This is a genomic window from Enterobacter sp. 50588862, assembly GCF_001462935.1.
Lineage (GTDB): Bacteria > Pseudomonadota > Gammaproteobacteria > Enterobacterales > Enterobacteriaceae > Enterobacter > Enterobacter bugandensis.
Genome location: NZ_LNHM01000021.1, coordinates 286,925 through 344,595, shown reverse-complemented (window position 1 = coordinate 344,595; position 57,671 = coordinate 286,925). Strand labels below are relative to the sequence as shown.

The window sequence follows — 57,671 nt, the reverse complement described above, 5'->3', positions numbered from 1 at the left end:
GACGAAATACTGCTCGCTCGCATAGCCCTCAAACCCGTGCCATTTGGCCCCCGGCTCGAAGCTAAAGAAGCGACGCTCGCTCGCGATGACCTGCGTGGGGTGATCCTGCCATGGCCGCCCCGCCACCACCGGCGGAATAAACGGTTTGATCATATGGCAGTTGGCGATGATGGCCTTGCGCGCCTCAATGCCCAGCTCGACGCACTCCGCCCACAGCCTGCGCCCGCTCTCGCCCTCGTGAATTTTGGCGTTCACGTCCAGCGCCGCAAACAGCGGATAAAACGGGCTGGTGGAGGCGTGCAGCATAAACGCGTTGTTCAGCCGCTTGTGCGGGCAGAAACGCGCCTGACCGCGAATGTGGTTATCCTTTTTATGGATCTGCGACGTTTGTGAGAACCCGGCCTGCTGCTTATGCACCGACTGGGTCACGAAAATACCCGGATCGTTCTCGTTAAGCTCCAGCAAGAGCGGAGACGTTTCCGCCATCATCGGAATAAACTGCTCGTAGCCCACCCACGCGGAGTCAAAAAGGATGTAGTCACACAGATGGCCGATCTTGTCGATCACCTGACGGGCGTTGTAGATCGTCCCGTCGTAGGTGCCCAGTTGAATGATCGCCAGGCGGAACGGGCGAGCCTCCTCGGCCTTTTCCGGCGCCGCCTCGCGGATCAGATCCCGCAGATACGCGTCATCAAAGCAGTGCTCGTCGATCCCGCCGATAAAGCCAAACGGATTGCGCGCCGCCTCAAGATACACCGGCGTGGCGCCCGCCTGGATCAGTGCGCCGTGGTGGTTAGATTTATGGTTGTTGCGGTCGAACAGCACCAGGTCGCCGCGGGTCAGCAGCGCGTTGGTCACCACCTTGTTGGCCGCCGACGTGCCGTTCAGCACAAAGTAGGTTTTGTCCGCGTTGAATACCTTCGCCGCGAACTTTTGCGCGTGCTTGGCGGAGCCTTCGTGGATCAGCAGATCGCCCAGCTTAACGTCGGCGTTGCACATGTCGGCGCGAAACACGTTCTCACCGAAGAAATCATAGAACTGTCGCCCTGCCGGGTGTTTTTTGAAAAAAGCCCCGTGCTGGTGGCCTGGACAGGCGAAGGTGCTGTTGCCCATCTCTACATACTGGCTCAGGGTATCGAAAAAAGGCGGCAGCAATTCCTCTTCGTAACGGCAGGCGGCGCTCTCAAGTTCCAGAAACTCCTGAGCTTTACCCGAGATAATCGCCGTGACGCCATCAGGCATCTCTCCAGGCTCTTGCGCGAACATAAACACCGGTAGCTGAAAGCCCGTACGCTTCAGCAACGCGAGAATGCCGCTGTAGCTTTCAACAACGGTAATGACGACTGCCGCCACATCGGTGAAATCGGTGTTATCCAGCGTCACCTTTTCACGGTGCGTAGAAACTTTGGATACCAGCTCATGGCTGACGGCAATTTTCATGGTTTTCATAAGCGCAAATACCCTCACCGAGCGGTGAGACAGGGAGGAGAAAATTCGCGCAATCATGTCACTTTTTATTTTCACGCGCAAGAAGGAATCAGTATGCACGAAACCACCCAAAGCTAAGGCTCGCGCAGCCCTGACGTGCCATAATAATGCAATATCAATGAGTAAATAACAGGAGTTAACTGTGGTTATCGGGCCATTTATTAACGCCGGAGCCGTATTGCTGGGCGGCGTACTGGGCGCAGTGTTGAGTCAGCGGCTGCCGGAGCGTATCCGTTCATCCATGCCCTCTATATTCGGCCTGGCATCCTTAGGCATCGGCATCCTTTTAGTGATCAAATGCGCCAACCTGCCCGTCATGGTGCTGGCTACACTGCTCGGCGCACTGATTGGCGAGTTTTGCTATCTGGAAAAAGGCATCAATAGCGCGGTGGGCAAAGCCAAAAACCTGATTGCCCGACCGGGCAAGGCGAAACACGGCACGCACGAGTCGTTTATTCAGAACTACGTCGCCATCATTATTCTGTTTTGTGCAAGCGGCACCGGGATTTTCGGCTCGATGCAGGAAGGGATGACGGGCGACCCAAGCATATTGATTGCTAAAGCGTTTCTCGATTTCTTCACCGCCACCATTTTCGCCACCACGCTCGGCGTTGCCGTTGCGGCGATTTGCGTGCCGATGCTGCTGATTCAACTCGCGCTTGCCACCTGCGCCACCTTGATTCTCCCGCTGACCACGCCAGCGATGATGGCGGACTTCACCGCCGTCGGCGGCCTGCTGCTGCTGGCGACGGGCCTACGTATTTGCGGGATCAAAATGTTTGCCGTGGTGAATATGCTGCCCGCATTACTGCTCGCCATGCCGCTCTCTGCGCTCTGGACGCACTTTTTCGCTTAAGATTGCGGCGAAATGGCGAGAGATTGCGCAGTCTGTAACGAAAACAACATTTTTCGTTGACGGCAATGGGCAGATCGGGTTTAATGCGCCCCGTTGCCCGGATAGCTCAGTCGGTAGAGCAGGGGATTGAAAATCCCCGTGTCCTTGGTTCGATTCCGAGTCCGGGCACCACTTATTTATAACCCTCGCTTCGGCGGGGGTTTTTGCTTTCTGAGTCAGCAACTCGTTGTTTGAACAGTAGTTACACCCTTATCTCTCCTCCGGCCCCGCTTCCCGGTGGTACAACTGGCGTGTTTACCGCCTTTACCGCCACACAGAAGCAGAAAAACCTGACCTTCACCGATCTATTTGAGCATTACAAATGCACATATCAACTGGACAGAGCCCGACAGAGCGGCATCACGTATCCGTGATTACACCCCATCGGCTAACTGTTTTATTAGAATGATTGGTGGTAAATCCATCCGGGACATCCTGAAAAGTGACCTGTCGGCGTTCCGTACACTGCTGGAACAGTCCCAGGCTAACAGCAGTAAAGTAGGCCGAGGAACGAAGCTGTAAAAAGCGACTTCTACTTCAGACACCGTAACCACATTGCTACTATATTGTGTGTGCGTTGGCACGCATGGCTGTCAGGGGGGCGTTTATCAGTCTAAGCAGAGGCCGGTAAAGCAATTGAGAGGAACTACAATGGATGCAGCATTACTTAACATGATGCGTTCAGGTGGAAGAAATAAAGCCTGGGCGGAAACGATGGTGAATATGGAAGCCAGGAAACTGGTAAATACAGCCAACACTCTGTCGGCTTTTCATCTCAGCGATAGTTTGACTCGAATGAAGTTTGTTCAGGAAATTCGGGACCTCATAGAACATCAGTTTACGTTAGCTCGTCGGGCTAAATCAGATGAAGAATGCATGGAATGCGTTAAAATTCTCAGAGAAGAAAACAGTAACCTGCTGGAACAAGCGCGTTTATTAAGAACGAAGGCAGCGAAGCTTTACGCTAAAGTCGAGTTTATCCGAGAGAATAACAAAATTGTTGGGTATGTGATCTCGGCTGTTAGTGTTGTCCTGGCCGGTGCTGAAATAGCCGCAGGATTTACCCTCATAGGCACTATGACCCCTCTCGGGGTTCTTGCTGGTGCGATTCTGGTTACTGACGGGGCAAACAGCATCAGTAAAGAAGTGGCTCGCTACGCAACTAACAACACTACCAGTGAAGGGCTGGTCGCGAATGCCGCGATGTCTACAGCTGAGTTTATGGGCTTTAGTCGTGAGAATGGGTTAGGTGTCTACAAATCAATTTCACTGGCCGCTAATGCGTACACCCTTTTTTGGCTTGTTACGGCGACCTGGTACCTGGCGACTGTTTCGTTATCTCCCTGCTGACTATTACCGAAAGGTGAGCACACTGAGCCGCCCGCAGCTTACAATGAAAATAGCGGGTTATGGCGTGAAAGCTAAGATTATTTTTGATCTGTTGTCCGTCAGCGACCCGTCCCAGAATTAGTCAGCATTTTACGATAACGCCAGGATTTGTAGCCAAGTTTTGCTGGCGTTATATACCAGATGAAAGGTAGTACAATCAATAACGTGAGTGCTAGTGTCAGGCTTGTATCCTTAGATGCAAGTAAAAGAGTTAAAGCCAGTATGATGAAGGCAATAATAGTTATCCACTTCATAGCCTTAAAACGATTGGCCAGATCATGAGTTACGCTATCAAACGAACCACCGTAATTTTCAATATTGTTTTTTAGCTTTTGAATATCTCGTTTGCTAAAACCTGATTTTAAAAGTGCCTCTTCGCTGGTCATTCTGTTATCCGTCCCATAACTCACTGAAACCTGTGACGAAGTTTAACTTAATTTGGCGGATAAATCGCTACCTGACGATATTCGTCAAATTTATATATATCAACGAGTTGAAGATATCTTAGAGTATACGCTCGAAAACTGACATTATTGCCCACTGCGGAACTTCGCTGGTAGCAACTCTAATGACTCCTTCGGGGCCGTTTCCAACATCTCCCGCCCTGCCCTGTAGAAGCAACATGCAGATCACCACAGGAGGCTGAATCATGCACGATGAAATCATTAATCAGGCCCGCGAAATCCTCCCTCAGCGGCTCAACCATACCGACACATTGGCATCACAGCAGGACACCGCGAACTATCTGGCCCTACAGTGAAGCGCAATGCTGCTATTATCTATTCCCCTATCCACGACATCCTGACCACTGCGTCAGCAGCGCATGCAGTTTAGCCGGCTCCAGAGGTTTGCGCAGCACCAGATAACCTTCCTGCTCCGCCTCCAGTAGAACAGGCGAATTAAATTCGCCGCTGACCATCGCGCCGCTCATGTCCGGCAGACGTTCAAAAAGCGCTTTCAGGATGTCGAAGCCGCTTTCGCCGGATCGCAGGCGCTGGTCGCACAGCACGGCGAACGGGGTGAAGCCGTCGTCGATGATGGCGAACGCTTCTTCAGCGGAGGCCGCGCAGCGCACGTTGATTCCCCAAACGCTCATCAGGCTCTCCCAGGCTGACGTCACCAGCGGGTCGTCATCGACGACCAGGCAAGAACCGCGCAGCGGCGCATAGCGTACCGGCGCAGAGGCGTTGTTATCGGCGGGCGGGGTGTCCGTCGCGATCTCTTCGCCAGCATATTGAGTGAAGCGCATCCAGAAGCGTGAGCCTTTACCTTCTATGGATTGCATCCCGTACTTCACCTTCATCAGCCTGGCACAGCGGGCAACCACGGCGAGGCCCAGCCCGTGTCCGGCGCTGTCGATCTTCCAGGCCAGTTCGGGGCGGTAGTAAGGGGAGAAGATTTTACCTTTCTCGTCATCAGCGATACCGACACCCGTGTCCCACACCTCCACCAGGCACTCGTCACCGCGCGGTCGGATGGCAACCAGCACGCCGCCCTGCTGAGTGTAGCGAAGGGCGTTTTGAATCAGGTTAATCAGCGATTGTCGCACCAGCAGCGGGTCGCCCATCACGTGGATGCGGCGTTTGGGTCGACGGGTGGACAGCCTAAGTGCACGGCTATTAGCCTCTTCGCGAAACAGCGTGATCACCGAGTCGAGCAGAGCGCCGATGTCAACTTTGGTAGGGGCAGTGAGCACTTTCCCGGATTCAATCTTGCTGAGGTCGAGCAGAGAATTGAACATCAAATGCACCGAGCGAACGCTCTGCTGCAGGTCAAGCAGCTGGGGCGTCAGGCTGTCGTCCCGGTTTCGGTGGATAATCGCTTCAATCAAAAATCCCATGGCGTGTACTGGCTGACGCAGGTCGTGGCTGGCAGTCGTCAGGAACTGATTTTTATCCAGCAGCGCCTGCTCCGCTTCCTCTTTGGCCTGACGAAACTGTTCTGCCAGGCGTGAGCTTTTTTCCTCAAGCAGCGCTTGCTGAATAAAGTACGCGTGCGACGTTAACGCATGGCGGTAAATGGCGAAGCCGTACAGCAGGTTCAGCATCAGCACAATGAATATCAGCTCGTCCAGCCGCCAGATGATGCCGATATTCAATACTCCCCAGGAGGCGAAGAAAAAGCACGTAAAAGTGCTGATGACTGGCGTCAGATGCGTCGCATTGGCGGCGACGATGGCGGCAATACTGATATTAAGGAGCAGGAAAAAGTCAAAGTTCTGCGTCTGCGGAGTAATTAAATAGAGAGATGAAATCCCCAGCCCGTGAATAAAAGCGATCTTATTTATGCGCGGAAGCCAGCGGCGCAGGACGTCCTCTTCATCATGCTCTTTCACTTCGCGCTGGTAGCGTCGGTGCAATATGCGGATTGCCACGGCACATAGCAGGTAAATAATTATCCAGATAATGGTTGGGCCAAGTTCATCGCCCAGCAAATAGATCCAGATGGCAAAAGGAATACCGACAAATGGCACCGCGCTAAAGCTGAACACCAGCCGCAAAAAAGTGTTGTTTAGCAAACGGATCTGCGCGGGAGATGAGATACCATCTTTCTGTAAGCTCTGGAAAAACCTCATTCTGATGATTCCCGCTTGCCATGCAGAAGCGTGATGGCTTCGACCCGGCTGTTAACGCCTATCTTTTTCAATATATTGCTGATGTGTTCTTTGACCGTGGGCTCAGAAATTGAAAGCTGCGCGGCGATTCGTTTATTTGGCAGGCCGCGCATAATCATATTTAAAACGTCTATTTGTCGCGGCGTTAAGTTAAATTTACTTAACTTCTCATTATTCGATTCAACGGGAAAATCGTTTCTCTCAGGAAACCAGGTCAGATTATCAAGGAGTGCACAAACGGCCCGTGAGAACATTTCAGGCGGTTCGCTTTTCAATACAAATCCGTGTCCCCCGGCGGCGTGAACTTTCTGCCAGATGTCATTATTGTCGTCCCCGCTGACCACCAGGAACCGTACCTGTGGGTAATGTTGTTTTACTTCTTTGAGTAATTTCAGTGCCGTTCCGGACGAAAGCCAAAAATCGATGACCAGCAAACGCGGCGGGCCATTATCCCTAATTTGACGGTAGCAATCTTCCTCATTCGTCACCACGCTCGCCTGCTTAAAATGGCAATGTGAAATCAGAAAATTAGCGATGCCGCTTGCTACCAATGGATGGTCATCAACGACCAACGCATAATTCTGCCCCAAAGGATCCTCCTTTTACCTTCGCATATCTGAGTGTACAGATGAATTATTATCTACCCACCCTACTTTAGGAGGGTTTTTTCGATTAGGAAAGGGAAATATATTATTCGCTGATTTGGGTAATTGAAAACATAAATACAATCAGTGAAATTAACTGATTGGATATCAAGGATAATTTATGAAAAAACCACTCATCTTTTTAAGCGTTACGTTGATGCTCGCCGGTTGTTCCACGCTAAAAACCGATCAGGCTATTCCACTCCTGCAGGCGGAGACCGCTAAAATGCTGGGGCTGGGCTCATCGGATGAAATAACCGTGACCAATGTTAATGGCGCCCAGCCGGACGCACTGGGAGGGCAAAAACTGTCTTATCGCGCTACGACGGAAAAAGGGCGTATTTTCGATTGCTCATCAATGATGATGCCGGGGATTTTAGGATCCGCCCCGACGCTCAGCGCACCAACCTGTACCCCTGTTGTCACGCATAAATAATTAACGGCAAATGAAAAGGCGTACATAAATAACGCCTTTTATATTTTCTGACGTATCTGAGTTTTCATAAAAACGATTTTCCAGACATCACGCTAATGAGTACGGAGATAGCCCGTGAATAACTCTACATCGCATGCTTTAGCGGTTAAGACGCCGCTTTCCAGACTTTACCTCGCTCTATTTTCCGCGCCACTGTTACTGCTTTCACCTGCCGATTTCGCGCGCGCAGCCGATGCCATTTTTGATGGCGAGGCGCGTATAACCGAAACGCTGGGTTACACCGGAGATGTTTACGTTGGACGTAATCAACCCGGAAACCTGCTGATCGATAATGGCAAAATCACCGCCTATAACATCAACATCGGTCGGCTGTTCGACGGCCAAATTTATGAAAGCGTGGTCACGGTCCGTGGGCCAAACGCTGAGCTTAACGCAGTGAACGATCAGTACGTCCTGCGCGGCGACCTGAATCTTGGCCTCGGCACCCTGCGAGTCGAAGAAGGCGCGCTGGCCAGCGCAAAAGAAATTGTTGTCGGCACCACCCGCGGCTACGACAGCCACCTTATCGCCACTGGCGCCGGCTCTCGCGTGACCAGTAATTTTCTCAGCGTAGGTACCGATCTGGGGGCACGCTCCACGCTGGCGATTGAAGACGGCGCGGCGCTCAGCACCGCCTACGATGCGCGCATCGGCAACGGTACCGGGCCGGGTGAAACCGACACGCTAAGCCCGAAAGCCACCGTCACGGGGAGCGGCTCACAGTGGAACGTTGGCCGTACGTTGACGCTATATGGCGACCTGGACGTGCTGAACGGCGGTGCGGTTAACGTTGGCGGCGTGCAGGTGGCGGGCGTCTCCGGGGCAGGTAAAACCGCCGAGCTGGTTATTGCGGGCAAAGACTCGCGCTTTACCAGCGGCAGCAGCGTGAGCGTGGGCGATTATGGCAATGGCGTGCTGTCGGTGATTGACGGCGGTTCATTTTCCGCTGGCAGCAATACGCTGATCGTGGGGACCTCGGGTTCCGGCTCGAACCGGGGTGCGCTCATTGTCGGCAGCCGCGGCAATATGGACACCGGCACGGGTTTAACTGAGCCAACGCTTGGCACAGCGGGCGGCGCGGGTACTCTCGATGCGAATACGGCAATCAGCCTGCGCGGCGGGCTGTTCGGCAGCTATGTCTACTTCAACCATACCGACGAAAATTACGTCTTTAGCAACAAGATGAGTGGCGAAGGTGAGGTGATCAATACTTCCGGGCAGACAACGCTGAATGGCGATCTTTCATCCCTTCAGGCGAACGTGACCGCGCGCGGTGGCAAAGTCATTATCGCCAGCAACATCAACACCCAGCCAGAAGACGATATTTTTGATATTCAGACCCTTAGCGCCGAGAACGGCGGGACGCTGATCCTCAACGCGACGGCGGGATCCGACGTTAGCGACGGGCTGGGCTACAGCAGCGCCGCGTCAATCAAGGCCGGCGGAACGCTGGGAGGGAACGGCACGCTGGGCCAGACCGAGATCCTTTCCGGCGGGCATATCTCGCCCGGGGATGGCGATATCGGCACGCTGACGCTGAAACGTTATCTGAATTTTGTGGGTGACTCTTTCTATGATGTCGATATCGCCGGTGATGGCCGCAGCGACCAGCTGCTGGTCGCAGGCAAAACGACCATCAGCGATCGGGCTCAGGTACAGGTCACTGCGCTGGATCCGCAAACCAGCTACAAAACGGGCCAAAGCTACCGCATTTTAACCTCCGACGGGGGAATTGACGGTCAGTTCGCGGGGGCGGTGTCTAAATCCGCCTTCCTGGACGTGGCGCTCAACCAGAGCACCAACGCCGTCGATCTGACTATCGCGCAGAAAGAGACCGGCGGCGAGAATCCGGGAGGCGAAAACCCGGGAGGTGAAAATCCAGGAGGAGGAAACCCAGGAGGAGGAAACCCTGGCGGTGAGAACCCGGGGGGAGAAAACCCTGGCGGTGAGAATCCGGGCAGCGGCAAGCCGGGGATTTTCCAGACCGTCGCCAAAAGCAGCAACCAGTGGAATACCGCCGGCGCGCTCTCCACCCTGACGCAAAGCGGCCCGTCGCTGGCGCTGTATAACTCGCTGCTGGTACTCAGCGCGGCGGAAGCGCGCGAGGCGTTCAACCAGCTGTCCGGTGAAGTTTATCCGTCAATGCAGTCCAACCTGATCGCCGGCAGCACGCAGGTGTTTAACGTCTTAAACCAGCGTATGCAGCGCGCGTTTGATAACGACAGCCTGCCGATACCACCATTAGCGATGTCGCTGGTGCAGCAGCCGGAGCCGCAAAACAATGGCGTCTGGGGCCAGACCTTCAGCTCCTGGAGCCGAAACGACGGCGACGGTAACGTGGGCAAGCTGGACGGCAACACCACCGGCTTCCTGCTGGGAGCAGATCGCAAGCTGGCGGATCATAACGTGCGTGTCGGCGGCTACTTCGGCTACAGCCGCGGTGATTACGACGTCGACAGCCGTCGTTCCTCAACGGATACCGATAACTACCACCTTGGCCTGTATGCGGCGGGTCAACAGGATGCGTTCTCTCTTCGCGGCGCGCTGGGTTACACCTGGCACAAGATCGAAGGCGAGCGCAGCGTTGATTTCAGCGGCTTCTCAGATCGGCTGAAGTCGGATTACGACGCCAACTCGCTGCTGGCGTTCACCGAAGCTGGCTACCGCTTCGGCCAGCCTGATATGAATATCGAGCCGTTCGTCAATTTATCGTACATTCGACTGCATACCGACAGCTTCAGGGAAGACGGCGGTGCCGCCGCGCTGAGCGTAAGTAACGAAACGATGAACACCTTCTACTCCACCCTCGGGGTGCGCGGTGTGACCGAGCTGCCGAAGAACGTGAACCTCTACGGTTCGTTGGGCTGGCAGCACGCCTATGGCGATAAGAATACCTCTTCGCGCATGGCGTTTGCGGGCAGCGACGCGTTCATTACTCAGGGGCAGGCCGTGGATGAGGACGTGATGGTGGGTGATATCGGCGTGAGCGTACAGCTGTCACGTGCTGCGACGCTGGATGTGGGTTATCAGGGGCAATATGGTGCGGATACCCGCGTCAACTCGGTTAACGCTAATCTGCGCTGGTCGTTCTGAATTATTTCCAGTAAAAGAACCCGCCCTTGTGGCGGGTTTTTGCTTTTAGGCTCTCAGGAATTCAGGGATCGTTCCCAACCGCGTCCAGCAGTTTGTTTTTAAAGATAAACAAACACGCCTCGTTGAAGTTCTCCGCCCCCAGGCGTTCCGACAGCGCTGTCCGCTTGCGATAGAGGCTCTTCACCGACGTGTTCAGCTCATCGGCAATCGCTTCCATCGACATCCCTGCCCTCAACAACCGCAGCATGATCGCTTCGTGCGTGCCAAGCCGTAAGTTAAGCAGCCATTTGGTGGTCAGACGCCTGCCCTTCATATTGAGCACCAGGTTAAATAACGATGCCATATCCGGCTCCGTAAGCGACGTGTTCATAAACAACTTCATACTGAGTAGATTCTCCTCGCGATGTCGCATATCCAGCATAACGCAGCAGATCGTTTTTTTTGTTCTGGCCGGATGGCGTATCAGGTAATCATATAAACGGAGCGGAGAACGGCTATCAATCAACACAGAATATTCATCTGCACTGTTATCAAATATGTTTCTGTCAATCGAGTCGAGCAGGATAATATCCGGGAAAAATAGCCTCATCCCCCTGACAAGATAGCGATCCTGGGTCACTAACACTATTGAAGTTGCCACTAACCATCCCTTTTAGATTAAAGCAAGAACGCACCTTCCGAAAGAAGGCCGCCTTCGTTTTATAGCGCTGTAATATTAACGACAATATGTATTCTGGCGTTGAACATCCCTCAATACAGACATTGATGAGTAAGACTTCCTGTAGACTTTCATTCAATGGCTGGCGTTAATTATAAATAAAAAACAATCGCAGAAAAGTCACTTTGCTGAACATTAAGACTTTTTGTCATGAAACTTCCCAAACATGCACCAGAAAGTACTTTAATTGCTACAATAAAACCTCGCCAGGAATATAAACAAACTCAAAAACACTTAAATAAATTACATTAATATCAAGTAGTTACAAATACACACTCAATTCAAAATAATCACAAAAGACATCTCATTCCAGAATTATCCCAAAACTACCCCTCTGCTTTTCACCATATTTATCCGGCAACATATCAGGTGTACATTACCTTCCACCCAGTTTCCAAAGAGGAGGTTCCATAATTACCTTAAAGTAAGTACCCCATAACGTTACTGCATTCAGATTTAATGTTCTCATTTATGGCCTTTAACGCAGAGTTAAAAGGCGGCCGTGTTATGCAATGGATTCATGATAAACAAATGGCAAATAGATATGGAAAGATCGCTTCGCTTCAATACGTTATTCTTTTATCGCGCCCCAGGATTATTGTTTCTGCTATTTCTGTTTCCTGTTCTCGTTCAGGCAACGGAATCCGTTTATGAGCAACAGATTCAACAGGCACGTAACGGTAATTACACGCCGTTTCTCAATTATCTTCAGCGGTATCAGCAACAGCATGCTCTGACGCCCGAGCAAGTAGCGGACTGGTTACAGGTGGCTGTGTGGGCAGGTCGTAATGACGAGGTGATTCAGCTCTGGCAGCGCTATGGCATTTATATGCCGCTGCCCGCTCGCGGCGTTGCGGCTGTCGCGCAGGCCAGAAGAGATCAAAAAGCGTGGCAGCCTGCCTTATCGCTCTGGAAAGAGGCGCGTAGCCTTGCGCCACATAATGACGATTATCGTATCGGTTATATCAAAACCCTGGCCGATGCCCGCATGGATACGCTCGCTCTGCAGGAAGCCCGCCAGCTGGTGACGGAGGATCCCTCTCCGGCGCATCTTCAGACGCTCTCGTACGTCTGGTTACGCCAGGGAAAAAGCTGGGATCGGCTTTTAGCGGACACGCGCGCGCTGACCCTTTCGCCGGAGAATAACGCGCTCCTTAGCGAGTTGATTGACGCGCTAACGGATAACCGGGTGAGTACTCCCGCGCTGATGCTGTCACAAAGGGTAACGCTGACCCCCGCGCAGCGCCGCCGTCTGGAGCTTAATGCCGCCGCAGAATGGGTTCGCCTTGCCGACGTGCCTGGCAGAACGGAAAAGGAGCGCCTGCAGCTGGCGCAAACGGCACTGAATCGTTACGACGCCCTGCTTTCACGCTGGCAACACGAACCGCAGGCAGCGGAAGACATCATCCTCGCCCGTATCGACAGGCTGGGTGCGCTGTACGCGCATGGCGATTACCCGCAGGTCATCCGTGAATATCAGTCGCTGACGGAGGCGCAGCATCCGGTGCCGGGCTGGGCCATCGGCTGGGCGATCTCCGCGTATCTGCAGGAGAAAAACGCCACTGCCGCCTTCTCGCTGCTGCAACACTATCCGCAATACGCCGCCGATCCGCAGGACGAGGAGCATGCGCTTTTTTACGCCTGGCTGGACACGGGGCAGTATCAGGCCGCTCGCCAGTACGTTGAGCGCCAGACCCGCAGCGTTCCGTGGACCCGCTACGATTTCGGCTCGCCCACTCCGCAGCCCAACGATCGGTGGCTTACCGGGCAGTCGCTCAAATTTAACTATTTGCTCTCAACCAACGCCCTGCCGGACGCGGATAAGCTGGCGCACCGTCTGGCCACAACGGCGCCGGGCAATCAGGGGCTGCAGATTGACTATGCCACTCTGCTTCAGGCGCGGGGCCAGCCGCGCGCGGCCGAGCAAACGTTAAAAAGGGCGGAGGCGCTGGAGCCATCTAATCTGGAGCTGGAACAGCAGCAGGCTTACGTCGCCATGGATCTGCAGGAATGGCGCCAGATGGATTTACTGGCCGACGACGTGCTTGCCCGCGCGCCCGTTGCTCGCAGCGCCAGGCGTCTGGACAGGCTCAGAACGGTGCATCACATGTCCGAGCTGCGCCTTAACGCGAGCAAGGGCTTGCACTCCGATAACCCCATCAGCGGGACGCACGACCTGAACGGGGATGCCACGCTCTATGGTCCACCGGTAGCGGATAGCTGGCGGCTGTTTGCGGGTACCCGCTATGCGCAAGGTAATTTCGATGAAGGCAAAGGCACCAGCCGTCACCTCCTGGGCGGCGTCGAGTGGCGTCCTCGCGACCTTCAGCTCGAAGCCGAGGTATCCAGCAACCGCTATCACGGTGAAAACAAGCCGGGTGCTCGCCTCTCAACCACGTACTTTCTCAATGATAACTGGCAGGTCAGCGGCAGCCTTGAACGCTTATCCCGCACCGCGCCGCTACGGGCACTACGCAACGGAATTAGCGCCAACAGGGGTGAAGGCGGGATCCGCTGGTATCAAAACGAGCGCCGTGAGTACCAGTTCAGCGCCGCCGTCAGCCGCTTCTCAGACCATAATCGCCGACAGGAATACACCCTTACGGGTAAGGAGCGTCTCTGGCAGACCCCGACCCTGACGCTGGATCTTGAACCGGGGATCGCCGCCAGTAAAAACAGCCTGCGGGACACGCTCTATTACAACCCGGCGCGGGATCTGTCCGTGACGGCCGCCCTGTCCGTGGACCATGAGATGTACCGCCATTACGACACCCTCTGGAGCCAGCAGTTGGTGGCGGGAGGCGGCAGCTACTGGCAGAAAAACCAGTCCGTTGGCGCCATCGCCCTGCTGGGCTACGGGCAACGCGTCCAGTGGAATAACGTCATTGATACCGGCGTGATGCTGAACTGGGATAAACGCCCTTACGACGGCAAACGCGAGAGCAACCTCTCCGTCACGCTTGATGCGACTTTACGCTTTTAAGGATGAATATGCTGAACACACGTTTTTCCGTGAGCCTGATCCTCATCGGCTGGCTCTGCCTCAGCGCGAGCGTCTGGGCGCAGGCGATCTCGTTCGTTGCGCCCAGCGAGCGGCCGCAGCCGGAGGCGAGCAAACCCTGGCCGCAGAACCAGTTTCTGGTGCTGGCCTACCACGACGTCGAAGACGATGCCGCCGATCAGCGCTACCTCTCCGTGCGCACCAGCGCGCTAAACGAGCAGATTAGCTGGCTTCTGCACAACGGCTATCACGCCATCAGCGTGCAGGACATTCTGGACGCGCATGACGGCAAAAAATCGCTGCCGCCGAAAGCCGTTCTGCTCAGCTTTGACGACGGCTACAGCAGCTTCTACACCCGCGTCTGGCCGCTGCTTCAGGCGTGGAACGTCCCTGCACTCTGGGCGCCGGTGGGCAGTTGGGTGGATACGCCGGAAAATCAAAAAGTTAACTTCGGCGGCCTGATGACGCCCCGCGATCGCTTCGCGACGTGGGACATGGTGCGCGAGCTCAGCCAGTCTCCGCTGGTTGAGATCGGATCGCATACCTGGGCCTCGCATTACGGCATCGTCGCCAATCCGCAGGGCAGCCGGGAACCGGCCATCGCCAACCGCTTTTATGATAAAGCGACGGGGCGCTATGAAACTGACCAGCAGTTCAGCCAGCGGATCGGCGATGACGTCCGCAAGGTGACGGAGAAAATCGCGCAGGTGACGGGCAAAGCGCCGCGCGCCTGGGTCTGGCCTTACGGTGCCGCCAGCGGTACGTCACTCGCCATCGCCAGGCAGCAGGGTTATCAGCTGGCCTTTACCCTTGAGGACGGGCTGGGGAACGCGCAGGAGCTGGGCAACATCCCCCGTTTGCTGATCGCCGGCAACCCCTCGCTCAAAGCGTTTGCCAGTTCGGTCAGCCGGGTTCAGGAGCGCGATCCCGTGCGCGTGATGCACGTCGATCTCGACTACGTTTACGATCCCGATCCGGCTCAGCAGACCCAAAACATCAACAGGCTGATCCAGCGGGTCTACGACATGAAAATCAGCCACGTCTTCCTGCAGGCGTTTGCCGACCCGCAGGGCGACGGCAGGATCAGGGCGCTCTATTTCCCCAACCGCCGGCTTCCGGTCCGGGCCGATCTCTTTAACTTCGTATCCTGGCAGCTGCAAACCCGCGCGGGGGTGAAGGTCTATGCGTGGATGCCGGTGCTCTCGTTCGATCTCGATCCTGCCCTGCCGCGCGTGCAGCGCCGGGACGATCGAACCGGCCAGCTGCGCGAGGCCAATGAGCCCTACATCAGGCTTTCACCGTGGGATCCGCAGGTTCGCCTGCAGGTGACGGAAATCTATGAAGATCTGGCCCGCCATGCCAGCTTCAACGGGATCCTGTTCCATGACGATGCGGTACTGACGGACGTTGACGCTGCCGGGCAGGACACGACGCGCCAGAAAAGCCGGAGGCTTATCGGATTTACCCGCGCTCTGAGCCAGGCGGTGAAGCACATCCGCGGTCCGCAGATAAAAACCGCCCGCAATATGTTCGTCCTTCCCATTCTGCAGCCCGAAAGCGAAGCGTGGTTTGCGCAGAATCTCGATGATTTTCTGGCGGCCTATGACTGGACGGTGCCCATGGCAATGCCGCTGATGGAGTCCGTTCCGGCGAACGAGAGCAATGCCTGGCTGACGCGTTTGATCAAGGCCGTCGCCGCGCGGCCCGGCGCGCTGGATAAAACCATTTTCGAGCTGCAGGCCAGAGACTGGGAGCAGAAGCCGCAGCGCGCCGTCTCCGACAGTCAGCTTGCGGCGTGGATGCGCGTCCTCCAGCTGAACGGCATCAAAAACTACGGCTACTACCCTGACGATTTCATCAATAACCAGCCTGATATCTCGCGCATCAGGCCCATCTTTTCTTCCTACTGGTACCCTGACAATGACTGATCGCATAATCGCCTTTTCAATTTTGTGTCTGGTATTCGGGCTGCCGTTAGGGGTAGCCGCCCTCTTTACCGGCGAGCTGATTCTGGATTTTGTCTTCTTCTGGCCGCTGTTTATGTCCGTGCTCTGGGTCACCGGCGGCCTCTATTTCTGGTTTCAGCTTGAACGCCGCTGGTCGTGGGATAAAGACACGCCCGCCCCGACGCTCGCCGGCGAGCCGCTCATCTCAATTCTGATCCCCTGCTTCAATGAGGAAAGAAACGCCAGAGAGACCATCAGCGCCGCGCTGGCTCAGCGATACGAGAATATTGAAGTGATCGCCATCAACGACGGCTCGTCTGATAACACCGCGCAGGTGCTGCAGCAGCTGGCGCTGGAGCAGCCGCGCCTGCGGGTGATTAACCTCGCGGAGAACCAGGGAAAAGCCGTGGCGCTCAAAGCCGGGGCGGCGGCGGCCCGGGGCGATCTGCTGGTCTGCATTGACGGCGACGCCCTGCTCGACCGCGACACCGCGGCCTATCTGGTCGCGCCGCTGATTCAGTATCCCCACGTAGGGGCGGTTACCGGGAACCCGCGCATTCGCACGCGCTCCACGCTGATTGGCCGCATTCAGGTTGGCGAGTTTTCGTCCATCATTGGGCTCATCAAGCGGACGCAGCGGATCTATGGCCGGGTCTTTACCGTCTCCGGCGTCATCGCCGCCTTTCGTCGGCAGGCGCTGGCGGACGTCGGGTACTGGAGCCCGGACATGATCACCGAAGACATCGACATCAGCTGGAAGCTCCAGCTGCGCCACTGGGATATCTTTTTCGAGCCGCGGGCGCTGTGCTGGATCCTGATGCCGGAGACGCTGAAGGGCCTGTGGAAGCAGCGTCTGCGCTGGGCACAGGGCGGCGCGGAGGTATTTCTGGTCAACCTGCGCAAGATGGTGCGCTGGGAGCATCACCGCATGTGGCCCCTGTTTCTGGAGTACGCGCTGTCAACGCTGTGGGCCTTCGCGTATGCGATAACGGTGCTGCTGTACATCATCAGCCACGTCGCGCCCATTCCCGCCAGGCTGACCGTTGAAACCCTGTTTCCCCCGGCATTTACCGGGCTGCTGCTGGGCGTGATGTGCCTGCTGCAGTTCCTGGTCAGCTTGTACATCGAGCGGCGCTATGAGCGCAAGGTGGCCAGCTCGCTTTTCTGGGTGATTTGGTTCCCGATGGTCTACTGGATGATTGGTCTGTTCACCACCCTCGTCGCATTTCCAAAAGTCATGCTTAAACGTCAGCGCGCCCGCGCGCGCTGGATCAGTCCGGACAGGGGAAAAGGAAGCCTTCAATGAATGAAAATACCTTAATTTTGACTGAACATCGGTTGCTGCCACGACTTTTTGATGCCGCGTTAACCGTGGTGGCGTGGGGCGGGTTTCTGTTCTTCCTGTATGCCAGGCTGTGGATGCAGTTAACCGAGGAGAGCGACCACCGGTGGAGCGTGATTATTGCCTCCTTTAATACGGTGTTGATCTATTTGCTGTTCGCCGCGCTCAACGGCTGGCTGCTGATTTTGTGGTATCAGTACAACCGCCGCCGCGCGAACGTAAGACGACGTCAGCCGAGCTTGTTGCATCATGACGAACTTGCCCGCAGCTTTAACGTCTCACCGCAGCTCATCTCGGAGATGAGCCAGCACAACCTGCTGACGGTTTATCATGACCAGATTGGACGCATCATCGAACTGAAAACCAGCGCGCAGCAGGACGAGGAAGCGCAGTAACAAAAAGCCCCCACAGAGAATACCCTGCGGGGGCTTTTTTAGCGCAGATGCACGTTACTTATCCTTGAGTACAATCAGCGGCTCGATATCGCTCTCTTTTTTCACCACCAGCGAGTCATCACCGCGCAGGCAGGTCCCGCCGTAATTTCCGCCCACGGTAAAGGTACAGACCTGAATGTACTTGCCGTCGACGTTTGGCAGGCACCAGAGCTGCTGGTAGATATTTTTGCGGTCAACAAACTTGCCGCTGGATTTATCCAGCAGCTCGTCCTGGGCGTTGATGAGATCGATATTGCTGCCGCAGCGTCCGGCAATCGGCTTGACGGCGTATCCGGTCTGCTTCAGCAGGTCGTTAACCTCAAAATCGGTGTCGAGCAGGTAACGGTGGTTCGGGAACAGCTGCCACAGTACCGGAAGAATCGCCTTGTTGCCGGGAATAACGGTCCACAGCGGTTCAAAGACCAGCACTTCCGGGCGCAGCAGAACATCAATCAGGCGTACCTCGCCCTCAGGATGCCCGGTGCGGATCGGCACGGCGGCGTATTCGGTTTCGCTCACCTCGCGGATCTGCTCTATCGCCGTCTCCCACGCCCAGGTTTTCCACACGCAGTTGACGTGACGACCTTCGTCGTCAATCAGCTGTCCGGCGCCATCCCAGCTCAGCGCCTCCAGCCCGTGCAGGATTTTGGTCTCGAACCCGGCCTGCATCAGCGAGCGCTGGATAAAGAGCGCGTGGTAGTCCTCCTCGACATCGTTGTCCTGCATGATGTGAACGAACGGCCGCGCGTGGCTGTGCTTCCATGCGCCGGTCAGCTCTTCAAGCAGCCCTTCTGCCGGGTTATGCCCGCTGCCGCGATAGCCGTTTTTCACCCACTCTTCGAGAATGAGCCCGCCTTCAGTGTGGCAGGACGCGGAGTCGGCGTTGTATTCGTAAACCTTAATCCCGCGCTCATCCATGCAGAAATCCATACGACCGGTGATCATATGGTGGCGGCGCCACTGCCAGGAGAGGCGCAGGCGCGGCCAGAGGATTTTCGGGATGTCGAACAGCGCCAGCAGATTGTCGTCTTTCAGCACTTTGTCCGTCGCGTGCAGGTACATCAGGTGCAGTTCGTTGGTGGCCTTGATCAGCTCCTGCTCGGCGCTTTCGGTGATGGTGAAATACTGGCAGGGATCTTTGTTGATCACATGGCCGTTCGCTCGGATATATGCCTGCTGCAGCGCGTCATTTTCGTTCAGCCATTTTCCGTCGAACTGACGTTTGTTTTTCAGCCGCGCGCCGCGGATTTTCAGCAGTTCACCGTCCGGTTCAGGCTGGGGAATGCTGTGCTCCGTGTCGTCCGTCTGGATCATCCAGCCGAGAATTTCGGTATCGCTGAAGGTGTCATGAAGGGTATAGCAGCCATTCTCCACGCTCAGACGCAGTTCGCGCGTCCACTGCTGTCCGAGCGGCAGCGGGGAGTGAATCACGTTCTGCTCCGCAATACGCACCTTATCATCCAGAAGCTGGGTGATCACCGCCACGTGGCCGGTCTCGTGAAACTCGCCGCCTTTTTGCCAGATCAGCAGTGCCCCGGCGCGCGGCGCGCGTTTTGAGCCGTTGGCAAAAGCCTGAAGGGGCAGAATGTTATCGTTCACCACCTGGCGTAAAAAGCGCAGGGAGAAGATTTCCCACGCCATGCCGACGTCGGTAAACACGAAGCCATAGTTGAGGAACAGGAAACGGCGGGCAAACTCAACGCACTGCCACTTGTGGCCCATGTATTCGTTGCCGATATAGCTGCGAAAGTCCGCGTCTTCCGGGTAGTTACGCGGGTCCAGACTGCCGTAATTTGAAGAGTAAATCGCCACGCCACCGGGCGCATAGCCTAACAATGTCCCGAATGGCGCATCACTGCTTAACTTTCCTTTACGCATGTATCCAACCTAAAACAGGCAGGCGGCAATTTTTTATGGGTTGTCGTCGTCTGCACGTTGTAATTAACCTGACAGAGGAGCGTTTATCATACACCTGCGCGACGCGTGAATAACATTTAAAACAGCCAGCATGCCGCGAAATGCCCTGGCGCAATCTCCTGCATCGCAGGCTCCTGCGTCTGGCAAACCGGCATGGCGTGCGGGCAGCGGCTGCAGAACTTACAGCCCGGCAGCGCGGACGTGGGGCCTGGAATGTCGCCGCGCAGGGTGGCGTCTTCGAGATTGCGGATGCGTGGATCGGGCTGGGGAACCGCCGCCAGCAGCGCGCGGGTGTAAGGGTGTGCCGGGCGCTGATACAGTTCATTCGCCGGGGCCACCTCTACCAGTTTGCCGAGATACATCACCCCAATGCGGCTGGAGATATGGCGCACCATGGAGAGATCGTGGGCGATAAACAGATAGGTTAGCCCCAACTCCTGCTGCAGGTCCTGCAAAATATTCACCACCTGCGCCTGCACCGATACGTCCAGCGCCGAGAGCGGCTCATCGCACAGCACAAATTCAGGATGCACGGACAACGCGCGGGCAATACTGATGCGCTGACGCTGCCCGCCGCTGAACTCATGCGGGAACCGTTCAAGGTGTTCGTGCTTCAGCCCCACTTTGTAGAGCAGCGTTTCCGTACGTTCTCGCTGTTCTTCGCGGCTGTAGCCGTGGATCTGCATCGGTTCGGCCACCAGCTGTCGCACCGTCATACCGGGGTTGAGCGAGGAGTAAGGATCCTGAAAAATTGCCTGCATCCGCTTACGCAGCGGCTTGAGCTCTCTTTCGCGGGCGTGGGCGATTGCCTGTCCGGCAAAGTGGATCTCGCCAGAGGTAATATCGAAAAGGCGCAGTATGGCGCGCCCGAGGGTGGATTTTCCGCAGCCGGACTCCCCCACCAGGCCAAACGTCTCGCCGGGCTGGATATCAAAGCTCACGCCATCAACCGCCTTCACGGCCACGCCTTTACGCAGCAAACCGCCGTTGAGCGGATAGTGCTTGCGCAGATCGCGCACGCTCACTAATGGCGCCTGTTGTTCACTCATGCCTGAATCTCCTCGGCCCATAGCCAGCAGGCGGCGCGATGGCCCTCTCCGGCGGTGTAAAATACGGGTTGCCGTTCACACTGGGGCATGCGCTTCGAGCAGCGTTCCGCAAATGGACAGCCCGGCGGCGGGTTAAGCAGGCCAGGCGGCGAACCTTCAATGGGCGATAAACGTTGATTCACCTCATCCGGGCGCGGCAGCGAGGCCAGCAGACCCTGGGTGTAAGGATGCGCAGGGCGATAAAAAATGTCCTCCACGCTCCCCTCCTCCATCACCAGGCCGCCGTACATCACCACCACGCGGCTGCAGACCTGCGCCACCACGCCGAGATCGTGGGTGATCAGCAAAATCGCGGTCCGGGTCTGCTGTTGCAGACTTTTCAGCAGGCGCAGGATCTGCGCCTGAATGGTCACGTCCAGCGCGGTGGTCGGCTCATCGGCAATAAGAAGCTTCGGATTGCAGGAGAGCGCAATAGCGATCATCACCCGCTGGCGCATCCCGCCGCTGAACTCGTGGGGATACTGGTCGTATCGGCGTTCCGCTTCAGCAATGCCCACCTGATCCAGCATGGCTATTGCTGCCGCTTTGGCCGCTTTTTTCGACAGTTTTTTATTTCGCACCAGGATCTCAGACATCTGCTTGCCGATAGTGAGCACCGGGTTCAGGGCGGTCATCGGATCCTGAAAAATCATCGCGATCTCGTTGCCGCGAATGGCACGCATCTGCGCGGGCGTTTTCTGCGCCAGGTCCTCATTCTGGAAGCGAATGCTGCCGCCGGTTATCCGTCCGTTGCTCCCCAGAAGCTGGATAATCGACTTACAGGTGACGCTTTTCCCGCAGCCCGACTCGCCGACGATACCGACGAGTTCCCCCGGCTGAACCTGAAAGCTCACGCCGCGCACCGCGTGAACCTCGCCCTCGCGGGTGCGGAACGTGGTTTGCAGGTTCTCAAGCGCTAATAAGTTACTCATCGCGATTTGCTCCCGGCTCAAAGGCGGTACGGAACACATCGCCCAGCACGTTAAAGCTGAACACCGTCAGCAGGATCAGAATGCCGGGGAACATCGCCAGCCACGACGCTTCGCCAATATAAGACTGGGCGTTGTTAAGCATGCTTCCCCATGATGCCGCCGGTGCCTGCACGCCCAGCCCTAAGAAGCTGAGCGTAGACTCCATCAGAATGGCCGAGGCGATATTCAGCGTGGCCGCCACGATAATGGTCGGCAGCACGCCGGGAATGATGTGGCGCACGATAATACGCAGCGGATGCGCTCCCGACGCGCGGGCATAAAGCACGTACTCGCACTCTTTCACCGATAGGGTTTCAGCACGCACCAGACGCGACATGTTCATCCACGTCAGCAGGCTGATAATCAGAATGATGTTATCCACGCCCGGCTTGAGGTAAGCATTCACCACCAGCAGCAGGAAGAAGGCCGGAATGGCCATCAGGATATCCACGGCGCGCATCATCAGGTTATCCAGCCAGCCGCCAAAATAGCCGCTCACCGTTCCTACCACCGTGCCGATAAGCGTGGAAAAGAGCATGGCAAGAAAACCGACCATCAGGGAGATCTGGCCGCCGTACAGCGCGCGGGTAAAGTAGTCGCGCCCGTATTCGTCGGTGCCGAACCAGTGCGCGGCATCCGGCGGCAACGTGCGCGCGCCGAGCGCCATCCGATCTGGATCGTACGGACTTAACCCCGCACAGAACGCGGCGACAACGAAAATAAAAAGCACAAACAGGGAGAACTGCGCCGGACGGTTGCGGCGCAGCTGGTGACGAACCTGCTGCCAGCGTCTGCTCATCCGGTTACCTCAGCGTACGAATGCGGGGATCGGCGAAGCGATAAAGCACGTCGGCGATCAGGTTACCGACGATCAGCATTATCGACGAGAGCATGATGATCGCCATAATCAGCGGGTAGTCCAGCGAGGCGATCGACTGGATCCCGAGCAGCCCCATCCCCGGCCAGGAGAAGACGCTTTCCGTCACATAGGCCCCCACAATCAGCTCACCGAACGACAATCCGAACAGGGTGATCACCGGCAGCAGCACGTTTTTCAGCACGTGGCGGAACAGAATGCTGGAACGCGTGGCGCCGTAGGCCAGCTGGGTCTGCACGTAGTCGGCCGAGAGCTGCGAGATGGTGTTGGAGCGGATGTAGCGTACGTAGCTGGAAAGATTATAAAACGTGAGAGCAATACACGGCAGCACGCCGTGGCGCAGCAGATCCAGCGCATTATCTTCCATGCCGATGGTGCGCATCCCCATGCTGGGGAACCAGTTAAGCTGCACGGCAAAAACGGTGATGAGCAAAATGCCGAACCAGAAAATCGGTACCGAGATGCCGATATAGGCAAACAGGTTCAACAGGTGATCCAGCCAGCGGTGCTTAAATGCCCCCGCCAGCAGCCCCAGCGGGATCGCCAGCACGATAGCCATCAGCAGCGACGCCCCCATCAGCCCCAGCGTGGCCGGAATGCGTTCGCCGATCATCTCCAGCACCGGGCGGTGGTAAATCAACGAATAGCCGAGATCGCCCTGCAGGACGCTTTTCAGCCACAAGACGTACTGCGTGACCAGCGGCTTATCCAGCCCCAGGCTCTGGCGAATTCGCTCAATATCTTCCGGCGCCATACGCGGCGTGATGTACGCGGCCACGGGGTCGCCGGGCGCGAGCTTGACCAGCAAAAACGCCACCAGCGAAATAAAGAAAAGCATCGGCAGCAGCTGCAGCAGCCGACGCGTGAGGAGTGTGTTCACGACGTGCCCTTAAAAGGCCCCGATCTTACGACCGGGGCAACAGCCTATTTTTGATAAATTTTTGACAGTTCCTGGAACAGATAAACCGGCTTCGGCTCCGCTTCCTTCGTGCCGCCGAAGCGTTTATCCACGGCGACGGTCGCATTGGTGTAGGCGATCGGGTAGTAGGTCATCTCGTTCGCCACGGTCTGCTGAATTTGCTTGTAGATATCGGCACGTTTCGCGGCGTCGGTTTCCACGGCACCTTTATCCCACAGGGCATCAAACTGCGGATTTTTGTAGTGCGCGTAGTTATAGGCTTCGTTGCTCATGAATAGCGATTTGTAACCGTCCGGCTCTGCTCCCATAATGTAGCCGCCCAGGTTCAGTTCCCACGCGGTGTTGTTCATATCAAGACTGCGCTGAGACATGGCGTTGGAGTCCAGCGGCATCAGCTCCACGTTCACCCCAATGCCCTTCAGCGCCTGCTGAATGTAGAGCGCCATGCTCTCCTGGGTTTTGTTGGTGTTCACATACGCCAGGCGTAGCTTGAGATTATCCGGCGCGCCGGACGTCTTCAGCAGGTCTTTGGCTTTTTGCAGATCGAATTTGTACTGTTCAACGTCATCCGTCTTGTAAAGCGTATCTGGCGTCAGGAACGAGGTTGCCGGTTTAGCGTAGTCCAGCGAGGTAAACGCGGTCTGGGTTAGCTCGTCTTTGTTGATGGCGTACGCGATGGCCTGACGCAGCGCTTTGCTCTTCATCACCGCCACGTTCTGGTTGAACGTCATATAGGCCAGACGGCCTTCCGGATAGACCACGAAGTCAAATTTCCCGGTATTTTTCAGGCGGTTCACATCCTGCGGGTCAACCATCTTGAGGTTGATTTCACCGTTTTGCAGCGCCAGGTTGGCGGCGTTGCTGTCTTTGGCGAAACGGTAGGTGACGGAATCGAGCTTCGGTTTGCCGTTCCAGTAATCGTCGAAGCGCGTAAGGGCGTAATACTGACCGGCGCGATACTCTTTAAATTTGAACGGCCCGGAACCGACCGGCGCATCGTTTTTGGTGCTCTTTTCCAGGTCGCCTTCACCGGCGAACACGTGCTGCGGGATCGGGTAGATCTGCACCAGGGTGCCGGTAAAGGCCGCGCTGACCTGCGGTAAGGTGAACTTAACGGTGCGCTCATCAACCTTGCTCACTTCAACAGGCTTGCCGCCGTAGGTAAACATGCTGCGGAAGAAGCTGTGCTGTTTGGCATCCAGCAGCTTATTGAAGGTGAAGACCACGTCGTCCGCCGTCAGCGGCTGGCCGTCCTGCCATTTTAGGTTGGGTTTTAGCGTCAGGGTATAGCTCAGGTTGTCGGCAGAAGGCGTCAGGCTTTCCGCCAGGCCCCACTCAATGTTGCCGTTATTAAAGCTGTACAGCGGGGCATAAAGCGCCTGCATGATGGTTAATGTTGTGCGGTCGCTGGCGTAGAGCGGATTAACGGCTAACGGGTCGCCGGAGGTAATCCCTATAATGAGCGAACCGCCCTCTTTTGGCGCGTCGCTTTTTGCCGCCGCGGCCGAATTTGTCTCTTTATTTTTCGCATCATCACAGCCCGCCAGGCCTAACGCGAGCGAAACGACCACTGCCGATAACAGAAGCTTGCGCATCTCACTAACTCCTTGCCTTATAAAGTGTTTATTACTGCATCTTTTATTTATGTTGAAGCATCATATTCAGCTTTAGCGGTTTACGCATTAATTATGAAAATGCGATTTTCGATTAAGCTTATGCCGGATTTGATATATATAAGCAGCAGAAGGAATAGCGGTTAATTGCTTGCGCTCACAACGTTAAACGCTTCACAAATCTCCTGCTACACTGCCTCAACACATCACTAAAAAGGCAGGCCAACATGTCAGACAACACGTATCAGCCACCCAAAGTGTGGGAATGGAAAAAGAACGGCGGCGGCGCGTTCGCCAACATCAACCGTCCAATTTCCGGCGCAACGCATGAGAAGGATTTGCCCGTAGGCTCTCACCCGCTGCAGCTCTACTCGCTGGGCACACCCAACGGCCAGAAGGTGACGATCATGCTCGAAGAGCTGCTGGCGCTGGGCGTGACGGGCGCGGAATACGATGCGTGGTTGATCCGCATCGGCGAGGGCGACCAGTTCTCCAGCGGGTTTGTCGACGTGAACCCGAACTCGAAAATACCGGCGCTGCGTGACCACTCCACGAACCCGCCAACGCGCGTATTTGAATCCGGCAATATCCTGCTTTACCTGGCAGAGAAATTCGGCCACTTCCTGCCGAAAGATCCGGCGGGACGCACCGAGACGCTGAACTGGCTGTTTTGGCTCCAGGGCGCGGCACCGTTCCTCGGCGGCGGCTTTGGCCACTTCTACAACTATGCGCCGGTAAAAATCGAGTACGCGATTGACCGATTCACCATGGAAGCTAAGCGCCTGTTCGACGTGCTGGATAAACAGCTGGCGCGCGGTCGCTACGTGGCGGGTGAGGAGTACACCATCGCGGATATGGCGATTTGGCCTTGGTTCGGCTGCGTGGCACTGGGCAGCGTCTATAACGCCGCCGAATTCCTGGACGCGGAGAAGTACACCAACGTCCAGCGCTGGGCGAAGGACGTGGCGAACCGCCATGCGGTTAAGCGCGGTCGCATCGTTAACCGCACCAGCGGCGAGCTGAACGAGCAGCTCCACGAACGCCACGCGGCGAGCGACTTCGATACCAATACGGAAGACAAGCGTCAGGCGTAACGTTCCGCCGGGCGGCTCCCCGCCCGGCAGCCGCGATCCTTGCCCAGGGCATGATTAGCCTAAAGGTTGAGTGGCTATTGCTGGCACTATCTGGACGTTTTTCTCACCTCAGAATGAGAAACGCCGTATCAACTGACAGCAGTCACAAAGGATCTGTTATGAGACTTATTAAAACAACGCTGGTTATCAGCGCCCTCATTTTTTCCACCTCGGGAATGGCCATCGACAAAACCGCCGCCGGCGCGGTAGCAGGTGCTGCTATTGGCGCAGCCACGGGCAAAGATCTGAAATCAACCGTGGGTGGTGCCGTGGTTGGCGCAGGCACGGGTGCAATGTTCAAAAACGGCGAAAAAGGCAAAGACGCACGTAAGGGCGGTGCCGTGGGTGCCGTCGTTGGCGCGGGCGCGGCTGCGGTGACGGGCAATAGCGTGCTGAAAGGCGCGGCCGTGGGTGCCGGCACGGGCGCGCTGATTGGTGAAGCGACGCACTGATAGGGTGTTCTACCTTGTGAACCGATATGAATAATAAACCCAGCGATCGCGCTGGGTTTTTTGTGTTGTCGGAATCAGATACGCGCACGTTCGAACAGCCGACGCGCGGCTGGCGTTAACCCTGTCATATGAATGCAGGCGTGCACCATGCCCGGCAGCCGTTCGCAGCGTACTGGTACCCCCGCCTCATCAAGCCGCCGCGCATACACTTCAGCCTCATCGCGCAGGGGATCGTATTCACAGCTCAGGATGGTTGCTGGCGGTAACCCCCTCAGCGAGGCCATATGCAGCGGTTCGGCATAGGGATGACGACGTTCTCCCAGATAGTTTTCCCAGCAAAACGCCATCGCATCACGCGTTAAAAAATAACCTTCAGCAAATTCACAATAGCTTTCGGTTGACATCTCGCGACTTAACGCCGGGTAGAGCAGCAACTGATGCTCTATATGAGGTCCGCCGCGATCCCGGGCCAGCAGCGTTGCCGCGGCAGCAAGATTCCCGCCTGCGCTGTCACCGGCCACCGCCAGACGGGTCGCATCTATCCCCAGAGCCACGGCCTGTTCACTGGCCCAGCACAGTGCCTGATAAACATCTTCTAACGGCCTTGGGAAGGGGAACTCCGGCGCCAGACGGTAATCCACGGAGAGTATTTTCCGGCCAGTAGCATTAGCCAGTGCCTGACAGGGCCGATCGTACAGCGACAGCGACCCCAGACACCATCCGCCGCCGTGAGCAAACAGCATTGCAGGCTGCGCGATATCTACGTTTGAGGCAGCAGGCGTATACGCGCGAAGACCAATAGCGTAACCATCATCAGCGATAACAACGTAATGTTGAATGCCGCCACCTGCTTCCTCCTCACCCTGTAGCCGCAACAAACCCACGTCGGTGGCGGCACGCAGGTCGGCTAGTGATGCCGGCTGTGTCGCGCCCGATGATGCAGCCAGAAAGTCAGCAATGTGTTTATCAAGCGGCACGATCGGTGTCCTCTGAGAGAAAGGGTACAATCAGCCCAATAAACGCCTCATAGCACTCTTCGGTAATAAAATGCCCGCAGTCTGCCACCGTCTCGCCCCGTAGATCCAGGGCATTACCCTGCAGGGTCGTCAGCGGCGCATCGCGCGTCGCATGTTCCGCTCCCACCGTCAGTACCGGCATGGTTAAAGGCGTTTGCGCGCGGAGTTGGTTTTGCCTGATGGTTTCCGGGATCGCACGATAATAGTCAAAGCCTGCACGCAGTCCTCCCGGTGTCGAATAGGCGTCGATATACACCTGAGCAGCCACCCGCTCGCGGCGATGTGCCCAGCGGTCGAAAATAAAGCTGAGATAGTGTGATTCACGCCCGCAGGTCAGGGTTTCGGGTAAATCCGCCAGCTGATTAAACATGAAGTGCCAAAGAAAAATGTTCTCTTCCGGTGCGACGAAAATCGGCGGCGGAGGAGCGAGGCCTGGGATAACCGCTTCGGTCAGCACAAGACGCTCCACTGCATCAGGAAAATCGCTTGCCATGGCGTAACCAACCCACATGCCAATATCGTGGCCCACTATGCGGTACCGTGAATGCCCCAGTTGCGCCATCAGTGTATGCAGGATGGCGCCAACGCGTCCGGTGTCATAGCCGTCGCGCGGTTTATCGGAATCCCCGATGCCGGGTGGATCAACCGCTATCGCCTGAAACCCCGCCTGCGCCAGCGCCTGCATGATGTAGCGCCACGTATACCAGGTTTGAGGCCAGCCAGGTATCAGCAGGACCGGATGACCTTTGCCCGCTACGACGCAATGAATACGTTGTCCATCCACTTTCGTATAGACATGTTCTGCCCTGAGATCCTGGTTCAGGATCCCATCATATTGTTGTTCCATAAGAATTCCCTGTGAGGTGACGGTTTAGCGAATGCCGAGTAATGCGTTGATTTGCTGAGCATTGACCGGCGCACCGGCGAAGTCATCGAAGACTTTATCGGTGATGTGAATAATGTGGTCGCGGATGAACGCAGCGCCTTCACGTGCGCCGTCGAGCGGGTTTTTCAGGCAGCACTCCCATTCCAGGGTTGCCCAGCCAGCATAATCATATTGTGCAAATTTCGAGAAGATCGCTTTGAAATCAACCTGGCCGTCACCTAATGAACGAAAGCGCCCCGCGCGATCGATCCATGACTGATAGCCGCCATAAATTCCCTGACGCCCGGTGGGATTAAATTCTGCGTCCTTAACATGGAACATGTTGATGACATCCTTATAAATATCAATAAATTCCAGGTAATTCAGCTGCTGTAGCACCATATGGCTGGGATCAAAGAGTATCCGGCAGCGAGGATGCTCCCCCACGCGCTGATGAAACATTTCAAACGTCACCCCGTCGTGCAGATCTTCGCTCGGGTGAATTTCGAAACAGAGATTTATGCCCTGCTCATCACAGGCGTTAAGCACCGGAAGCCAGCGTTTGGCCAACTCGTCAAATGCGGTTTCGATTAACCCCTCCGGACGCTGCGGGAACGGGAAAAGATAAGGCCATGCCAGCGAGCCTGAGAATGTCCCCAGATCGCTGAGGCCAAGCCGGGCGGAAGCCTTCACCGCCATCAGCAGCTGTTGCCGTGCCCACTCGCCGCGTGCTTGCGGGTTGCCGTGTATTTCCGGCGGCGCGAAGCTGTCGCACAGGCTGTCATACGCCGGATGGACCGCCATTAGCTGGCCAAAGATATGGCTGGTCAGCTCACTCACGACCAGGCCATGTTCCGCCAGCATGCCGGTAAGATCGTCACAATAGGTCTGGCTTTCCGCCGCCGTCGAAACGTCAAACAGCCGACGGTCCCAGGCCGGGATTTGTAATGCCTTAAAACCGGTTTCCGCGGCCCACCGGGCTATTGTCGGTAAACTGTCAAACGGGGCAACCTCGTCACTGAACTGTGCGAGATGAAGAGAGGGTCCTTTGAGGGTTTTCATCATAAACTCCTATTGTTTGTCGATTGACAAACAATAGGAGTAAAATCCGTTAACCGCAAGCAAAACTTATAAATCCATTGGTAATCCCAACGAATTAAGCGATCCTGTTTGCAGTGAACAGAAGACAAACCGGAGCAACAAAATGGCAGGAAGACCGCGCCAGTTCGATCGCGACCAGGCGCTTATCAAAGCGCGTAACCTGTTCTGGCGACAAGGGTATGAAGGGACCTCAATGTCAGATTTGGTGGCTGAGCTGGGCATCGCTTCGGCGCGCATTTACAAGGCTTTCGGTTCAAAAGAACAGCTCTTTCGGGAAGCAATTGCTCATTATGAAAACGAAGAAGGCAGCTTCGCGGATCGCGCATTAACCACCGAGGGTGATGTACGGCAGGCAATCAAAACGCTGCTGAGTGATGCCATTACGCTTTATAGCCAACCAGGCAAGCCGCATGGGTGCATGGTGGTTGCTACAGCCGCTAGCGTCAGTGCGGAAAATGACGGCATCAAATCTTGGCTGGCTGAGCATCGCCTGCAGCGCACGCAGCAGATCATTGACCGGCTGCGGCTGGCGGTGCAAAACGGTGAATTGCCCGAAACGACCGATCCTGACAGTCTGGGAGACTTTTTTGCCGCCTTTTTACATGGCTTATCCGTTCAGGCTCGGGACGGCGTGCCGTCATCACGATTGCTGGCGTCCGCTGAGCAGGCGATGAGCATCCTGCCGCCCAAAGAGTGAGATCCAACAGACGAAAAAGCAGAAAGGCCGCACGGAGCGGCCTTAGCAGAAGGCTCACGCCGTCAGGCGGAACTTCTGCACCGAGCGTTGAAGCTCTTCGGTCTGGCGTTCCAGCGCCGCGGCTGCCGCGGAAACCTCTTCGACCAGCGAGGCGTTCTGCTGGGTGACGCCGTCCATCTGCGTAATGGCAATCCCGACCTGCGAAATGCCCTTACTTTGCTCCTCAGAAGCCGACGCGATTTGCTTCATAATGGTCGTCACCTCCGTCACGTCGCGCAAAATCGCATCCATGGTGGTGCCGGTGTCGCTCACCAGCTGCGCACCCTGCTCGACGCGGGTCACGGAATCAGTAATCAGACCCTCAATTTCTTTTGCCGCATTGGCGCTTCGGCTTGCCAGGTTGCGGACTTCACCCGCCACTACGGCGAACCCACGCCCCTGCTCGCCCGCGCGCGCCGCTTCTACGGCCGCATTGAGCGCCAGAATATTGGTCTGGAAGGCAATGCTGTTGATGACGTTGGTGATTTCAGCAATTTTCTTCGAGCTTTCCGAAATACCGCTCATGGTGGTGACCACCTCTTCCACCAGCGAGCCGCCGCGGCTGGCGGTGGTTGAGGCCACATCGGCAAGCTGGCTGGCCTGACGCGCGCTTTCGGCGTTCAGCTTCACGGTAGCGGTCAGCTGTTCCATGCTGGCCGCCGTCTCTTCCAGCGCGGCAGCCTGCTCTTCGGTACGGGAAGAGAGATCGTTGTTGCCGCTGGAGATCTCCGTCGCGCCGCGCCAGATATTCTCACTGCCGGAGCGAATGGTGCTGACCGCTTCACGCAGGCTGTCCTGCATGGCGCTCAGCAGCGGCACCAGCTGTCCCACGCAGTTGCGGCCGAAAGGCGCAATGGGCTGGCTGAGATCGCCCTGGGCAATCTGGCGAAACTGCTGGCGAATGCGCTCCAGCGGTTTGACCAGCATCGCCACCAGGTAGCGGTCGGTAAAGAGCAGGATCAGCAGGCCGATAATGGTGGCGACGATAATAACCGTGCGGGTCATGCTGGTCAGGCCGTCGACCACCATGCGGGTGCTGTCGAGCGTCTTCGCGGCGGCATTATTGAACTTCTCGGCGGCGGCACCGAACGCACGGCTTAGCGGCGGCGTAACGTTGTTGGCCTGCTGGCGGTAGCCGTCCAGGGTCGCCTGCTTCGCCTGCTCCATTTGCGGCGTCACGCCCTGTTCAAGCAGCGCCTGCCAGGCACCGATCACCTGCGCAGAGACCTGCTCATCCATTGGGCCAGGCGAGATCGCCTTCATTTCGGCCAGTTTCTTACCCATGTTGTCCAGCGCCTGTTGGGCAGAGGACAAATCCGGCGTGCCGCCAGCGGCTTTGACCTCCATGGCGCGGCTCAGACGGGTCACAAAGCGGAAATACTGATCGTTGCCCTGGCTGAGCACCATCATCTGTTTGACCAGCTGGCGATCGACTTCATTGCCGTCTGATACCCGTGACAGGGACCAGGTGCTGTACAGCCCGACGCCCGCCCACATTAAACAAAAAATCCCGAGGATCGTCAGCATGACGAAACGGATCGTGAAATTACGGAGCATATTCATAAGTCTTCCTTGCCGTGAGGGTGAATTCGCCCAGAGGCGAGTCTTACCCTCGTTATCGGCAGAAACTGGCGAAATTATAATATTTCGCGAGTAATTTTATAAAAATCTTCACTACCCTGCCGATCGCCGGAAAAGGATAATCGCTGCGGGGAAAATCCGCCTGCACAATACGTGTTTTAATATTTCAGCAGCCCTCGAAATGTAAAACAGACAAACAGTTAATTAACCTCATAACCCTAAAGGGTTAATACCCCGGTGAATAAGAAGGTCAAAGAACCGCACGACCGGTCAAGAAACCCTTTAATTTGTATGCAAATCATTCAAAAACATTTAGATCATGAATTAATTCAAATTTATTAATTAGGTTTAATTATTTAACCGTCAACTATTGCGCGGTATATATCTTTAGATTTCATTACATCCTTAGCCGCTAAGAAAGTTCTTATTTTAAGTAAATTAAATTAAAAAGAGCCGGACAATTTTCGACTCATCCAGAGAACTTAAAAATGCGCAAATTAATGAATCGTACGTTGCTTTCGCAATGTGTATTAGTGGCTTTTACGTCATTGGGTGCCCAGGCTGCCGTCACTCCCGCTACGCCCTGCCAGCCCGGCGTGACGTCGCAGACCTGTGGCTTATCGAAATATAAAGATAATAGTTTCTATCAGGATCCCGGCGTGACGGATGCCGTTATGGCCGACGCCACCGCAAATAATATCTTTATGGATGGAAGCCGTGAATCAGGGGATACCCAGTCATTGACCGTTTCCGGTACCGACATGTCCGGCCATTATATCCAGGGCAGCAACGGGGGGACGGCTAATATTACGATAAATAACGGCGCCACCGTCGATATGATCGAAGTGGGCAATACCGGTGCAACCACCAATACGACGGTGACCATCGATGGCGCCACGCTGAATGGTGAAAATGACGCCGGAAGCTACGAAGGTAAAAAAGCCTATATGATGGGTTCAGCCATTTACCTCGACCCGATGGATAAAGGCTACCACACCGTGAACGTTGAGAACGGCAGCGTACTGCACGGCAGTATTCTCAGCGCGGGGGCCGGTGCGCAAAATATTGCTATCAGCGACAGCACGATGGATAAAGGCGGTATCTACGCGGGTAGCGATAAATCTGATACCACTATTACGCTGACGAACTCTTTCGTGGATGCCTCGCAGAGCGAAATCGCGCAGAACATCGACACGCTGGCGGTAAAACTGAGCGAATACAAGCCCTTCAGCGACATCAACCTCGATGCCTTTGGCGATGTCGCCATCGCGATGTACGGAACGAAGGCCGATTCGCTGGCGCTGAATAACAGCACGATCACCGGAGACATCGGGGCCATTAACGAAAACGGCACCACCAGTATCTCACTGACAAATAACAGCGTTGTAAATGGTAATATAACCATCGAGGGTAATTCCGCAAATTCCGTTCTGGTGGATAACAGCACCGTGAATGGCGAGATAAATACCAGCCAGAATACGGGCAGCAGCACCATCACGCTGCAGAACAATGCGACCATCAACGGTGATATTACAACGGGTGCGGGTGATGATACGGTCGTGCTGACCAATGATTCACATGTTAATGGCAATGTTAACGGGGGTGACGGCAGCGATACCCTGTCAATGGATGCGGGCAGTTCCATATCCGGACAAATAAGCCAGTTTGAAACGGTCAATACCACCAGCGATAACAGCATTGCCATTGATAAAATTAACGACGCAACCAGCTGGAGTTTGCAAAACGGTTCAACCCTGATTGCCACCACCACCGGCAGCAATGCACTGGTTACCATGAGCACCGACAGCTATGTGAATTTCGGAAATATTACCGGCGCCAATAACACCGTGATTGTGAATAGCATCACTCCGTCGGCACAAAATCAGCGTAACGTTATTCTGGGTACGTTCACCACCTCAGGCAGCAGCGCACCAGAAAATTATGCCGCAGCAAGTTTTACCAACGGCCAACAGACTGTTGAGAACCGTAGCGGAGCCTATAATTACGACAATAGCCTGAATATTGTTGCTGCCGACAGCGCGCCACAGACGATGCTGGCAGCTGATAACAGCCAAAGCTGGAATATTGAATTTAATAGCCAAAAAGGCAATCTCGCGAGCGACGTTCAGGGGCTGGTTGCAGGTCTGGATGCCGCGGAACAAGCCGGTCATCAGGTGGCTGATGACATTAGCAACCACATGAACCAGGTGCATCTGGCGAACCTGCAGGGAGAACAGCAGGACGGCGCGCAGGTGTGGGGTGATTTCCTCTATCAGAATGGTAATTTCAGCAACGACGTCGACTATAAAAGCATCACTCAGGGGGCGCAGGGCGGCGTAGACTGGACGGCGCATATGGACAACGGCGACAGCGTGACCGGCGGTATAGCGCTGGCGTGGACGCGCAGCCGCGTGCAGGACACCAGCGATGGTGCGGATAGCTTCAAAGACAGCGTTTACGGTAACTACTACAGCCTGTATGGCGGCTGGCAGCAGGCACTGAACGGCCGCAACTGGGGTCTCTTTGCTGACGGTAGCTTCAGCTACGGCGATATGCGTTACTCGCTGTCTGCCAACAACGTGACGGGCGATACCAGCGGCATGACGGAGGCGCTACACGGCTCCACCGATGGCAGCCTGTATATGGTTCAAGCCCGTACCGGCGTCAATGTCCTGCTGCCGGGCGAAACGCTGCTGCAGCCTTACGCGACGTTAGGCTGGGATCAGACCAAAGCAAACGGCTTCTCGGATAGCGCGGTGACGTTTGCCGACAGCCAGGTCTCTTCCTGGAACGGTGGCGCGGGCGTGAGGCTCACCACCACCCTTCGCGATTTGAACAAGAACGTGAAGGTGATGCCGTGGATCGACGCGCGCTTCCAGAAAGAGTTCAGCGATAACACCGACATTCAGGCGGCGGATTATCACAACACCTCTGGTCACAACAACACAATGGGCATCTTTGGAGCAGGCATCAACGCCACCATCGCCCATAACTTTACCCTGAACACCGGGGTGTATGTCGGTACCGGTGATGTGGATAACGGTGCCAGTGTGCAGGCGGGGATGAGCTACAGCTTCTGATTGTCGTCTGGTTGCCCGGTGACGCTACGTTTACCGGGCAGGTCGGGGCTCAACGTCTGACGTATCCCGGGGAAAAGTGCCGGCAGCGCGTTCTGCCATCGCATCTCTCCGGGATTTATGTTTTGATAAGGACAGAATGAAAACGCCGTTTCAAAAATTCATCGATAAGAAAAGGAGACATCATGTCCTGGTACCCTGACGCTACCCGCTACGAGAATATGCAGTACCGCTACTGTGGCAAGAGCGGCCTGCGCCTGCCCGCGCTGTCGCTGGGCCTGTGGCATAGCTTCGGCCACGTTCAGCCCCATGACTCCCAGCGCGCGCTGCTGCGTAAAGCCTTCGACCTCGGTATTACCCATTTCGATCTTGCCAACAACTACGGCCCGCCTGCGGGAAGTGCGGAAGAGAACTTTGGCCGCCTGCTGCGTGAGGACTTTGCCCGGTATCGCGACGAGCTGATTATCTCCACTAAAGCCGGTTACGACATGTGGCCAGGCCCGTACGGTTCAGGCGGCTCACGCAAGTATCTGCTCGCCAGTCTCGACCAGAGCCTGAAACGTATGGGCGTCGAATACGTGGATATTTTCTATTCCCACCGCGTGGATGAAAATACGCCAATGGAAGAGACGGCCTCCGCGCTGGCTCATGCTGTTCAGAGTGGGAAAGCACTGTACGTGGGCATTTCGTCCTACTCTACCGAGCGCACACAAAAAATGGCCGCGCTGCTGCACGAGTGGAAGATCCCGCTGCTGATCCACCAGCCGTCCTATAACCTGCTTAACCGCTGGGTCGATAAGACCGGCTTGCTGGATACGCTGGAAGCAAACGGCACGGGGTGTATTGCCTTTACCCCGCTGGCGCAGGGTCTGCTGACCGGAAAATACCTGAACGGTATTCCGGAAGGTTCTCGTATGCAGCGCGAGGGGAACAAAGTGCGCGGCCTGACGCAGAAAATGCTGACGGAAGCTAACCTGAATAGTCTTCGTCTGCTTAATGAGATGGCGCAGGCGCGCGGGCAGACAATGGCGCAGATGGCGCTGAGCTGGCTGCTGAAAGATGCTCGCGTGACGTCAGTGCTGATTGGCGCGAGCCGCCCGGAACAGCTGGAGGAGAACGTTCAGGCGCTGGGTAATCTGCGCTTTACGGAAGATGAACTGACGCGGATTGACCAGCACGTGGCGGACGGGGAACTGAATTTGTGGCAGGCGTCGTCGGATAAATAGTGTGGTTCGATGCTTTCTCCCCTCACCCTAACCCTCTCCCCGGGAGAGGGTTAGGGTGAGGGGAGAAATGTGTACCTTATTTCTTACTGATCTTATCCAGATACCCCATCACAAACGCCGACAGCACAAACGTCAGGTGGATAATCACATACCACATCAGCTTATTATCCGGGACGTTTTTCGCGTCCATAAACACGCGTAACAGGTGGATAGAGGAGATTGCCACTATAGATGCCGCAACTTTATTCTTCAGCGACGAGGCGTCCATTTTCCCCAGCCAGCTGAGCTTTTCTTTATGCTCGGCGATATCAAGCTGAGAGACGAAGTTCTCATAACCGGAGAACATCACCATCACCAGTAAGCCGCCCACCAGCGTCATATCCACCAGCGACAGCAGAACCAGAATTAAATCAGCTTCCGCCACGGAGAAAATGTTAGGCAATACGTGGAAAATCTCCTGGAAGAACTTGATCGTCAGGGCGACCAGAGCCAGGGAAAGACCGAAATAGACGGGGGCGAGCAGCCAGCGAGAGGCATACATTGCGTTTTCAAAGAAGCGTTCCATAAAATCCTGTCTGCAAACGAAACCAGCGCTCAGTATATCTCAACGGCGCTGACTGTTTGCAAGAACTAACCAGTACGCCACTCAGACGTCGTCCGGGTTAACCTCAGGACGCGCATACTCCGGCCAGACCAGCACCACCAGCTCCGGGTAGGCTTCCAGGCTAAACTCGCGAAAACACTGGCGAAGGTTTAATACGTCCAGGTCTGAATACGAGACCTTCTCACCGTTAAGACAGCGCTTTTTGATGTTGTCGTAATATTTATAAACCGCTGAATTCAGATCGCTACAGCGACGCTGGGCCTCAAACAGACCGGGCGTGTCATTAATTTCCGACATTTTCATGCGCTTAATTGTCGCGTGTAAGAAGTCGATATATTCATGATTCACCCGCCAGTACCAGACAGGCGTAACGGAGTTCATCAAAACAGAGAAATGATCTTCTCCTTCCTCTTTTGTCATCAGTTCAGGTTGTGGCGGTTCACTGGTGTCTTTCGACACTTTCGTTTTATTGAACTCCTGCATCAATAAAAGCACACCAGCGGTCAGTAATAGTAATGTGATGACCGTAAAAAAGATGCTGTTCATGGGTTGGCTCCATTTTTTTTGATTTTAAAATTGCCTCATGATATTGTCAACGAATCTCACGCCTTTACCAACCTCACCCTGTTGAAATTAAAGGAAATTAAAAATGCTGCCCGACTATCTCGTCCCGGCTAAGTACCACATTACGCCTGTGGAACAGCAACCGACGGAAGAAGAAAAAAAGGCCAGTTTCACTCAGGGGAAAAGAAAGCTCTCTGATTTCGAGCCTGATATATTAATTGGCGTTTCTCACACTGGCAAATCCCGTAATATGCTGCTGGAAGAGCACGATCGCCATATAAAAGACCGCTTATTTCGCGCTATAAAAATTGAAGCCTTCGTCCACCTGCTGAATGACCTGCAGGCAGAAGGCGAAATAGATGCCCAGAAACTAAGTCAAATAATGGCTGAAAAAACGAAGGAAATAAATGAGGCCGGCAATGAAATTTGGCTTAATCTAATTACGCGAGAAAAAAACAACCCTATTTTTTATACCCTGGGGGAAGATTAACGTGAAAGAAGTTAAAGACAATAACGTTTATTTGACTTTAGATGATAAAAAAAGTGATGAATTTATCTTAAAGCAAAATATCGAGGCGCTAAGAAATGCAAAAAATGCCGAGATGACGCGTATTACACAAGATCTGGTATCGATCCCGGCAACGCTGGTGCGTCTGAAATGGCAGAATCGCCGCGAGATTTATCCGTTACAGGTCAAAGAAGAAATTTACGGCGCCGTGATGAACGCCATCATCGAACAGCTTCCAGAACTGAAAGAGAAACTGCTGGGACGTCTTGAGGCCAACTACCAGTATCTGCTTGCCAGAGAAGTCGCCACCCTGCGCCTGACGCGCAAACTGTCAGCCGGCGAGTACCGTACGTCAAATGTCACCTGCGTTGCGCTCGATGAGGACGCGCTGACAACCCCCTCTACCGCACCGACGGACAACAAAAACGCATAAACCAACAGGCATAAAAAAAGCCGGCTTTCGCCAGCTTCTTTATCACTTCGAGGCCGCTTTCTCTTCCCCGACCAGCCCAATCTTCAGATAACCCGCCTGATGCAGCGTGTCCATTACCTTCATCATGGTTTCGTAGTCGACGGTTTTGTCCGCCCGGAAGAAGACGGTGGTGTCCTTCTTGCCGCCGGTCAGCTGGTCCAGCGCCGGAATAACGGAGGCATCCGTCACAGGGTCGTTCCCCAGGAACATGGATTTATCCGCTTTCACCGACAAATAAATTGGTTTTTCCGGACGCGGCTGCGGCTGGCTGGAGGAGGCAGGCAGATTCACCTTCACGTCGACCGTCGCCAGGGGTGCTGCCACCATGAAGATAATCAGCAGCACCAGCATGACGTCGATAAACGGCGTCACGTTGATTTCGTGCATTTCGCCGTTATCGTCCAGATTTTCGTTTAGACGCATTGCCATACAATCAACCTACGCGCAGTTTAGACGCCGCATGCACCGGCTTCACGGCGCTGGCGTTCAGGTCGAGATCGCGGCTTTGCAGCAGCAGAACCTGAGCGGCAACGTCGCCGAGCGTGGCTTTGTAGTTGCCGATCATACGCGCGAAAATGTTGTAGATAACCACCGCCGGAATTGCTGCAACCAGACCGATTGCCGTCGCCAGCAGCGCTTCCGCGATCCCCGGGGCAACTACCGCCAGGTTGGTGGTTTGGGTCTGAGCAATACCGATAAAGCTGTTCATGATGCCCCAGACCGTACCGAAAAGACCGATGAACGGTGAAATCGCGCCGATGGTCGCCAGATACCCATTGCCGCGTCCCATGTGTCGGCCAACGGCCGCAACGCGACGCTCCAGACGGAAGCCGGTACGCTCTTTAATGCCTTCGTTATCTTCACTGCCGGCGGAGAGTTCCAGCTCGTTCTGAGCTTCATTCACTAACAGGGTGGTCAGGCTTTTCGGGTGGAAGGATGAGGTCATCTCAGAAGCCTGATCCAGAGAGCGGGCTTCTGCCAGCTGCTGCTGTTCCCGCTTGAGGCGACGCTTCTGCGAAAGCAGCTCGGCGCTTTTGCTGAAGAAGATAGCCCAGGTGACAACGGACGCCAGAATCAGGCCGATCATCACAATCTTAACCACGATGTCAGCATGATGATACATGCCCCAAACGGAGAGATCCGTCTGCATCAAATTATTACCCACTCTGTATCTCCAGGACGCAAATCACAAAATCTGAACGTAATAATATCAAAAAGCCGTCGAATTGATAGTCGTTCTCATTAGTATTTACATGGTGCCGTAATTTTCGCTCAGTTTCCTTGCGCTTACGCAGTAAAAATTTCTTATGCGCTTTTTTGCTACTATTTTCTGCTTATTCGATAAGCATGCGGGTGCAGTTTTTTACAATCGTGGTAGTCTGGACGTCCAGACGTATAAAAACAGGGTTAGCGAACATGACAACGAAGCATCTTGATACCACGCTGGTGCAGGCAGGACGCAGCAAAAAATATACTCAGGGATCGGTCAACAGCGTGATTCAACGCGCCTCCTCGCTGGTGTTTGACACCGTTGAGGAGAAAAAAATCGCCACGCGCAACCGCGCAAAAGGCGGGCTGTTTTATGGCCGTCGCGGCACGCTAACCCACTTTTCTCTGCAGGAAGCGATGTGCGAGCTGGAAGGCGGCGCAGGCTGCGCGCTGTTCCCGTGCGGTGCGGCGGCGGTCGCCAACACCATTCTTGCGTTTGTGGAACAGGGCGACCATATCCTGATGACCAACACCGCCTATGAACCCAGCCAGGATTTCTGCACAAAAATTCTCAGCAAGCTCGGCGTGACCACCAGCTGGTTTGACCCGCTGATTGGTGAAGGCATTGCTGAACTTATCCAGCCAAACACGCGCATTGTGTTCCTGGAATCTCCCGGCTCCATCACCATGGAAGTGCACGACGTTCCGGCTATCGTGAAGGCCGTGCGCAGCAAAGCGCCAGAGGCGATTATCATGATCGACAACACCTGGGCGGCAGGCGTGCTGTTTAAGGCGCTGGAATTCGATATTGATATCTCGATTCAGGCGGCAACGAAATACCTGATTGGACACTCTGACGGGATGATTGGCACCGCGGTTTCCAACGCGCGCTGCTGGGACCAGCTGCGGGAAAATGCCTACCTGATGGGCCAGATGGTGGATGCAGACACGGCATACATGACCAGCCGGGGCATTCGTACGCTCGGCGTGCGTCTGCGTCAGCATCATGAAAGTAGCCTGAAAATCGCTGAATGGCTGGCGCAGCATCCGCAGGTTGAGCGCGTGAACCATCCAGCTCTTCCAGGTAGTAAAGGCCATGAATTCTGGCAACGTGACTTTACGGGCAGCAGCGGTTTGTTCTCGTTTGTGCTGAAAAAACGGCTGAGTAATGACGAGCTGGCAAGCTATCTGGATAATTTTACCCTCTTCAGCATGGCCTACTCCTGGGGCGGTTTTGAATCCCTGATCCTGCCGAATCAGCCGGAGCAGATCGCGGCCCTGCGCCCCGGCGGAGAAGTGCACTTCAGCGGCACCCTCATTAGATTGCATATCGGTTTAGAAAATGTGGACGATTTAATTGCGGATTTATCTGCAGGCTTTGAACGTATCGTGTAGAGTGCGGGCTGAAAATGTACTCCCCGGACGCTTTTGTGAACACTGCAAGCAGAAAAGTCTGCATGAGTTGCGCCTGCGATCAATCCCGACAGGTGAAATTGGGAGTACAATAGCGTTATCTCTGCTGTTCCACAGGAAAGTCCATGGCTGTTATTCAAGATATTATCGCGGCGCTCTGGCAACATGATTTTGCCGCCCTGGCGGATCCCCACGTTGTAGGCGTCGTCTATTTCGTGATGTTCGCGACGCTGTTTCTGGAAAATGGATTACTGCCAGCCTCGTTTTTACCCGGTGACAGTTTGCTTTTGCTTGCCGGGGCGTTGATCGGCAAAGGCGTCATGGACTTTACGCCAACGATGGTTATCCTTACCTCCGCCGCGAGCCTGGGCTGCTGGCTGAGCTATCTGCAGGGCCGCTGGCTGGGGAACACGCGCGTGGTGAAGGGCTGGCTGGCGCAGTTACCGCATAAATATCACCAGCGTGCGACCTGTATGTTTGACCGCCACGGCCTGCTGGCGCTGCTCGTCGGGCGTTTCCTGGCGTTTGTGCGCACCCTTCTGCCCACCATGGCGGGTATTTCCGGGCTGTCTAACCGCCGCTTCCAGTTCTTCAACTGGCTGAGCGCCCTGCTGTGGGTTGGCGTGGTCACCACCCTCGGCTACGCGCTGAACATGATCCCCTTTGTGAAGCACCATGAAGATCAGGTGATGACCTTCCTGATGATCCTGCCGATATTCCTGCTGGTTGCTGGGCTGGTGGGTACCATTGCGGTGGTGATTAAGAAAAAGTATTGCAGTGCATAAACAAAAGCCGGGTGGCGCTACCGCTTACCCGGCCTACGTTTCCCCTCAGGCGCCCTGCATCGTTCTTATACGTGACGCATCTTCTCCCGGCGTGACGCCGAAATAGCGCTTAAACTCCCGACTGAACTGCGACGCACTTTCGTAGCCGACGCGCATGGCCGCCGCGCTGGCCTTCATGCCGTCGTGGATCATCAGCATCCGCGCCTTGTGCAAACGGTAGGTTTTAAGGTACTGCAGCGGCGAGGTGCTGGTCACCGACTTAAAGTTGTGGTGAAACGCCGAAACGCTCATGTTCGCTTCCGCCGCCAGCTGGTCAACGCTGAGGTTCTCCGTGTACTGGCTTTCAATACGCTTGAGCACGCGGCTGATCAGGCTGAAGTGGGTCTGTCGGCTCACCAGCGCGAGTAACGCCCCGCCGCCCGGCCCCAGCAGCACGTGATAAAGAATTTCGCGGATAATCTGCTTGCCGAGAATACGCGCGTCCAGCGGCCTTTCCATGACGTCCAGCAGGCGCTCAATGGCGCAGAGGATCTCTTCCGACAGCGTCGCCGAGTTAATCCCGCTGGAGGCCATCGACGGCTGGAAAAGCTCGTCTTCGCCAATCTCCATCAGCAGCTCCTGCAGTTGAAGAATATCGACGTTGACGCGAATACCCGCCAGCGGGACCGCTTCTGTCGCGAAGGTTTCACATTCGAAGGGTAAAGGTACCGTCAGGAGCAGATATTCATTGGTGTCGTAGCGGAACACCCGCTCGTTGATATAGCCAATCTTATGGCCTGAAAAGAGAAAAACGATGCCCGGCTGGTACATCACCGGCGTGCGCGTCCCGGGCTGCGTGCCGTAGAGCAGGCGAATGTCCGGCAGCAGGTCGCCAACATTATTTTCTTTATTTATCAGCATTTTAATCTGCGAGGTAAGCTGAAGGCAGATCGCTTCACGGTTCATTTTACGTTACTCCGGGTACGGTTTCCGACCCTCACAGTCTGCGCATTTTTACGAAGTTTCTCCAGCGCTCTGTAGAAATGGGCAAGACATCGGCAGGAATGTGCATTGAGAGCCTGGCCCCGGACGGCCACAATGAGCAGCATCAGGTAGCCATCAGCGCCACCGCGGTTTTTCACCCACTAAAGGGAACGAGCAATGAACAACTTTAATCTTCACACCCCAACCCGCATTCTGTTTGGTAAAGACGCTATCGCCGACCTGCGCGCGCAGATCCCTGCTGACGCCCGCGTGCTGATCACCTACGGTGGCGGCAGCGTGAAAAAAACCGGCGTGCTGGATCAAGTTTACAGCGCTCTGGACGGACTGGACGTGCGTGAGTTCGGCGGCATTGAGCCAAACCCGTCTTACGAAACGCTGATGAACGCGGTGAAAATCGCCCGCGAAGAAAACATCACCTTCCTGCTGGCGGTCGGCGGCGGCTCCGTGCTGGACGGCACTAAATTCATCGCGGCGGCAGCGCACTACGCTGATGGCATCGATCCGTGGCACATCCTGGAAACCCGCGGCAGCGACATTAAAAGCGCTATCCCGATGGGATCCGTATTGACCCTGCCAGCGACGGGTTCTGAATCCAACAAGGGCGCGGTGATCTCCCGCAAAACCACCGGCGACAAGCAGGCCTTTATGAACGAACACGTTCAGCCTGTCTTTGCCATTCTGGATCCGGTTTACACCTATACCCTGCCCGCTCGTCAGGTGGCGAACGGCGTGGTCGACGCCTTTGTACACACCGTCGAGCAGTACGTGACCTACCCTGTTAATGCCAAAATTCAGGATCGCTTCGCGGAAGGCATTCTGCTCACGCTGATTGAAGACGGCCCGAAAGCGCTGAAAGAGCCGGAAAACTACGACGTGCGTGCCAACGTCATGTGGGCCGCGACGCAGGCGCTGAACGGCCTGATCGGCGCTGGCGTGCCGCAGGACTGGGCAACCCATATGCTGGGCCACGAGCTGACGGCGATGCACGGTCTGGATCATGCCCAGACGCTGGCGGTCGTTCTGCCTGCCCTGTGGAATGAAAAACGGGATACCAAGCGTGCCAAGCTGCTGCAGTACGCCGAGCGCGTATGGAACATCACCGAGGGTTCTGAAGACGCGCGTATCGATGCCGCCATTGCAGCGACCCGTAACTTCTTTGAAAGCCTGGGCGTACCAACACGTCTGTCCGGCTACGGCCTGGACGGCAGTTCCATCCCAGCCCTGCTGGCAAAACTTGAAGAGCACGGCATGACCCAACTGGGCGAGCACGGCGACATTACGCTGGACGTCAGCCGTCGAATCTACGAAGCGGCACGCTAAGCGTTTTTGGCATCCTGACTTTCGTTTTTTGACATTTCGTCCAGACTTAATGCACACCCCATCGCCGGAGTCCCCCTCCGGCGATGCGCACCTGAAGGAGGAAAAATGGCAAACCAAACCGTAATCAAGCTGCAGGACGGCAACGTGATGCCCCAACTGGGGCTAGGTGTATGGAAAGCCGGTAACGACGAGGTCGTCTCCGCCATTCATAAAGCACTCGAAGTCGGCTATCGGTCGATTGATACCGCCGCCGCGTACAAAAACGAGGACGGCGTGGGGACCGCGCTGGCCAGCGCCGGCGTCCCTCGCGATGAGCTGTTCATCACCACTAAACTGTGGAACGACGATCAAAAGCGCCCCCGCGAAGCCCTGCAGGAGAGCCTGGAGAAACTCCAGCTCGATTTCGTCGATCTGTACCTGATGCACTGGCCGGTTCCGGCTATCGATCACTACGTTGACGCCTGGAAAGGGATGATTGAACTGCAGAAAGAGGGGCTGGTGAAAAGCATCGGCGTCTGTAACTTCCAGGTGCATCACCTGCAGCGCCTGATTGACGAAACGGGCGTCGCTCCGGTGATTAACCAGATCGAGCTGCACCCGCTGCTGCAGCAGCGCCAGCTTCACGCCTGGAACGCCACCCACAAGATCCAGACCGAGTCCTGGAGCCCGCTGGCGCAGGGCGGTGAAGGCGTGTTCGATCAGAAAATCATCCGCGACCTGGCGGATAAATACGGCAAAACCCCGGCGCAGATCGTCATTCGCTGGCATCTGGACAACGGCCTGGTGGTGATCCCGAAATCGGTCACGCCGTCGCGCATTGCCGAGAACTTCGACGTCTGGGATTTCCGACTGGACAAAGACGAGCTGGGTGAAATTGCGAAGCTGGATAAAGGTAAGCGGCTTGGGCCGGACCCGGATCAGTTTGGCGGATAATCGCGTAAAAAAGCCGGGTGGCGGCTACGCCTTACCCGGCCTACATGTCGACATAAAAACCCCGGCTTGCCGGGGTTTTTTATTTACGCTTTGCGCTTCACGGGCTTCTTCACACTCGAATTACCGTTCGAACGCTGATGCACAATCGGCGTGTGCTTGGTCAGCGCCGGGCGCGTATTGCGATTATGGCGACGCGCTTCGCGCATCTCCTCCAGCGTCGGGGCCGGTACCAGACAGTCGCGGCGCGAGCCGATCAGGTGTTTTTTACCCATCTCTTCCAGCGCCTGGCGGATCAGCGGCCAGTTGGCCGGATCGTGGTAACGCAGCAGCGCCTTATGCAGACGACGCTGTTTATCCCCTTTCGGCACCACCACGTCTTCACTCTTATAACCAATCTTACTCAGCGGGTTCTTGCCGGTGTAGTACATGGTCGTCGAGTTGGCGAGCGGTGAAGGATAGAAGTTCTGCACCTGATCCAGACGGAAGCGACGCTGCTTCAGCCACAGCGCCAGGTTCACCATGTCTTCATCGCGCGTGCCAGGATGCGCGGAGATGAAGTACGGGATCAGATACTGCTCTTTGCCCGCCTGCTTCGAGTAGGTGTCGAACAGCTGTTTAAAACGATCGTAGCTGCCCATGCCCGGCTTCATCATCTTCGACAGCGGGCCTTCTTCGGTGTGCTCCGGCGCAATCTTGAGATAGCCACCCACATGGTGCGTCGCCAACTCTTTGATATAGCGAGGATCTTCCACGGCGATGTCGTAACGCACCCCGGACGCGATGAGGATCTTCTTGATGCCCTTCAGGTCGCGCGCGCGGCGGTAGAGGTTGATCGTCGGCTCGTGGTTAGTATCCATGTGCTCGCAAATGCTCGGGTAGACGCAGGAGAGGCGACGACAGGTCTGTTCCGCGCGCGGTGATTTGCAGCGCAGCATATACATGTTGGCGGTTGGGCCGCCAAGATCGGAAATCACGCCGGTAAAGCCCGGCACGGAGTCGCGGATGGCTTCGATCTCATTGATGATCGAATCCTCAGAGCGGCTCTGGATAATACGGCCTTCGTGTTCGGTAATGGAGCAGAAGGAGCAGCCGCCGAAGCAGCCGCGCATGATGTTGATCGAGAAGCGGATCATCTCATACGCCGGGATGCGGGCGTTGCCGTAGGCCGGGTGCGGCACGCGCTTGTACGGCAGCGCAAAGACGCTGTCCATCTCTTCGGTGGAGAGCGGGATCGCCGGCGGGTTGATCCAGATAAAGCGCTCGCCATGCTTCTGCATCAGGGCGCGGGCGCAGCCCGGGTTGGTTTCATGGTGCAGAATACGGGACGCGTGCGCGTAGAGCACCTTGTCGGCTTTCACCTTCTCGTAGGACGGCAGCAGTACGTAGGTCTTTTCCCACGGCTTCGGGCGCGGCGGCTGCACGACGATCGCCTTCGCTTCCGCCTTCTTTGGCTCTACCGGTTTGTTATCGGCACACGGCAGATCGTCGCCGTACGGATGTGGGATCGGGTCGATTTTGCCCGGCATATCGATGATGCGGGAATCTACCCCGCGCCAGCCCGGCAGCGCCTCTTTCACCATAATGGCGGTATTGCGCACGTCGCGGATGCTGCTCACCGGCTCGCCCTGCGACAGGCGGTGCGCCACTTCCACCAGCGGACGCTCGCCGTTTCCGTAAATCAGCATGTCGGCCTTGGAATCCACCAGCACCGAGCGGCGCACGGTATCTGACCAGTAGTCGTAGTGTGCGGTGCGGCGCAGGCTCGCCTCGATGCCGCCCAGGATCACCGGCACGTCTTTCCAGGCTTCTTTGCAGCGCTGGGTGTAGACGAGGGTTGCGCGGTCCGGACGTTTGCCCGCCACGTTATCCGGCGTGTAGGCGTCGTCATGGCGCAGCTTACGGTCGGCGGTATAGCGGTTGATCATCGAGTCCATGTTGCCGGCGGTCACGCCGAAGAACAGGTTCGGTTTACCCAGACGCATAAAGTCGTCTTTACTGTTCCAGTCGGGCTGGGAGATGATCCCCACGCGGAAGCCCTGCGCCTCAAGCATGCGGCCACAGATGGCCATGCCGAAGCTCGGGTGGTCAACGTAGGCATCGCCCGTGACCAGAATGATGTCGCAGCTGTCCCAGCCCAGTTGATCCATCTCTTCCCGGGACATCGGCAGGAACGGCGCCGGTCCAAAGCAGGCAGCCCAGTACTGGGGCCAGGAGAAGAGGTCACGATCCGGCTGGATCAGGGAAATTGCGCTCATAGTGCTTCCGAAGAAAAAATAGACAAAAGGGCGGGGATTATACGCTGGAACATTGTGGGAAATGAAGGGGTATTATGCGGGCTGTTGCCCTCACCCCAACCCTCTCCCACAGGGAGAGGGAGAAAAGCACGTTACGGCGCCGGATTCACCAGCATCTGCCCTACCGAGCCCCTGTCCATCATCTCCAGCGTCTGGCTGTGGAACAGGAACGGGAAGTGCGGCCACGAAGGCTGGCCGTAGTAGACGAGCAGTTCAACCTGGCCGTCCACCCACACGGTATCTTTCCAGCCGCGATCTTCCGGGAACGGCATCGCACCATTAACGTTGCGGATCAGGAATGACACACCTTCAATATGGAACGACTGCGGCATGTCTGATCGGACCGTCCAGCGCTCCCACGTTCCCTGCTGAGCGGTGATATCAATGCGATTTACATCCCACAGCGCGCCGTTGATGCCCGGATCGTCGCCCAGGCTGATATCACGGCTGCGCACCGGCGAGCCGCTCATGATCTCCTGCGGCAGCAGGCGCATCGGCAGGCTATCGGTGACCAGCGGCAGCAGGCCGGTTGGACGCAGAGTAAGCACCAGCGTGGAGACCAGAATGCTCGACGGCTCAAAGAACCCGCGAATACGGTCAACGATGCTCGCGGCTTCACCACAGGTGACGGAGACTTCGTCCCCGTTGGTCATATCCACCAGAATTTCACGACGTTCACCCGGCGCCAGTGCAAGCTGTTTAACGGAGACCGGCGCGGGTAAAAAGCCCTGGTCGCCGGAGATCACGTGCAGCGGGCGGCCATCACTCATCTGCAGCTGATAGCGACGCGAATTAGAGGCGTTGAGCAGGCGCAGGCGCACCCAGCCGCGGGACACTTCCACGTACGGGCTCTGCGCGCCGTTAACCAGCAAGGTATCGCCGACAAAGCCACCGCTGCCCGGCTCGCTGTACTCCGGCGTGCCGAAGTTATCCAGACGTTTGTCCTGAATAATGACCGGGAAATCGTCCACGCCGTAGTGGTTCGGGATCGGCAGAGATTTACTGACCTCATCTTCCACCAGCCACATGCCGGCCAGACCGTTATAGACCTGCTGCGCCGTACGGTTAGGGGTATTGGCGTGATACCACAGGGTTGCCGCACTCTGGCGAATCGGCAGGACGGGCGCCCAGTCGGCGTTGGGGGACATCATTCGCGCCGCGCCGCCAATCAAAGGGCCAGGAACCTGTAAGCCGCTGATGGTCATGGCGACATTTTCAGCCGTACGGTTGCTGTAAATGAGCTTAACGTCATCGCCGTTCCACACGCGGATGGTCGGCCCGAGGTAGCGCCCGTTAATGCCCCACACCGGCGCGCGCGTGCCCTGGGTAAAGGACCAGTGGCTGCGCTGAAGCGTAAGGAAAAGCGGCTGCCCGCGACGGGATTCAATCAACGGCGGAATGGGCAGCGACTGCTGCTGCCCGGCGGCGCTGGCTGTCAGCGGCATCGCACCCGCACAAAGGGCAATCCCCGAAGCCTGAATAAACTGACGCCGACTGAGTGACATATAAGCTCCATCTGAAACGACTAACAACGCGGGAATTCTTTTTCCCTTTAACGCCGAATTAAACCTTACCGGCGGCTTCTCTTTCTGCGACTTCTTTATCCAGCAGCGCAATATGCTGAGCCATTAGCTCGCGGCAGTGTGCTGCCAGTTCGCGCACCTGGTCTTTACCGTATTTGCTGGTATCGACGGGTGGCAGCATTTCGACAATCACCAGACCATTATTCAGGCGGTTAAGATTAATCTTATTAGAAGTATTGGAAACGCACACGGGAATAATTGGAACACCTGCCGCAATTGCGGCATGAAACGCGCCGGTTTTGAACGGCAGCAGGCCGCGGCCGCGGCTACGCGTTCCTTCCGGGAACATCCAGATTGAGATCCGGCGCTTTTTAAAATGATTCACCACTTCTGCAATCGTGCCGTGCGCTTTTGCACGGTTGTTACGGTCGATCAGCAGGTTACCGGTCAGCCAGTACAGCTGACCAAAAAACGGGATCCACAGCAGGCTTTTTTTCCCCACCGTCACGGTCGGAGGCAGAACAATATTGGAGGCCGTCACCATATCGTAGTTGTTCTGATGATTGGCGATATAGATGGCGTTACCGAAGTTCTCCGCTCCTTCAGGCAGGCGTTTTTCAACCTTCAGACCAAACAGCGGCGCAAGGCGACCGAACATATGGCCAAAGGTGGCAACATGCTTCGGATTACGCGGGCTGAACAGGCAGTAAATAGAGCCGAAAATACAGACCAGAATGCAGTAAATAACGGTAAGAATGAGACGAACAATGTATAGCATAGCGACCTCTGAAGCCCTGACAGCTGACAATTATACTTCACCTGTGGCCAGGTAAGGACTTTATTACGAGCGCGTATTGTTAATCGCAACGCACGAATTAACAACGATTTTACGGGAAATTTTATTGAAATACCCCCTCCGGACAGAGGGGGTGTCATGACATTACTCTTCGCTGTCGCCCGCACTGCTGCGCGCAGGCGAATCAATCTCCACGCGGTCGATACGCTGCAGGCCGCGCATCAGCGAACCGCGGCGACCGCGCTCGCCCACCACTTTCTGCAGCTCTTCCGGGCGAAGCTTGATTTTACGCTTGCCAACGTGGATGGTCAGCGTGCTCTGCGGCGGCAGCAGGAAGAGGTGCGCCAGGCCATCTTCACCTTTCGCGGCTTCCGCCGACGAGATGTTGATGATCTTGTTGCCCTTACCTTTCGACAGCTCCGGCAGGTCGCTGACCGGGAACATCAGCATGCGTCCGGCAGAGGTGATCGCCAGCAGCATGTCGCTCTCGTTCTCAATCACCAGCGGTGTCATCACGCGGGCATTGTCCGGCAGGCTGATCAGCGCTTTACCGGCACGGTTACGCGACACGAGGTCGTTAAAGGTACAGATAAAGCCGTAGCCCGCATCGGACGCCATCAGCAGCTTCTGGTCGTCGGCCTCCATCAGCATGTGGTCAACCGTTGCGCCCGGCGGCAGCGTCAGCTTACCGGTCAGCGGTTCGCCCTGGCCGCGCGCGGAAGGCAGCGTAATCGGGTCAATGGCGTAGCTGCGGCCCGTGGAGTCGATAAACGCCACCGGCTGGTTGCTCTTGCCTTTCACCGCCGCTTTAAAGCTATCGCCCGCTTTGTAGCTCAGACCCGGCGCGTCGATATCGTGGCCTTTGGCGCTGCGCACCCAGCCGCTCTGCGACAGTACAATGGTCACCGGCTCGGACGGCTGCATGTCGTGCTCGTTCATCGCCTTCGCTTCTTCGCGCTCGTGCAGCGGAGAACGACGGTCGTCGCCGAAGGCATCGGCATCTGCCTGCAGCTCTTTCTTCAGCAAGGTGTTCATCTTGCGCTCGGAGGCGAGGATCGCCTGCAGCTGATCGCGCTCTTTTTCCAGCTCGCTTTGCTCGCCACGGATCTTCATCTCTTCCAGCTTAGCGAGATGGCGCAGCTTCAGTTCGAGGATCGCTTCGGCCTGGGTTTCGCTGATGCCAAAGCGCGACATCAGCGCGGGCTTCGGCTCGTCCTCGGTACGGATGATCTCAATCACTTCATCGATATTGAGGAATGCCACCAGCAAACCTTCGAGGATATGCAGGCGCTTAAGCACTTTCTCCAGACGATGGTTCAGACGACGGCGCACCGTATCGCGGCGGAACGTCAGCCACTCGCTGAGGATCTCCAGCAGGTTTTTCACCGCCGGACGACCGTCCAGACCAATCATATTCAGGTTGATGCGGTAGCTTTTTTCCAGATCGGTAGTAGCGAACAGGTGGTTCATCACCTGCTCCATGTCCACGCGGTTAGAGCGCGGCACGATCACCAGACGAGTCGGGTTCTCGTGGTCGGATTCGTCGCGCAGATCGTCCACCATCGGCAGCTTTTTATTGCGCATCTGGGCGGCGATCTGCTCCAGCACTTTGGCACCGGAAACCTGGTGCGGCAGCGCGGTGATCACCACGGCGCCGTCCTCTTTATTCCACACCGCGCGCATGCGCACGGAGCCGCGACCGTTCTGGTAGATCTTGCGGATTTCTGCACGCGAGGTGATGATCTCGGCTTCGGTCGGGTAATCCGGCCCCTGCACGATATCCAGCAGCTCGTCCAGCGAGGTTTTTGGCTGCTCGATCAGGGTGATGGCGGCTTTCGCCACTTCACGCAGGTTGTGCGGCGGAATGTCCGTCGCCATGCCTACGGCAATACCGGTGGTGCCGTTCAGCAGGATGTTCGGCAGACGCGCAGGCAGCATCTTCGGCTCCTGCAGCGTACCGTCGAAGTTTGGCACCCAGTCAACGGTTCCCTGACCCAGCTCGCCCAGCAGCACTTCGGCGTATTTGGACAGGCGGGATTCGGTATAACGCATCGCTGCGAAGGATTTCGGATCGTCCGGCGCACCCCAGTTCCCCTGCCCGTCCACCAGCGGATATCGGTAAGAGAACGGCTGGGCCATCAGCACCATCGCTTCATAGCAGGCGCTGTCGCCGTGCGGATGGTATTTACCCAGTACGTCACCCACAGTACGGGCGGATTTCTTGAACTTGGCGGTGGCGTTCAGCCCCAGTTCGGACATCGCATAGACGATGCGGCGCTGAACGGGCTTCAGGCCATCCCCGATAAACGGCAACGCCCTGTCCATGATGACGTACATGGAGTAGTTCAGGTAGGCGTTTTCCGTGAATTCATGTAGCGCGAGGCGCTCTGCCATATCGCTCATTACGTGTGATTCCTCAACTCAGAAACCGAAGGGTTTCAGGCAATATTGCCGCAGATACTACCTCATCTGACGAATTGAGTCACAAAGAAAAAGGGCCGCATAAGCGGCCCTTTTCGGGTTATTTGTTCAGCTTGATAACCTGCTTCACGTCGATTTCAAACTCGTTCCAGTCTTTGTCGACTTTACCCTGCAGCTCTACTTTATCCTGCGGGGTGACGGTCACGCCGTTCCAGCGCTTGTGGTCAATCTCAACCACCACCGTGCCGGACTCGTCGCGGAAGGTGTAGCGGTCATCGGACAGGCGCTCGGTAATGTTCCCGCGCAGCTTCACCCAGGCATCGTCCTTCAGATCTTTCACTTTAGCCGCGGTGGTGAGGTTGGCGTTGTTATCGACAAAACCGCCCTGCTGGGTTTGCGTCTGGGTCTGTGTCGCAGATGGGCCAGTAAAGCCGCCCTGTGCGGCAAAGACCGGCGCGGTGGTCATCATCATGATGGCAGCAATTGCAGCGAATTTTTTCATCTTCATCTCTCCCTTTAATGTCGTTTCGCAATCCATTAAACAGGGTAAACCTTAACAACTTCTTAAGGGGAAAATTTATTTATTTTTACTGTACAGCAGGCGCTTGCAGAGGGTTTACTGACGGCATCAAGGAGGGAACATGCGCATTTTACTGGTAGAAGACGACAGGTTAATCGGCGATGGCATCAAAGCAGGCTTAAGCAAACTGGGCTTTAGCGTGGACTGGTTTACCGACGGGAAAACCGGGCAGGCCGCGCTCGCCTCAGCGCCCTATGATGCCGTGGTGCTTGACCTGACCCTACCGGGAATTGACGGTCTGGAGATCCTGCGCGCCTGGCGCGAAAGCGGTAAGCGCGAGCCGGTACTGATCCTGACCGCGCGGGATGCGCTGAACCAGCGCGTTGAAGGGCTGCGCCTCGGTGCGGACGATTATCTCTGTAAGCCGTTCGCGCTGATAGAAGTGGCCGCCCGTCTGGAAGCACTGGTGCGCCGCAGCCACGGTCAGACCCGCAGCGAGCTGCGCCACGGCAAGGTGACGCTCGATCCGGCAAGCCTCGTCGCCACGCTGGAGGGCGAAACGCTGACGCTTAAACCCAAAGAGTTCGCCCTGCTGGAGCTGCTGATGCGCAACGCGGGCCGGGTGCTGCCGCGCAAGCTGATCGAGGAAAAGCTTTATACCTGGGACGATGACGTCTCCAGCAACGCCGTCGAAGTCCATGTCCATCATTTACGCCGCAAGCTCGGGAGCGAGTTTATCCGCACCGTGCACGGCATCGGCTACACCCTGGGTGACGCATGAAGCTGAGCCTGAAGCTGCGCCTGACGCTCCTCTTTTTAGCGCTGTCTCTGACGGCCTGGTTTGCCGCCAGCCTGGTGGCGTGGCAGCAGACCACCCACAAGCTCGATAAGCTGTTCGACACCCAGCAGATGCTGTTTGCCAAACGGCTGCTGACGATGGATCTGGACGAGATCCGCGCGCCGGAGCGCATGCGCGAGGTGCCGAAAAAGGCCAAACACGGGCATCTGGACGATGACGCGCTGGCCTTCGCTATTTACGCTTCAGACGGCACGATGATCCTTAACGACGGCGAAAACGGGCGCGATATCCCGTATCACTATCGTCGTGACGGCTTTGATGACGGACGGCTTCAGGATGACAACGATGAATGGCGCTTTTTATGGCTGACGTCGCCAGACGGAAAATACCGTGTCGTTGTCGGCCAGGAGTGGGAGTACCGGCAGGATATGGCGCTGGACGTGGTCAGCTCGCAGCTGACGCCGTGGCTGGTGGCGCTGCCGGTGATGCTACTGTTGCTGATCGTCCTGCTGAGCCGGGAGCTGAAGCCCCTGAAAAAGCTGGCCCAGACACTGCGTTCCCGCTCGCCGGACGCCACCGACGCCCTGCCCACTCAGGGCGTGCCGGCAGAAGTGCGCCCCCTGCTCGACTCGCTGAACCATCTTTTTACCCGTACCCAGGAGATGATGACCCGCGAGCGCCGCTTTACCTCCGACGCCGCCCACGAGCTGCGCAGCCCGCTGGCGGCGCTGAAGGTGCAAACCGACGTGGCGCAGCTTTCTCAGGACGATCCGCAGGCGCAGGAAAAAGCGCTGGCGCAACTGCACGCGGGTATTGACCGCGCCTCCCGGCTGGTGGATCAGCTCCTCACCCTGTCGCGCCTGGACTCGCTGGACAGCCTGGACGGCGTAGAACAGATAGCGATGGCTGATCTGCTGCAGTCTGCGGTAATGGATATTTATCCTTCGGCACAGCAGGCGGGTATTGATATTCGCCTGCACATCAACGCGCCGGAGGTGACCCGCACGGGTCAGCAACTGCTTCTGAGCCTGATGGCGCGCAACCTGCTGGATAACGCCACCCGCTACAGCCCGCGCGGCAGCGTGGTAGACGTGACGCTGAACACCCGTAGCGTTACCGTGCGCGACAATGGCCCGGGCATTTCGCCCGATGCGCTGGCGCGTCTCGGCGAGCGCTTTTATCGTCCACCGGGTCAGGACGCCACGGGCAGCGGGCTGGGGCTATCCATTGTGAAACGCATTGCCGCGCTACACGGCATGCGCGTCTCGCTGGGCAATGCGCCAGAAGGCGGCTTTGAAGTAAAGGTTAACTGGTAAGGGATTATTGCATTTAGCGCAAAAGACTTTGCACATTTTGCTTATTTTTCCGCTCCGTCCTCGCGCGTAGAATACCCGGCATACTCTCATGACCGAGGACAAATAATGAGCAATATTCTGATTATCAACGGCGCGAAAGAGTTCGCGCACTCTAAAGGCCAGCTGAATGACACCCTGACCGAGGTCGCGGACGGTTTCCTGCGCGACGCCGGGCATGATGTTAAGGTCGTGCGCGCGGACAGCAACTATGACGTGAAGGCCGAAGTGCAGAACTTCCTGTGGGCCGATGTGGTTGTCTGGCAGATGCCGGGCTGGTGGATGGGCGCGCCGTGGACCGTGAAAAAATACATGGACGACGTCTTCACCGAAGGTCACGGTTCGCTGTATGCCAGCGACGGACGCACCCGCTCAGATGCCTCTAAAAAATACGGCTCCGGCGGCCTGATTCAGGGCAAAAAATATATGCTCTCCCTGACCTGGAACGCCCCTCTGGAAGCCTTCACCGAAAAAGATCAGTTCTTCGAAGGCGTGGGCGTAGACGGCGCGTATCTGCCGTTCCACAAGGCGAACCAGTTCCTGGGAATGGATCCGCTGCCGACCTTTATCGTCAACGACGTGATTAAAATGCCTGACGTCCCGAGCTATATCGCAGAATATCGCAAGCATCTCGCGAAAATTTTTGCTTAACTGGTAGCCTGGAATTAAAGGAGTAGTAACCATGCTTACAGTAATCGCAGAAATCCGTACTCGTCCAGGTCAACATCACCGCCAGGCGGTGCTGGATCAGTTCGCGAAAATCATCCCAACCGTACTGAAAGAAGAAGGCTGCCACGGCTACGCGCCGATGGTGGACGCCGCTACCGACGCAAGCTTCCAGGCCACTGCGCCAGACTCCATTATCATGGTTGAGCAGTGGGAAACCGTCGCGCACCTTGAAGCACACCTGCAGACCGCGCACATGAAAGCGTGGAGCGATGCGGTGAAGGGTGACGTGCTGGAGACCCACATCCGTATTCTGGAGCAAGGGGTTTAAAACCTGCCTTCCCTCTCCTTCCGGGGAGGGAATTCTCTCTGACCTGCTATGCTTATTCTGACTTCATGATTAACAGGAGGATGGAATGGGTCTTTTTAACTTCGTGAAAGAAGCAGGCGAAAAGCTATGGGATAACCTGACCGACCACAAAGGTCAGAGCGACAAAATCACCGAGCACCTCAAGAAACTCAACATTCCCGGTTCAGACAAAGTTCAGGTTAACGTTACCGACGGCAAGGCCAGCGTGACGGGTGACGGGCTGACCCAGGAGCAGAAAGAAAAAATCCAGGTCGCCGTCGGCAACATCGCGGGCGTCAGCGAGGTGGAGAACAACATCACCACGACCGATGCCAAAGATGAAGCCACCTACTACACGGTAAAATCCGGCGACACCCTGAGCGCTATCTCCAAAACCGTGTACGGCGATGCCAACCAGTACAACAAGATTTTTGAGGCTAACCGCCCGATGCTCTCCAGCCCGGATAAAATCTATCCCGGCCAGACGCTGCGTATTCCTAAAGCGTGATCCGCGAGTCGGGGGTCGCCCCCCGACCGTTTTTACCAGTACAGTTTCCAGCTCTGCGTAAAGCGCACCAGCGCCTCCACGTAGAAGTAATCTCCCCAGCTCGCACACTCGTCCACCCCTTTGTTGCTCGCCAGGTGATAGACCGAGTGTTTCAGCAGCCCGGTACCCTTCTCCTCTTTGCCCATCAGGTAGTGCTTCGTCAGTGACGACATAATGCCTTTGGCCCACTCCAGATACCGCTCCCGGTCCGGATCCGTCACGGGCAGGTGCTTCACCAGCTCCAGCAGCCCGCACACCGCAATCGCCGCCGAGGACGAATCGCGCAGCGCGTCGGTCCCCACCAGCGCCAGATCCCAGTGGCAGACGTAGTCTTCCGGGAGGCGGTTGAGAAAGTAGTTCGCCAGCCGCTTCGACAGGGCGATCATCGTCTCGTCGCCGGTATAGATATAGCTCAGCAGGAAGCCGTAAATCCCCCACGCCTGCCCGCGCGACCAGCAGGAGTCATCGGCATAGCCCTGCTGGGTATTGCCGTAGCGCGGCGCGCCGGTTACCACGTCCATATAGTAGGTGTGGAACGTGGAGGCATCGTCGCGGATGAGATAGTTTGCCGCCTGCATGACGTGCGCTTTTGCGGCGTCAGCAAAGCGCGGATCCCCCGTCTGCTCCGTCGCCCAGTAGAGCAGCGGCAGGTTCATGTTGCAGTCGATGATCATCCGTCCGGCCTGCTCCGGGTCTGAAAGATCGCCCCACGCCTGAATGATTTTCGCCTTCTCATGAAAGCGCTCCAGCAGGGCTTCAGCCGCCAGCAGGGAGAAACCGCGCGCCTCGCGGCTGCCGGTAAGTCTCCAGGCCGCCACGCAGGAGAGCGTGTACAGGAAGCCCAGATCGTGAGTGTTGGTGTCGCTGCGCCCGGCGATGCGCAGGCCGAAGGAGCGCACGTGTTTTTCCGCCATCGAGCGGAATTTCTCCTCGCCGCTCATCTCCCACGCCAGCCACAGCTGGCCGGTCCAGAAGCTGGTTGTCCACTCTACGTTGTCGGT

Annotated in this window: 49 protein-coding genes, 1 tRNA gene and 1 pseudogene (2 of these 51 running past the window's edge); 25 read left to right on the top strand and 26 right to left on the bottom strand. The window is 56.2% G+C overall.

From position 1 onward, the window contains the following. Nucleotides 1–1,449: the 5' portion of an ornithine decarboxylase gene (locus APT89_RS09495; protein ID WP_060572366.1), read on the bottom strand. Its footprint begins 690 nt before the window's first position; the window shows 1,449 of its 2,139 coding nt (coding positions 1–1,449); its start codon is at nucleotides 1,447–1,449; its stop codon lies off the left edge, out of view. 181 nt (nucleotides 1,450–1,630) lie between these two features. Here APT89_RS09495 and APT89_RS09490 point away from each other — a divergent pair, with 181 nt between their 5' ends. From APT89_RS09490 to APT89_RS09480, 3 genes and pseudogenes are all read left to right on the top strand, one after another. After that, entirely contained in the window at nucleotides 1,631–2,344 is a 714-nt protein-coding gene (locus APT89_RS09490; RefSeq protein WP_028014391.1) for a DUF554 domain-containing protein, read from the top strand. A 95-nt stretch (nucleotides 2,345–2,439) separates the two neighbouring features. After that, a tRNA-Phe gene (locus APT89_RS09485) sits at nucleotides 2,440–2,515 on the top strand. A 519-nt stretch (nucleotides 2,516–3,034) separates the two neighbouring features. After that, nucleotides 3,035–3,854 (top strand): annotated as a pseudogene (locus APT89_RS09480) (DUF4225 domain-containing protein). On the opposite strand, the gene APT89_RS09475 reads toward APT89_RS09480, so the two are convergent. The 3 genes from APT89_RS09475 to APT89_RS09465 form a co-directional block, all read right to left on the bottom strand. Next, nucleotides 3,832–4,158, bottom strand: a complete 327-nt coding sequence (locus APT89_RS09475; protein WP_045630641.1) for a hypothetical protein — start codon at nucleotides 4,156–4,158, stop codon at nucleotides 3,832–3,834. The pseudogene APT89_RS09480 and the gene APT89_RS09475 overlap by 23 nt on opposite strands. 401 nt (nucleotides 4,159–4,559) lie before the next feature. Further along, a complete protein-coding gene (locus APT89_RS09470; protein WP_041908173.1) occupies nucleotides 4,560–6,347 on the bottom strand; it encodes a hybrid sensor histidine kinase/response regulator in 1,788 nt (595 codons plus the stop codon). Next, entirely contained in the window at nucleotides 6,344–6,976 is a 633-nt protein-coding gene (locus APT89_RS09465; protein ID WP_048957273.1) for a response regulator transcription factor, read from the bottom strand. Before APT89_RS09465 ends, APT89_RS09470 begins: the two co-directional genes overlap by 4 nt. 175 nt (nucleotides 6,977–7,151) lie before the next feature. Between APT89_RS09465 and APT89_RS09460 the strand changes: the two genes are divergently transcribed. Together APT89_RS09460 and APT89_RS09455 are read left to right on the top strand one after the other, a co-directional pair. Continuing rightward, nucleotides 7,152–7,466, top strand: a complete 315-nt coding sequence (locus APT89_RS09460) for a lipoprotein (RefSeq protein WP_028014394.1) — start codon at nucleotides 7,152–7,154, stop codon at nucleotides 7,464–7,466. A gap of 114 nt (nucleotides 7,467–7,580) precedes the next feature. Continuing rightward, nucleotides 7,581–10,598, top strand: a complete 3,018-nt coding sequence (locus APT89_RS09455) for an autotransporter outer membrane beta-barrel domain-containing protein (RefSeq protein WP_047364566.1) — start codon at nucleotides 7,581–7,583, stop codon at nucleotides 10,596–10,598. 61 nt (nucleotides 10,599–10,659) lie between these two features. Here the strand turns inward: APT89_RS09455 and APT89_RS09450 are convergent, their stop codons facing one another. After that, nucleotides 10,660–11,187 (bottom strand): helix-turn-helix domain-containing protein, encoded by a 528-nt coding sequence (locus tag APT89_RS09450; RefSeq protein WP_072201717.1) that lies wholly within the window; start codon nucleotides 11,185–11,187, stop codon nucleotides 10,660–10,662. Between the two features lie 673 nt (nucleotides 11,188–11,860). Between APT89_RS09450 and pgaA the strand changes: the two genes are divergently transcribed. Genes pgaA through pgaD form a run of 4 tightly spaced genes read left to right on the top strand, consistent with a single transcriptional unit; the run spans nucleotide 11,861 to nucleotide 18,000 of the window. Then, on the top strand, nucleotides 11,861–14,299 hold the full coding sequence (pgaA, locus tag APT89_RS09445) for a poly-beta-1,6 N-acetyl-D-glucosamine export porin PgaA (RefSeq protein ID WP_060572169.1): 2,439 nt from the start codon (nucleotides 11,861–11,863) through the stop codon (nucleotides 14,297–14,299). Between the two features lie 8 nt (nucleotides 14,300–14,307). Beyond that, entirely contained in the window at nucleotides 14,308–16,245 is a 1,938-nt protein-coding gene (gene pgaB, locus APT89_RS09440) for a poly-beta-1,6-N-acetyl-D-glucosamine N-deacetylase PgaB (protein ID WP_060572167.1), read from the top strand. Then, nucleotides 16,238–17,569 (top strand): poly-beta-1,6-N-acetyl-D-glucosamine synthase, encoded by a 1,332-nt coding sequence (pgaC, locus tag APT89_RS09435; protein ID WP_028014399.1) that lies wholly within the window; start codon nucleotides 16,238–16,240, stop codon nucleotides 17,567–17,569. Before pgaB ends, pgaC begins: the two co-directional genes overlap by 8 nt. After that, nucleotides 17,566–18,000 carry a poly-beta-1,6-N-acetyl-D-glucosamine biosynthesis protein PgaD gene (pgaD, locus tag APT89_RS09430; protein ID WP_041908160.1) on the top strand — a complete coding sequence of 145 codons (435 nt, stop codon included), beginning with the start codon at nucleotides 17,566–17,568 and terminating at the stop codon, nucleotides 17,998–18,000. Before pgaC ends, pgaD begins: the two co-directional genes overlap by 4 nt. Before the next feature lie 54 nt (nucleotides 18,001–18,054). Here pgaD and gss read toward each other — a convergent pair whose 3' ends face one another. The 6 genes from gss to APT89_RS09400 all read right to left on the bottom strand — a co-directional run bounded on the left by gss (nucleotide 18,055) and on the right by APT89_RS09400 (nucleotide 25,406). Beyond that, nucleotides 18,055–19,917, bottom strand: a complete 1,863-nt coding sequence (gene gss / locus APT89_RS09425; protein WP_060572164.1) for a bifunctional glutathionylspermidine amidase/synthase — start codon at nucleotides 19,915–19,917, stop codon at nucleotides 18,055–18,057. Between the two features lie 116 nt (nucleotides 19,918–20,033). Next, the gene (locus APT89_RS09420) at nucleotides 20,034–21,005 is read right to left on the bottom strand and encodes an ABC transporter ATP-binding protein (RefSeq protein ID WP_041908156.1); all 972 of its coding nucleotides are present in this window, start codon (nucleotides 21,003–21,005) and stop codon (nucleotides 20,034–20,036) included. Further along, nucleotides 21,002–21,976 (bottom strand): ABC transporter ATP-binding protein, encoded by a 975-nt coding sequence (locus tag APT89_RS09415; protein ID WP_041908154.1) that lies wholly within the window; start codon nucleotides 21,974–21,976, stop codon nucleotides 21,002–21,004. Before APT89_RS09415 ends, APT89_RS09420 begins: the two co-directional genes overlap by 4 nt. Further along, nucleotides 21,969–22,814: an ABC transporter permease gene (locus APT89_RS09410; protein WP_060572162.1), complete on the bottom strand. Its 846-nt coding sequence runs from the start codon at nucleotides 22,812–22,814 to the stop codon at nucleotides 21,969–21,971. The genes APT89_RS09415 and APT89_RS09410 overlap by 8 nt, the downstream gene beginning before the upstream one ends. Before the next feature lie 4 nt (nucleotides 22,815–22,818). Beyond that, complete coding sequence (locus tag APT89_RS09405; protein ID WP_028014405.1) at nucleotides 22,819–23,772, bottom strand: ABC transporter permease; 954 nt, start codon at nucleotides 23,770–23,772, stop codon at nucleotides 22,819–22,821. A 44-nt stretch (nucleotides 23,773–23,816) separates the two neighbouring features. Beyond that, nucleotides 23,817–25,406 (bottom strand): ABC transporter substrate-binding protein, encoded by a 1,590-nt coding sequence (locus APT89_RS09400; RefSeq protein WP_060572160.1) that lies wholly within the window; start codon nucleotides 25,404–25,406, stop codon nucleotides 23,817–23,819. A 245-nt stretch (nucleotides 25,407–25,651) separates the two neighbouring features. Between APT89_RS09400 and yghU the strand changes: the two genes are divergently transcribed. Then, nucleotides 25,652–26,518, top strand: a complete 867-nt coding sequence (gene yghU / locus APT89_RS09395) for a glutathione-dependent disulfide-bond oxidoreductase (RefSeq protein ID WP_028014407.1) — start codon at nucleotides 25,652–25,654, stop codon at nucleotides 26,516–26,518. Between the two features lie 158 nt (nucleotides 26,519–26,676). Continuing rightward, nucleotides 26,677–27,009, top strand: a complete 333-nt coding sequence (locus APT89_RS09390) for a YMGG-like glycine zipper-containing protein (RefSeq protein ID WP_028014408.1) — start codon at nucleotides 26,677–26,679, stop codon at nucleotides 27,007–27,009. Nucleotides 27,010–27,083: 74 nt separating this feature from the next. Here APT89_RS09390 and APT89_RS09385 read toward each other — a convergent pair whose 3' ends face one another. The 3 genes from APT89_RS09385 to APT89_RS09375 are packed head-to-tail and all read right to left on the bottom strand — an operon-like array spanning nucleotide 27,084 to nucleotide 29,952. Further along, entirely contained in the window at nucleotides 27,084–27,986 is a 903-nt protein-coding gene (locus APT89_RS09385) for an alpha/beta hydrolase (protein WP_060572158.1), read from the bottom strand. Continuing rightward, on the bottom strand, nucleotides 27,976–28,872 hold the full coding sequence (locus tag APT89_RS09380; protein ID WP_060572156.1) for an alpha/beta fold hydrolase: 897 nt from the start codon (nucleotides 28,870–28,872) through the stop codon (nucleotides 27,976–27,978). Before APT89_RS09380 ends, APT89_RS09385 begins: the two co-directional genes overlap by 11 nt. A gap of 24 nt (nucleotides 28,873–28,896) precedes the next feature. After that, nucleotides 28,897–29,952 (bottom strand): sugar phosphate isomerase/epimerase family protein, encoded by a 1,056-nt coding sequence (locus APT89_RS09375; protein ID WP_060572154.1) that lies wholly within the window; start codon nucleotides 29,950–29,952, stop codon nucleotides 28,897–28,899. 142 nt (nucleotides 29,953–30,094) lie between these two features. On the opposite strand from APT89_RS09375, the gene APT89_RS09370 reads away from it, so the two are divergent. Continuing rightward, nucleotides 30,095–30,688 (top strand): TetR/AcrR family transcriptional regulator, encoded by a 594-nt coding sequence (locus APT89_RS09370; RefSeq protein WP_060572152.1) that lies wholly within the window; start codon nucleotides 30,095–30,097, stop codon nucleotides 30,686–30,688. Nucleotides 30,689–30,742: 54 nt separating this feature from the next. Here APT89_RS09370 and APT89_RS09365 read toward each other — a convergent pair whose 3' ends face one another. Next, nucleotides 30,743–32,290, bottom strand: coding sequence for a methyl-accepting chemotaxis protein (locus tag APT89_RS09365; RefSeq protein WP_045260793.1), 1,548 nt, complete (start codon nucleotides 32,288–32,290; stop codon nucleotides 30,743–30,745). 677 nt (nucleotides 32,291–32,967) lie between these two features. Here APT89_RS09365 and APT89_RS09360 point away from each other — a divergent pair. After that, a complete protein-coding gene (locus APT89_RS09360) occupies nucleotides 32,968–35,388 on the top strand; it encodes an autotransporter outer membrane beta-barrel domain-containing protein (RefSeq protein ID WP_239689083.1) in 2,421 nt (806 codons plus the stop codon). A 182-nt stretch (nucleotides 35,389–35,570) separates the two neighbouring features. Continuing rightward, complete coding sequence (locus tag APT89_RS09355) at nucleotides 35,571–36,611, top strand: aldo/keto reductase (protein WP_060572148.1); 1,041 nt, start codon at nucleotides 35,571–35,573, stop codon at nucleotides 36,609–36,611. 76 nt (nucleotides 36,612–36,687) lie between these two features. Here the strand turns inward: APT89_RS09355 and APT89_RS09350 are convergent, their stop codons facing one another. Together APT89_RS09350 and APT89_RS09345 are read right to left on the bottom strand one after the other, a co-directional pair. Next, complete coding sequence (locus tag APT89_RS09350) at nucleotides 36,688–37,176, bottom strand: TIGR00645 family protein (RefSeq protein WP_003862473.1); 489 nt, start codon at nucleotides 37,174–37,176, stop codon at nucleotides 36,688–36,690. A gap of 81 nt (nucleotides 37,177–37,257) precedes the next feature. Continuing rightward, a complete protein-coding gene (locus APT89_RS09345) occupies nucleotides 37,258–37,761 on the bottom strand; it encodes an ESA_00282 family adhesion-associated protein (protein WP_041908140.1) in 504 nt (167 codons plus the stop codon). Nucleotides 37,762–37,864: 103 nt separating this feature from the next. Between APT89_RS09345 and APT89_RS09340 the strand changes: the two genes are divergently transcribed. Next, nucleotides 37,865–38,269, top strand: a complete 405-nt coding sequence (locus APT89_RS09340; RefSeq protein ID WP_041908138.1) for a hypothetical protein — start codon at nucleotides 37,865–37,867, stop codon at nucleotides 38,267–38,269. 1 nt (nucleotide 38,270) lies between these two features. Next, nucleotides 38,271–38,720, top strand: coding sequence for a hypothetical protein (locus APT89_RS09335; protein ID WP_041908137.1), 450 nt, complete (start codon nucleotides 38,271–38,273; stop codon nucleotides 38,718–38,720). A 42-nt stretch (nucleotides 38,721–38,762) separates the two neighbouring features. Here the strand turns inward: APT89_RS09335 and exbD are convergent, their stop codons facing one another. Both exbD and exbB read right to left on the bottom strand, forming a co-directional pair. Then, complete coding sequence (gene exbD, locus APT89_RS09330) at nucleotides 38,763–39,188, bottom strand: TonB system transport protein ExbD (RefSeq protein WP_032643392.1); 426 nt, start codon at nucleotides 39,186–39,188, stop codon at nucleotides 38,763–38,765. A 4-nt stretch (nucleotides 39,189–39,192) separates the two neighbouring features. Next, nucleotides 39,193–39,924, bottom strand: a complete 732-nt coding sequence (exbB, locus tag APT89_RS09325) for a tol-pal system-associated acyl-CoA thioesterase (protein WP_028014417.1) — start codon at nucleotides 39,922–39,924, stop codon at nucleotides 39,193–39,195. Between the two features lie 251 nt (nucleotides 39,925–40,175). Between exbB and metC the strand changes: the two genes are divergently transcribed. Both metC and yghB read left to right on the top strand, forming a co-directional pair. Continuing rightward, the gene (metC, locus tag APT89_RS09320; RefSeq protein ID WP_060572145.1) at nucleotides 40,176–41,363 is read left to right on the top strand and encodes a cystathionine beta-lyase; all 1,188 of its coding nucleotides are present in this window, start codon (nucleotides 40,176–40,178) and stop codon (nucleotides 41,361–41,363) included. A gap of 143 nt (nucleotides 41,364–41,506) precedes the next feature. Continuing rightward, a complete protein-coding gene (gene yghB / locus APT89_RS09315; protein WP_060572143.1) occupies nucleotides 41,507–42,166 on the top strand; it encodes a DedA family general envelope maintenance protein YghB in 660 nt (219 codons plus the stop codon). 45 nt (nucleotides 42,167–42,211) lie between these two features. Here yghB and APT89_RS09310 read toward each other — a convergent pair whose 3' ends face one another. Further along, nucleotides 42,212–43,111, bottom strand: a complete 900-nt coding sequence (locus tag APT89_RS09310) for an AraC family transcriptional regulator (RefSeq protein ID WP_060572141.1) — start codon at nucleotides 43,109–43,111, stop codon at nucleotides 42,212–42,214. A gap of 195 nt (nucleotides 43,112–43,306) precedes the next feature. On the opposite strand from APT89_RS09310, the gene yqhD reads away from it, so the two are divergent. Both yqhD and dkgA read left to right on the top strand, forming a co-directional pair. Next, nucleotides 43,307–44,470: an alcohol dehydrogenase gene (yqhD, locus tag APT89_RS09305; RefSeq protein ID WP_060572139.1), complete on the top strand. Its 1,164-nt coding sequence runs from the start codon at nucleotides 43,307–43,309 to the stop codon at nucleotides 44,468–44,470. 105 nt (nucleotides 44,471–44,575) lie between these two features. Continuing rightward, on the top strand, nucleotides 44,576–45,403 hold the full coding sequence (gene dkgA, locus APT89_RS09300; protein WP_021242117.1) for a 2,5-didehydrogluconate reductase DkgA: 828 nt from the start codon (nucleotides 44,576–44,578) through the stop codon (nucleotides 45,401–45,403). A gap of 83 nt (nucleotides 45,404–45,486) precedes the next feature. Here the strand turns inward: dkgA and APT89_RS09295 are convergent, their stop codons facing one another. The 5 genes from APT89_RS09295 to APT89_RS09275 all read right to left on the bottom strand — a co-directional run bounded on the left by APT89_RS09295 (nucleotide 45,487) and on the right by APT89_RS09275 (nucleotide 52,939). After that, a complete protein-coding gene (locus APT89_RS09295) occupies nucleotides 45,487–47,658 on the bottom strand; it encodes a YgiQ family radical SAM protein (RefSeq protein WP_047364585.1) in 2,172 nt (723 codons plus the stop codon). Between the two features lie 131 nt (nucleotides 47,659–47,789). Beyond that, nucleotides 47,790–49,202, bottom strand: coding sequence for a cell division protein FtsP (ftsP, locus tag APT89_RS09290; protein ID WP_060572133.1), 1,413 nt, complete (start codon nucleotides 49,200–49,202; stop codon nucleotides 47,790–47,792). A gap of 58 nt (nucleotides 49,203–49,260) precedes the next feature. Then, nucleotides 49,261–49,998 (bottom strand): 1-acylglycerol-3-phosphate O-acyltransferase, encoded by a 738-nt coding sequence (gene plsC, locus APT89_RS09285; RefSeq protein WP_028014424.1) that lies wholly within the window; start codon nucleotides 49,996–49,998, stop codon nucleotides 49,261–49,263. Between the two features lie 162 nt (nucleotides 49,999–50,160). Next, nucleotides 50,161–52,419 (bottom strand): DNA topoisomerase IV subunit A, encoded by a 2,259-nt coding sequence (gene parC, locus APT89_RS09280; protein ID WP_060572132.1) that lies wholly within the window; start codon nucleotides 52,417–52,419, stop codon nucleotides 50,161–50,163. A 118-nt stretch (nucleotides 52,420–52,537) separates the two neighbouring features. Continuing rightward, nucleotides 52,538–52,939 carry a YgiW/YdeI family stress tolerance OB fold protein gene (locus APT89_RS09275; RefSeq protein ID WP_023309189.1) on the bottom strand — a complete coding sequence of 134 codons (402 nt, stop codon included), beginning with the start codon at nucleotides 52,937–52,939 and terminating at the stop codon, nucleotides 52,538–52,540. A gap of 139 nt (nucleotides 52,940–53,078) precedes the next feature. On the opposite strand from APT89_RS09275, the gene qseB reads away from it, so the two are divergent. The 5 genes from qseB (at nucleotide 53,079) to lysM (ending at nucleotide 56,631) form a co-directional block, all read left to right on the top strand. Continuing rightward, on the top strand, nucleotides 53,079–53,738 hold the full coding sequence (gene qseB / locus APT89_RS09270; RefSeq protein ID WP_045631558.1) for a quorum sensing response regulator transcription factor QseB: 660 nt from the start codon (nucleotides 53,079–53,081) through the stop codon (nucleotides 53,736–53,738). Beyond that, nucleotides 53,735–55,072: a quorum sensing histidine kinase QseC gene (qseC, locus tag APT89_RS09265; protein ID WP_060572131.1), complete on the top strand. Its 1,338-nt coding sequence runs from the start codon at nucleotides 53,735–53,737 to the stop codon at nucleotides 55,070–55,072. The genes qseB and qseC overlap by 4 nt, the downstream gene beginning before the upstream one ends. Before the next feature lie 105 nt (nucleotides 55,073–55,177). Beyond that, on the top strand, nucleotides 55,178–55,759 hold the full coding sequence (locus APT89_RS09260; RefSeq protein ID WP_041908121.1) for an NAD(P)H-dependent oxidoreductase: 582 nt from the start codon (nucleotides 55,178–55,180) through the stop codon (nucleotides 55,757–55,759). A 31-nt stretch (nucleotides 55,760–55,790) separates the two neighbouring features. Continuing rightward, nucleotides 55,791–56,105, top strand: a complete 315-nt coding sequence (locus APT89_RS09255) for a putative quinol monooxygenase (RefSeq protein WP_008502984.1) — start codon at nucleotides 55,791–55,793, stop codon at nucleotides 56,103–56,105. Nucleotides 56,106–56,190: 85 nt separating this feature from the next. Beyond that, on the top strand, nucleotides 56,191–56,631 hold the full coding sequence (gene lysM / locus APT89_RS09250) for a peptidoglycan-binding protein LysM (RefSeq protein WP_028014428.1): 441 nt from the start codon (nucleotides 56,191–56,193) through the stop codon (nucleotides 56,629–56,631). 32 nt (nucleotides 56,632–56,663) lie between these two features. Here lysM and APT89_RS09245 read toward each other — a convergent pair whose 3' ends face one another. Continuing rightward, nucleotides 56,664–57,671: the 3' portion of a glycoside hydrolase family 88 protein gene (locus APT89_RS09245; protein WP_041908119.1), read on the bottom strand. The gene runs 180 nt beyond the window's last position; the window shows 1,008 of its 1,188 coding nt (coding positions 181–1,188); the start codon falls outside the window, past its right edge; it ends in the stop codon at nucleotides 56,664–56,666.

Excerpts from the sequence above, each read along its gene's own strand:
- APT89_RS09475 (WP_045630641.1), bottom strand. The coding sequence starts at position 4,158 with ATGACCAGCGAAGAGGCACTTTTAAAATCAGGTTTTAGCAAACGAGAT.
- APT89_RS09470 (WP_041908173.1), bottom strand. The coding sequence starts at position 6,347 with ATGAGGTTTTTCCAGAGCTTACAGAAAGATGGTATCTCATCTCCCGCG.
- APT89_RS09460 (WP_028014394.1), top strand. The coding sequence starts at position 7,152 with ATGAAAAAACCACTCATCTTTTTAAGCGTTACGTTGATGCTCGCCGGT.
- APT89_RS09450 (WP_072201717.1), bottom strand. The coding sequence starts at position 11,187 with ATGAGGCTATTTTTCCCGGATATTATCCTGCTCGACTCGATTGACAGA.
- pgaA (WP_060572169.1), top strand. The coding sequence starts at position 11,861 with ATGGAAAGATCGCTTCGCTTCAATACGTTATTCTTTTATCGCGCCCCA.
- pgaB (WP_060572167.1), top strand. The coding sequence starts at position 14,308 with ATGCTGAACACACGTTTTTCCGTGAGCCTGATCCTCATCGGCTGGCTC.
- pgaC (WP_028014399.1), top strand. The coding sequence starts at position 16,238 with ATGACTGATCGCATAATCGCCTTTTCAATTTTGTGTCTGGTATTCGGG.
- pgaD (WP_041908160.1), top strand. The coding sequence starts at position 17,566 with ATGAATGAAAATACCTTAATTTTGACTGAACATCGGTTGCTGCCACGA.
- gss (WP_060572164.1), bottom strand. The coding sequence starts at position 19,917 with ATGCGTAAAGGAAAGTTAAGCAGTGATGCGCCATTCGGGACATTGTTA.
- APT89_RS09420 (WP_041908156.1), bottom strand. The coding sequence starts at position 21,005 with ATGAGTGAACAACAGGCGCCATTAGTGAGCGTGCGCGATCTGCGCAAG.
- APT89_RS09415 (WP_041908154.1), bottom strand. The coding sequence starts at position 21,976 with ATGAGTAACTTATTAGCGCTTGAGAACCTGCAAACCACGTTCCGCACC.
- APT89_RS09410 (WP_060572162.1), bottom strand. The coding sequence starts at position 22,814 with ATGAGCAGACGCTGGCAGCAGGTTCGTCACCAGCTGCGCCGCAACCGT.
- APT89_RS09400 (WP_060572160.1), bottom strand. The coding sequence starts at position 25,406 with ATGCGCAAGCTTCTGTTATCGGCAGTGGTCGTTTCGCTCGCGTTAGGC.
- yghU (WP_028014407.1), top strand. The coding sequence starts at position 25,652 with ATGTCAGACAACACGTATCAGCCACCCAAAGTGTGGGAATGGAAAAAG.
- APT89_RS09390 (WP_028014408.1), top strand. The coding sequence starts at position 26,677 with ATGAGACTTATTAAAACAACGCTGGTTATCAGCGCCCTCATTTTTTCC.
- APT89_RS09380 (WP_060572156.1), bottom strand. The coding sequence starts at position 28,872 with ATGGAACAACAATATGATGGGATCCTGAACCAGGATCTCAGGGCAGAA.
- APT89_RS09375 (WP_060572154.1), bottom strand. The coding sequence starts at position 29,952 with ATGAAAACCCTCAAAGGACCCTCTCTTCATCTCGCACAGTTCAGTGAC.
- APT89_RS09370 (WP_060572152.1), top strand. The coding sequence starts at position 30,095 with ATGGCAGGAAGACCGCGCCAGTTCGATCGCGACCAGGCGCTTATCAAA.
- APT89_RS09365 (WP_045260793.1), bottom strand. The coding sequence starts at position 32,290 with ATGAATATGCTCCGTAATTTCACGATCCGTTTCGTCATGCTGACGATC.
- APT89_RS09355 (WP_060572148.1), top strand. The coding sequence starts at position 35,571 with ATGTCCTGGTACCCTGACGCTACCCGCTACGAGAATATGCAGTACCGC.
- APT89_RS09350 (WP_003862473.1), bottom strand. The coding sequence starts at position 37,176 with ATGGAACGCTTCTTTGAAAACGCAATGTATGCCTCTCGCTGGCTGCTC.
- APT89_RS09345 (WP_041908140.1), bottom strand. The coding sequence starts at position 37,761 with ATGAACAGCATCTTTTTTACGGTCATCACATTACTATTACTGACCGCT.
- APT89_RS09340 (WP_041908138.1), top strand. The coding sequence starts at position 37,865 with ATGCTGCCCGACTATCTCGTCCCGGCTAAGTACCACATTACGCCTGTG.
- exbD (WP_032643392.1), bottom strand. The coding sequence starts at position 39,188 with ATGGCAATGCGTCTAAACGAAAATCTGGACGATAACGGCGAAATGCAC.
- metC (WP_060572145.1), top strand. The coding sequence starts at position 40,176 with ATGACAACGAAGCATCTTGATACCACGCTGGTGCAGGCAGGACGCAGC.
- yghB (WP_060572143.1), top strand. The coding sequence starts at position 41,507 with ATGGCTGTTATTCAAGATATTATCGCGGCGCTCTGGCAACATGATTTT.
- APT89_RS09310 (WP_060572141.1), bottom strand. The coding sequence starts at position 43,111 with ATGAACCGTGAAGCGATCTGCCTTCAGCTTACCTCGCAGATTAAAATG.
- yqhD (WP_060572139.1), top strand. The coding sequence starts at position 43,307 with ATGAACAACTTTAATCTTCACACCCCAACCCGCATTCTGTTTGGTAAA.
- dkgA (WP_021242117.1), top strand. The coding sequence starts at position 44,576 with ATGGCAAACCAAACCGTAATCAAGCTGCAGGACGGCAACGTGATGCCC.
- APT89_RS09295 (WP_047364585.1), bottom strand. The coding sequence starts at position 47,658 with ATGAGCGCAATTTCCCTGATCCAGCCGGATCGTGACCTCTTCTCCTGG.
- ftsP (WP_060572133.1), bottom strand. The coding sequence starts at position 49,202 with ATGTCACTCAGTCGGCGTCAGTTTATTCAGGCTTCGGGGATTGCCCTT.
- plsC (WP_028014424.1), bottom strand. The coding sequence starts at position 49,998 with ATGCTATACATTGTTCGTCTCATTCTTACCGTTATTTACTGCATTCTG.
- parC (WP_060572132.1), bottom strand. The coding sequence starts at position 52,419 with ATGAGCGATATGGCAGAGCGCCTCGCGCTACATGAATTCACGGAAAAC.
- APT89_RS09275 (WP_023309189.1), bottom strand. The coding sequence starts at position 52,939 with ATGAAAAAATTCGCTGCAATTGCTGCCATCATGATGATGACCACCGCG.
- qseB (WP_045631558.1), top strand. The coding sequence starts at position 53,079 with ATGCGCATTTTACTGGTAGAAGACGACAGGTTAATCGGCGATGGCATC.
- qseC (WP_060572131.1), top strand. The coding sequence starts at position 53,735 with ATGAAGCTGAGCCTGAAGCTGCGCCTGACGCTCCTCTTTTTAGCGCTG.
- APT89_RS09260 (WP_041908121.1), top strand. The coding sequence starts at position 55,178 with ATGAGCAATATTCTGATTATCAACGGCGCGAAAGAGTTCGCGCACTCT.
- APT89_RS09255 (WP_008502984.1), top strand. The coding sequence starts at position 55,791 with ATGCTTACAGTAATCGCAGAAATCCGTACTCGTCCAGGTCAACATCAC.
- lysM (WP_028014428.1), top strand. The coding sequence starts at position 56,191 with ATGGGTCTTTTTAACTTCGTGAAAGAAGCAGGCGAAAAGCTATGGGAT.